Consider the following 51,097-nt stretch of genomic DNA (forward strand, 5'->3'; position numbering starts at 1 on the left):
AGTGAGTGAGTGAGTGAGTGAGTCTGGACCAGCCGGCCAAAAGAAAGGCCGCCTTGCGGCGGCCTCTGATGCTATTGGCTAAATTAGCCCAGCTGCTTACGTGCGTTGCGGAAGATACGCATCCATGGGCTGTCCTCGCCCCACTCCGCAGGGTGCCAGGAGTTACTCACGGTACGGAACACGCGCTCTGGGTGCGGCATCATAATGGTGACACGACCGCTTTCGTTGGTGACTGCAGTGATACCGTTCGGCGAGCCGTTCGGGTTGGCTGGGTAATTTTCGGTCACTTTACCGAAGTTGTCCACGAAGCGCAGCGCCACCAGACCTTTGCTTTCCAGCTGAGCCAGATGTGCACCGTCACGCACTTCCACGAAGCCTTCACCGTGCGACACGGCGATTGGCATATGAGAACCGGCCATGCCGTCCAGCAGCAACGATGGGCTCGCAGCCACTTCAACCAGGCTGAAACGTGCTTCAAACCGCTCTGACTGGTTACGTACAAAGCGTGGCCACAGTTCGCTGCCCGGAATCAGCTCACGCAGATTCGACATCATCTGGCAGCCGTTACATACGCCCAGCGCCAGCGTCTGTGGACGGTGGAAGAAGTTTTCGAACTCATCACGCACACGGCCGTTGAACAGAATCGACTTCGCCCAACCTTCACCGGCACCCAATACGTCACCGTAAGAGAAGCCACCGCACGCGACCAGCGCCTGGAACTCTTCCAGACCACGGCGGCCCGCCAGCAGATCGCTCATGTGCACATCGACTGCGGTGAAACCAGCACGGTGGAAGGCAGCTGCCATCTCAACGTGGGAGTTCACGCCCTGCTCACGCAGTACGGCAACACGAGGACGCGCGCCTGTGGCGATCATCGGCGCAGCAACATCTTCTTCTGGCTTGAAGGTCAGATGAACGTTCAGGCCAGGATCGTTGTCGTCTTTCTTCGCTTCGTGCTCCTGATCGGCACAGGCAGGGTTGTCACGCAGGCGCTGCATCTGCCAGGTGGTTTCTGCCCACCAGGTACGCAGCGTGGTGCGGCTTTCGCTGTACACCGCGCTGTCGCCAGAACGGATGACAAAGCGATCGCCCGGCAGTGCCTGACCAATCACATGCACATTGCTGCTCAGGCCATGGTCGGCAAACACTTTCTCAACGGCGGCACGGTCAGCGGCGTTAATCTGGATCACTGCACCCAACTCTTCGGTGAACAGTGCTGCCAGCGCATCGTTACCCAGCGCGGCGATATCGGCTTCGATACCGCAGTGACCGGTGAAAGCCATTTCTGCCAGTGTTACCAGCAGGCCGCCATCAGAACGGTCATGGTAAGCCAGCAGCTTCTGCTCGGCCACCAGCGCCTGAATGGCGTTGAAGAAGCCCGCCAGTTGCGATGCATCACGTACGTCGGCTGGTTTGTCGCCTAACTGACGATAAACCTGTGACAGCGCGGTAGCACCCAGGGTGTTTGCGCCGTTGCCCAAATCAATCAGCAACAGCAGGTTATCCTGGTCAGCTTGCAGTTGAGGCGTTACGGTGCGGCGCACATCTTCCACACGCGCAAAGGCGGTAATGACCAGCGACAGCGGTGAGGTCATCTCACGCTCTTCAGTACCCTGCTGCCAGCGAGTTTTCATCGACATCGAGTCTTTGCCGACCGGAATCGTGATGCCTAGCGCCGGACACAGCTCTTCGCCAACCGCTTTAACCGCAGCGTACAAACCGGCATCTTCACCCGGGTGACCCGCTGCTGCCATCCAGTTTGCAGAGAGCTTCACGCGCTGCAGTGAACCAATCGCGGTGGCCGCCAGGTTGGTCAACGCTTCACCGACCGCTAAACGACCAGATGCAGCGAAGTCCAGCAAGGCGACTGGCGCACGTTCGCCCAGTGAGAAGGCTTCGCCGTGATAGCTATCCAGGCTGGCGGTGGTCACTGCACAGTTCGCTACCGGGATCTGCCATGGGCCGACCATCTGGTCACGCGCCACCATACCGGTTACCGAACGGTCACCGATGGTAATCAGGAAGGTTTTCTCTGCCACAGTTGGCAGATGCAGTACGCGATTAACGGCGTCAGCCACGGTAATGCCGTCACGCACCAGCGCATCGCCTTTGGCCTGCTGAGTGGCAACATCACGCGTCATCTTCGGCGTTTTGCCCAACAGCACGTCCAGCGGCATGTCGATAGGGTTGTTATCGAAGTGGCTATCCGCCAGGTTCAGGTGCAGCTCTTCGGTGGCTTCACCGATCACCGCATAAGGGGCACGCTCACGCTTACACAGCTCGTCAAACAGCGCCAGCTGAGCCGGTGCCACCGCCAGCACATAACGTTCCTGGGATTCGTTACACCACACTTCCAGCGGGCTCATGCCTGGCTCATCGTTGAGGATGTCGCGCAGGTTGAAGTTACCGCCACGGCCACCATCACTCACCAGCTCTGGCATCGCGTTCGACAGACCGCCAGCACCGACGTCGTGGATGAACAGAATCGGGTTGGCTTCGCCCAGCTGCCAGCAACGGTCGATCACTTCCTGGCAGCGACGCTCCATTTCCGGGTTGTCACGCTGGACAGATGCAAAATCCAGATCCGCATCAGACTGCCCAGAGGCCATTGAAGAGGCTGCTCCGCCACCGAGGCCAATGTTCATCGCGGGTCCGCCGAGCACGATCAGTTTCGCGCCGACGACGATCTCACCCTTCTGCACGTGGTCAGCACGGATGTTACCAATACCGCCCGCCAGCATGATCGGCTTATGGTAGCCACGCAGTTCTGAGCCATTATGGCTGTTCACGCGCTCTTCATAAGTACGGAAGTATCCGTTCAGTGCAGGACGGCCAAATTCGTTGTTGAACGCTGCGCCGCCCAGTGGGCCTTCAGTCATGATATCCAGCGCGGTAACAATACGCTCCGGCTTACCAAAATCTTCTTCCCACGGCTGTTCAAAACCCGGAATACGCAGGTTGGAAACGGAGAAACCGACCAGGCCCGCTTTCGGCTTCGCGCCACGTCCCGTTGCGCCTTCATCACGGATTTCACCACCGGAACCGGTCGCAGCACCTGGCCACGGCGAAATCGCGGTGGGGTGGTTATGGGTTTCCACCTTCATCAGGATATGCGCCTCTTCCTGATGGAAGGTGTATTCGCCCTTCTGCGCATCGGCGTAGAAGCGGCCCACTTTTGAACCTTCCATTACCGCGGCGTTGTCTTTATAAGCAGACAGAACGTGCTCAGGATTGTGTTCAAAGGTGTTTTTGATCATTTTAAACAGCGACTTCGGCTGTTTTTCACCGTCGATAATCCAGTCGGCGTTGAAGATTTTATGACGGCAGTGCTCTGAGTTTGCCTGAGCAAACATATAGAGCTCGATGTCGTTCGGATTGCGGCCCAGTTTGGTGAAGGCATTCAGCAAATAGTCGATTTCGTCATCGGCCAGTGCCAGGCCCAGCGTGGTGTTGGCCTGTTCCAGTGCAATGCGACCGGCACCCAGCACATCAACGCTTTTCAGCGGCTGTGGTTCATGGTGTGCGAACAACTGCTGCGCATCATTCAGGTCACCGAACACGGTCTCCATCATGCGGTCATGCAGCAGGCTAGCCAACTGTTGCCATTGCGCTTCCGTCAGCTGCGGCGCCTGCACATAGAAGGCCATACCGCGTTCGAGACGGATAACCTGGGGCAAATCGCAGTTGTGCGCGATATCGGTGGCTTTTGATGACCACGGAGAAATGGTGCCGGGACGCGGCGTCACCAGTAACAGACGCCCTTGTGGCGCGTGCTCGGCGAGAGAAGGACCGTATTTCAGCAGACGTTGCAGGCGGGCATGTTCATCCGCACTGAGCGGTGCACTGACATCGGCAAAATGGACGTACTCGGCGTAAATATCACTCACTGGCAGGTGAGCGTCCTGAAAGCGGGTCAGCAGTTTGTTTACACGAAATGCCGACAGAGCGGGCGAACCACGCAGAATTTCCATCATCAAAGATCTCTCGTCTTCGAAGCGCCGGGCGACGCTTCATTGGGCGCAACAGGGGAAAACGGGCGGTATTATAGAGAAACAGCACGGGTTACGAAACCGTTTGCGCATAAAATCTGGCACTCAGCATTTGGCTGAATTTTGCACAATTCTTGCTATATAAGTTGCCCTGCTGCACTTTGTTGCGCAAAATGCCCCTCGCTCTGGGAGTAAAAACAACACAAATACTGCCTTTAAAAGACAGAGGCCTGTGAGCCATTACGAGACAACTATTTGAAACGCCTGAAAATAAACTATCTGTTTATCGGTCTGATCACCGTGCTACTTGCGCTGGCACTGTGGCCTTCCATCCCCTGGTACGGGGGCGGAAAAGACGCGTTATCACAGATTAAATCACGTGGAGTGCTGCGCATCAGTACCGTCAACTCCCCGCTGACTTACTACACCATCAATAATGCACCAGCCGGTATGGATTACGAGCTGGCGAAACGCTTCGCCGATTATCTTGGCGTCAAACTTGAGGTTACGGTGCGTCCGAACCTCGGCGATCTGTTTGACGATCTGGATGATGGTAAGGCGGATTTGCTTGCAGCTGGGCTGATCTACAACGGTGAACGCCTTGCCCACTATCAAAGTGGACCAAGCTACTACTCTGTTTCGCAGCAGTTGGTGTACCGCATTGATAAGCCACGGCCGAAGAATCTCGGCGATTTGAAAGGCCGCCTGATTGTGCAGTCCGGTTCGGCATATCTGTCAACTTTACGTTCCGCAAAAGCTGACAGCTATCCCGATCTCGATTGGGCGATTTCTACCGATCAGGGACAGAAAGCGCTGCTGGAAGCCGTCGCCGACGGCAAGCTGGATTACACCGTGGGCGATTCGGTCACCATCGGCTTATTGCAGCGCATCCATCCGCAGCTGGCCGTAGCATTCGACATCACCGATGAAGAACCGGTCACCTGGTATCTGCCACGCAATGATGATGACAGTCTGAATGCGGCAATGCTCGACTTCTACAGCCAGATGGGCGAAGAAGGCACAATGGCGCGCCTCGAAGAGAAGTATCTCGGTCACGTTGGCACTTTTGATTACGTGGATACCCGCACCTTCCTGCGCGCGATTGATAACACGTTGCCGGATATCAAACCGCTGTTTGAGAAATACGCGGCGAGCATGGACTGGCGTCTGCTGGCAGCCATCTCTTATCAGGAGTCTCACTGGAATCCGCAGGCGACCTCACCGACCGGTGTGCGCGGCATGATGATGTTGACGCGTAACACCGCTGACAGCCTCGACGTCAACGATCGCCTTGATCCTGAGCAGAGCATCCGTGGCGGCAGCGAATACCTGCAACGTATGATGGAGAAGGTGCCGGACACCATTCCTGATGATGAGCGCATCTGGTTTGCATTGGCGGCCTATAACATGGGCTATGCGCACATGCTGGATGCCCGCAAGCTGACGGCCAAACAAGGCGGTAATCCTGATAGCTGGGCCGATGTCAAACAGCGTCTGCCGATGCTGAGCCAGAAGCGTTATTACGCGCAAACCTCCTACGGTTACGCGCGCGGCCATGAAGCTTACAACTATGTCGAGAACATCCGTAAGTATCAGATCAGTCTGGTGGGATATCTGCAGGAGCAGGAGAAGCGCATCGCTCAGCAGTCGGCGCTGGAAGCCGAATTGGGCGCCGGTTACCCGGCGGTCGAACCTAAGATTGCGATGAACTAACCTTCGCGCTGCGCCTGGCGCAGCGCTTTCTTTTGCTCACGGCGCATGCGGAAGAAGTCACTCAACATTCCGGCACACTCTTCTGCAAGCACACCGCAATCAATCTGAATCTGATGATTCATACCTGGGTGACCAATCACGTCCATGAGCGAGCCCGCTGCGCCCGTTTTCTCATCCTTTGCACCATATACAAGCCGCGTAATGCGACTGTGTACCATCGCACCGGCGCACATCACGCAGGGTTCCAGCGTCACATACAACGTGGTATCAAGCAGGCGATAGTTTTCGAGGATTTTGCCGCCCTGCCGCAGCGCCATGATTTCGGCATGCGCGGTCGGGTCGCACTGACCAATCGGTCGATTCCAGCCTTCGCCAATCACTTTATCACCCTGCACTAATACCGCGCCGACCGGCACTTCGCCCTGTTCCCACGCGCGACGCGCCAGCTCCAGCGCATGGCGCATCCAATATTCATCAGTTTGTGGGTTCACCGGGCAGCTCCTGCGGATTTAAAGGCGGCGCATTATAGACGGAATCGCCGCATGATTCACTCCAGCTGTTGCAGCTCACCGCGTGATGTTACCCGCCAGCGATGCTGGCAGAAGAACAGCAGCGGGTTATCCTGTTTACTGTCGCTGTAACCGCTGTAGAGTTGCAATGGTGTACCAATCTTCTCTTCGAGTTGAGCGACCTTCTCATGCCCGAGGCATCGCATGGCCAGCACGCGCCCCCCTAAACCGGGTTGCATCTGACTGGCAATCAGCTGTACGCGCGGCAGAAAGGCCGAATCGAAATAGACCTGCTCCACCAGTGATTGTGGTGAACCGGTGATCAGCCACACATCCGCATCATCGCTACTGAGATAATCGGTCAGACGTTGTTGCACCACCGGAAAGGCGGTAACACGCTGACGGAACCATGTCGCGAACTCCGCTTCAAGCTGACGCAGGCGTTGCTCACTGTGGCCGAAGGTAATGGCCCACAGCAGCAAGCTCATCGGCCAGCGTGCGGCGCGTCCTTTAAACAGCATTCCCAGGCCAATTACCGGCAACAGCGGCACCACCAGCAACAAGTTGATCGGCTGGCGTCGCAGCAGATAACGCATAAAGGTGCCAAACATGTCCTGCTGATGCAGCGTGCCATCCAGATCGAAAAACACCACGCGGCGTTGCGTACCCTTTGTCAAACTCCACTCCTTATCTTTCCTTTCTACGGCTTGCCCTACAGTGTAGCCAGCTTCAACGGCGGGGGCGAAAGCAGTCATTTTTAATTCCAATGGCCACAATGCCAGCTGAATAGTTTATTCTTTGTATCGGCGTGCTGTCATTAAAACCTGACGGTGCGAAAAGAGACTAAGCTCAAGCGGGATTAGATGGATTAAGGATCGAACATGAGTTCATTGCTGCGAATTCGCCAGCTCTACCCTCGACTGGCGCTAAATGAGCGTCGGCTGGCGGATTTTTTGCTGTCGCAGCCGGATCGGGCACGGCATCTGAGTTCACAAAAACTGGCTGAGGAATCGGGCGTCAGCCAGTCGAGCGTGGTGAAGTTTGCCCAGAAATTGGGCTATAAGGGATTTCCTGCACTGAAACTGGCACTGAGTGAGTCGCTGGCGGATCGCGATGCCATCACCGTGCACAATCATATTCTCAGCGACGATCCCCTCAAGGTGGTCGGCGAAAAATTACTGACTGAGAAGATTTCCGCTATCCGCGCCACGCTGGATATCAACAGCGAAGAGAAACTGCTGCAAACCCTGCAGCTGCTGAAGAACGCCAACCGCATTCTGCTTGTGGGCATCGGCGCTTCAGGGTTGGTGGCGAAAGATTTCTCGTGGAAGCTGATGAAAATTGGCATCAACGCGGTAGCCGAACAGGATATGCATGCTTTACTGGCGAGCGTGCAGGCGATGGCACCGGGGGATGTGCTGCTGGCGATTTCCTATACCGGCGAGCGGCGTGAGATTAACCTTGCGGCACAGGAAGCCGCACAGCTGGGGGTCGACGTGCTGGCGTTTACCGGCTTTACCCCCAACTCGCTGCAACAGTGCGCTTCCATATGCTTGTACACCGTTGCCGAGGAGCAAAGCACGCGCAGTGCCGCAATCTCATCCACCAGTGCACAACTGGCGTTGACCGACCTGCTGTTTATGGCGTTGGTACAAAACGATCCAGAACGCGCTTCAAGCCACATAAGGCACAGCGAAGAACTGGTCAAAAAACTGGTGTAATGCGAAAAAGGCCGTTATCCGGCCTTTTACTGGCTGATTCTTAGCCCACAGAAGGGTAACGCGGAGTTTTCCTGATTCCTGGCTGACTTATAGCGAATTCTGCTGCAGTGAACTTAATTCCCGCTTTGTTTGATCCAGCACAACAAACCCTGCGCCTGCAGAAGCCGATTTTATGATAAGGTGCGCGCCTTCTTTATCAGGCTAACGGCGATCATGGCTTTACTCATTACGGCGAAATGCATCAATTGCGATATGTGCGAACCTGAATGCCCGAACCAGGCTATCAGCTTCGGTGAGATGATCTATGAGATTGATGTCGACCGCTGCACCGAGTGCGTAGGCCATTATGATGTGCCGACCTGCCAAAGCGTCTGCCCGATTGATAACACCATCATTTCTGACCCACAGCACCCGGAAACCCGTGAGGCGCTGTGGGAGAAATTTGTCGTGTTGCACCCTTAGTCTTCGATGATCACCGTTGCGCAGGCGTAGTGGCGCTCATCGGCCAGGGTAACATGCACATGTTTCACGCCCAACTGGCTGGCAATCACTTTTGCCTGTTCGAAAAAGCGTAAGCCCGGTTTGCCCAGCGCATCGTTGTACACTTCGAATTGATTAAAGGCCAGACCACCGCGAATCCCGGTACCAAAGGCTTTAGCCGCCGCTTCTTTCACCGCAAAACGTTTGGCAAGAAAGCGCACCGGTTGCTGGTGCGCCTGATATTGCTGCCACTCGGCTTCGCTCAAGACGCGACGCGCCAGACGATCGCCGGATCGCTCAATCACGCCAGCAATACGTTCGATTTCAACGATGTCGCTGCCGAGTCCGAGAATCGCCATTAACGACGCGCTTCCCGCATCAGCTGCTTCATCTCTGACACCGCATCCGCCAGGCCACTGAACAGCGCGCGGCCAATGATGGCGTGACCAATGTTTAGCTCATGCATCTCCGGCAGTTCAGCGATGGGTTGCACGTTGTGATACGTCAGACCGTGACCGGCATTGACCTTCAAACCCAGGCTGGCTGCAAACGTGGCCGCTTTGCGAATGCGAGACAGCTCGGCTTCACGCTCCAGCCCTTCCGGTGCTTCCGCGTAGGCGCCGGTGTGGATCTCAATGTAGGGTGCGCCGCTGGCAACGGCCGCTTCAATCTGGCGATGATCGGCATCGATAAACAGCGACACCAGGATACCCGCTTCGCTCAGCAGGCGAACCGCTGCGTTGATTTTGTCCTGCTGACCCGCCACATCTAATCCGCCTTCGGTGGTCACTTCCTGGCGCTTTTCTGGCACCAGACACACGAAGTGCGGCTTGATGTCGCAGGCAATGTCGATCATTTCATCGGTCACCGCCATCTCCAGATTCATACGCGTCTGGATGGTATCGCGCAGAATTCGCACATCGCGATCGGTGATATGACGACGATCTTCACGCAGGTGCACAGTGATGCCATCTGCGCCCGCCTGTTCAGAAACAAACGCCGCCTGGACTGGATCGGGATAATTCGTGCCACGTGCGTTACGTACGGTGGCGATGTGGTCAATGTTGACCCCTAACAGCAACTCAGCCATGACAATCCTTAAATAGGTTCAGTGTGTTTGCAGTGTACCGTGCTGAGCATATCAGGCGGTACGACCAGCGCTAGTCGTTTGCCACATCGGGCTTCTTTTTCGGCACAAACTGGCGAAACAGTTCCTGGCTCTTCAACGGTTTACCGCCCAGATAAGGCTTGAGCGCCATACGCGTGAAGCGCTTGGCAGCACGCAGGCTGTCGGCATCGGGAAACTCGCGTGCCCACAGCGCACGCAACTGGCGACCGGTAAAACTGCGTTGGTTCACCACCAGGCTGGCGATAAACCCCTTCTCTTCACGATAACTGTACGTCATGCCGTCATCGATCTCTTCACCACTGCCCGCACAGTGCAGGAAATCCACGCCGTAACCCAGGTGGCCCAGCAGCGCCAGTTCAAAGCGACGCAGCGCCGGTTCAGGCGTGCCACTGCCTGCGGCCAGCATCTGGATGCAATGGAGATAGTCAAAGAAGAGGTCGGAGAAAGGAATTTCCTGCTCAAGCACGCGAGACAGCAGTTCGTTAACGTACAACCCGCAGTAGAGCGTGATGCCACTGAGCGGCAAGGCCAGCGACACCGCTTCGGCGCTGCGCAGCGTTTTAACTTCGCCACGCCCACCCCAACGCACCAGCAGCGGCGTGAAGGGTTGGAGTGCACCTTTGAGTTGGGAACGGCGCGAGCGTGCGCCTTTGGCCAGGACGCGGACGCGCCCTTCGCTTTCGCTGAACAGATCGAGCAGGAGGCTGGTTTCGCTGTAAGGGCGACTATGCAGCACAAAGGCGCGTTGCCAGCCTTCCATCAATTATTCGTCTGTATAGCCCAGGCTGCGCAGTGCACGTTCGTCATCCGCCCAACCCGATTTCACTTTAACCCACAGTTCGAGATGCACTTTGGCTTCAAACATCTCTTCCATGTCTTTACGCGCTTCAATACCGATGGTTTTAATCTTGGCGCCTTTGTTGCCAATCACCATCTTCTTCTGCCCTTCGCGCTCGACGAGGATCAGACCGTTGATGTCATAGCCACCACGATCGTTAGAGACGAACTGTTCGATTTCCACGGTCACTGAGTAAGGCAGTTCCGCACCGAGGAAGCGCATCAGTTTTTCACGGATGATCTCAGACGCCATGAAGCGCTGTGAACGATCCGTTATGTAATCTTCCGGGAAGTGATGGTCAGATTTCGGCAGGCATTTACGCGCGATAGCGGCAATGGCATCAACGTTCTTACCGCTTTCTGCCGAGATCGGTACAATCTCAAGGAAATTCATCTGCTGGCTCAGGAACTGCAGGTGTGGCAGCAGAATGGTTTTATCCTGAATGTTATCGACCTTGTTAACCGCCAGCACCACCGGCACTTTGCCGTCGCGCAGCTTGTTCAAGACCATTTCGTCGTCCGGCGTCCAGCGGGTGCCTTCAACAACAAAAATCACCAGCTCCACATCACCAATTGAGCTGCTGGCAGCACGGTTCATCAGGCGGTTAATCGCCCGCTTCTCTTCCATGTGCAGCCCGGGAGTATCCACGTAGATCGCCTGATAAGCGCCTTCAGTGTGAATACCCATGATGCGGTGACGCGTGGTTTGCGGTTTACGCGAGGTGATCGACACTTTCTGCCCCAGTAATTGGTTCAGTAAGGTGGATTTGCCAACGTTAGGTCGGCCAACAATCGCGATAAAGCCGCTGTGTGTTTCGATTTCGCTCATTCGAGTCCTGACTTGAGCAGCGTCGCTGTCGACGCTGCGATATGACTATGTATTTTATTCGAGACCAAGCTTAATTAATGCCTGTTCAGCGGCAGCTTGCTCTGCTTTACGGCGGCTGGAACCTACACCCACCACCGGTTCTGCCATGCCACTCACCTGACAGTGAATGGTGAATTCCTGATCGTGGGCTTCGCCACGCACCTGCACCACCAGATAAGAAGGCAGCGGCAGGTGACGCCCTTGCAGAAACTCCTGCAGACGCGTTTTTGGATCTTTTTGCTTATCACCCGGGCTGATCTCATCAAGGCGATTTTGGTACCAATCGAGAATCAGTTTCTCAACGGTTTGAATGTTGCTGTCGAGGAAGATACCGCCAATCAGCGCTTCAACCGTATCAGCAAGAATCGATTCGCGACGGAAACCGCCACTCTTCAACTCGCCCGGTCCAAGACGTAAACATTCGCCAAGTTCAAACTCACGCGCCATCTCTGCCAGGGTATTGCCCCGCACCAGCGTAGCGCGCATGCGGCTCATGTCACCTTCATCCACACGTGGGAAGCGGTGATAAAGCGCATTGGCAATCACATAGCTGAGAATGGAATCGCCAAGAAACTCAAGACGTTCATTGTGCTTACTGCTGGCACTGCGGTGAGTCAATGCTTGCTGCAGTAGTTCCGGATGAGTAAAAGTGTAGCCCAGTTTGCGCTGCAGCTTGTTAATAAGGATGGGGTTCATGCGATTCCAGTTATTCTGTGCGTCTGTAACTCTGCATACGAAACAGGGCTGAGGTTCCAACACGTTCTGTTTCGTTTGCAGTGGCCCCCCGAAAGAGGCCAACCGTGTTGCCCACCGCAGTGGGCATAATGCTTAGTGGATTCCGCCGATGCGACTTAAGCGCACGCCCGTTGGCCACTGTCCTTCTTGTTTCTCAAAGCTCATCCAGATAGCCACCGCTTTACCGACCAGATTCTTCTCAGGCACAAAGCCCCAGTAGCGGCTGTCGGCGCTGTTATCGCGGTTATCGCCCATCATGAAATATTGCCCTTCCGGCACGATCCATGTGGATTGCGGCTGACCCGGCTGCTGATAATACATGCTTGCCTGGCTCTGCGCTTCGTTTACTAACAGGATATCGTGCGTCACCGTGCCCAACGTCTCTTTACGTGTTCCCAGACGCAGGCCGCCCTTCATGGTTTCGCCCTGTGGTGCTTCAAAGAAGCCGTTGCCGGTTTCATTGCCATCAAAGCCGCTGAAGGTTTGAATGAAGCGGCTTGGCTCCACGTTGGTATAGGTGATCGGCAACGCGGTATCGCATTTGCCCGTGCCACAACCCGGGTTTACCGTCAGCGTTTTACTGTAAGGATCAAACACCACTTTGTCGCCCGGCAGACCGATCACACGTTTAATGTAATCGACGCTCGGATCTTTCGGGTATTTAAACACCGCCACATCACCACGCTGCGGATGACCCGTTGGGATCAGCGTGGTTTGAGTAATCGGATCTTTGATTCCGTAAGCAAACTTCTCCACCAGAATAAAATCACCAATCAGCAACGTCGGCATCATGGAACCTGATGGGATCTGGAATGGCTCAAAAATAAATGAGCGAACGATCAGTACCACCGCCAGCACCGGGAACACCGATGCCGCCGTTTCTACCCAGCCTGGCTGAGCCGCCACTTTGGCCAGCGTTTTGCCGTCCAATGTGTTGCCCGCCTGCGCTTGTGCAGCTGCCTGCTTAGCACGACGCGCCGGAGCCCACTTAAAGCGATCGATACACCAGATAACACCCGTTATCAGCGTGGCGATCACCAGAATCAGGGCGAACATATTAGCCATTAAAGTTCCTTATTTGCTGTCTTTACCGACATGCAGAATGGCAAGGAATGCTTCCTGCGGCAGCTCAACGTTGCCGACCTGCTTCATTCGCTTCTTACCGTCTTTCTGCTTCTGCAACAGTTTCTTCTTACGGCTCACGTCACCGCCATAGCATTTCGCCAGGACGTTTTTACGCAGCTGCTTGACCGTTGAGCGAGCGATAATGTGGTTGCCGATTGCCGCCTGAATCGCAATATCGAACTGCTGACGTGGGATCAGATCTTTCATCTTCTCCACGAGGTCGCGGCCACGATACTGAGAGTTATCACGGTGGGTAATCAGCGCCAGCGCATCAACACGTTCTGAGTTAATCATCACGTCGACACGCACCATGTCAGAGGCCTGGAAACGTTTAAAGTTATAGTCCAGCGATGCATAGCCGCGAGACGTTGATTTCAGACGGTCGAAGAAGTCGAGTACCACTTCTGCCATCGGGATTTCATAGGTCAGCGCAACCTGTTTACCGTGGTAAACCATGTTGGTCTGCACACCGCGTTTCTCAATACACAGGGTGATGACGTTGCCGAGGAATTCCTGCGGCAGCAGCATATGACACTCGGCGATCGGTTCGCGCAGTTCTTCAATATTGTTCAGCGGTGGCAGCTTCGAAGGGCTGTCAACATAGACTGTCTGGCCGTCGGTGGTGATGACTTCATAAACTACCGTTGGCGCTGTAGTAATCAGGTCGAGATCGTATTCACGCTCCAGACGTTCCTGAATGATCTCCATGTGCAGCAGACCGAGGAAGCCGATGCGGAAGCCGAAGCCCAGCGCCGTTGAGCTTTCTGGCTCATAGAACAGTGAGGCATCGTTGAGGCTCAGTTTGCCCAGCGCATCACGGAACGCTTCATAGTCATCAGAGCTGATCGGGAACAGGCCAGCATATACCTGTGGCTTCACTTTCTTAAAGCCTGGCAGGACATGTTCAGCAGGATTGCGTTGCAGCGTCAGGGTGTCACCGACTGGCGCGCCCATGATGTCTTTGATAGCGCAAACCAACCAGCCTACTTCACCGCAGTTCAGTTCATTACGGTCAACCTGTTTCGGTGTAAAGATGCCTAAGCGATCAGCGTTATAGGTCTGACCGGTGCTCATCACCTTCACTTTGTCGCCTTTGCGCAGCGTACCGTTCTTGATACGAATCAGTGACACAACGCCCAGGTAGTTATCGAACCATGAGTCGATGATCAGCGCCTGCAGTGGGCCTTCCGGATCACCTTCCGGTGGTGGGATATCACGCACCAGACGCTCAAGCACATCCGGAACGCCAACGCCGGTTTTCGCCGAGCAGCGCACGGCATCAGCCGCATCAATACCCACGATATCTTCAATCTCTTCCGCCACGCGCTCAGGATCGGCCGCAGGCAAGTCGATTTTGTTCAGAACCGGTACCACTTCCAGATCCATTTCCATTGCGGTGTAGCAGTTCGCCAGCGTCTGTGCTTCAACGCCCTGACCTGCATCGACCACCAGCAAAGCCCCTTCACAAGCCGCTAAAGAGCGGGAAACTTCATAGGAGAAGTCAACGTGGCCGGGAGTATCGATAAAATTGAGCTGGTAAGTTTCACCGTTCAGCGCTTTGTAATCGAGCGTGACGCTTTGCGCTTTAATGGTAATGCCGCGCTCGCGCTCCAGATCCATAGAATCCAGAACCTGCGCCGCCATCTCACGATCGCTGAGGCCACCACAAATCTGAATCAAGCGGTCAGAGAGCGTTGATTTGCCGTGGTCGATGTGTGCGATGATGGAGAAATTTCGTATGTGCTTCATTTATATGAATATCTTCACGTAAAAAATCAGTGGAAAACTTGAGCACAGACACATTCAGGAAAGTGAGCTTTACCCGGAATCCTGTCAGCCTCATTAATGACGACGCATATTACACTGTTAACGCCGCGCGTTAAAGAATGGAACTGTGGGGAATCGCAACAGATTTCAGCGGGTAAGCCTAAATGAAAAAGCCGCGCATTGCGCGGCCCTGGCAGGGATCAACCTTCATTTTCTATGCGCATGGCATCGGGCGGTAACGCAACGCTGAGGATGATCGGCTGAAAGGCTTCCCGATGACCGAACACGCTGGAAACCCCTTTAGCCACAATAAAGCCACCGATGCCGCCTAACAGCGCACCGCAGGCCGCCGCCAGATCGCTGTGGAACAGCATCTGAAACAGACCTGCGACTAAAAACAGGCCAAACAGCGGCGTCATGTAAACCAGCAGCGCTGAACCCAGCAGACTGCTTTCACGGATACCCAATTCAATGCGCTGTCCGGGCTGTAAAGGCTCCGGGCTGGCAATGGTCATGACATGAGCATTTTTCGGCCCAAGTTGATTGAGCGCGTGGCTGCCGCAGCCTTTGCGGGCTGAACAGCTGTTACAGGAGGTTTTCGCTTCCGAGTGCAGCGTGGCAATGCCTTTTTCCCACGCCACCACGGTGGCCCATTCTCTCATCATTTTTGTGCACCTGAATCTATGCTGTCCGCGATACGTTTGGCCGTTGCAGGCGGTAATTCGCCCACCACGGTGATTTCACGATTATCGCGCACTTCTGTCTGCACCGTACGACGCCCAGTGCGCAATGACTGCGGCACACTGCTTTTATCGGCAGGCGTAATGTTGATAGCAAAGCTAAATAAGCCATCGCTGTACAGACGAGATTCTACGGTTTTATTCATGGCTGGCATATCGCGGCGACTCTGCGAAATCAGTGTCATACCCGCTGGCAACCAGCCTGGCTGCCAGCTGAGCTGCACTTTATCGCCCGCTGGTAATGACAGCGTTGGCGGCAGATTGGCTTTTTCCAGCCCCTGCATCAGATTACGCACGCCTTCATCCACCGCAAAGCTGATGACACGGAACTGCTCCAGCGTTTCACCATCACGATCCAGCAAATCAATGCGTAGCGGCAATTTAGTATCAACATCCAGCCACACGACATAGCTGTAGCGCGTGCCATCACGCGACACGATGCGCACCACTTCGCACATTTGATCGGCCATACGTGAACGTCCTACCGGAATAAAATCGTAGGCATCACCAAGGCGGGAGAAATCAGCAAACATCAATGCAGGCAGCGCATCAATAATGTGATTGCCCGGTAGTGAGAAAGGATCAAGTCCAGGCTCAAAGTAGCTGATGTCATTGCCACGTTGAATCACTTCACGACGCGGCCCATCCATCTGCAACAGTTGGGCAAAGATACGATTATCGATAACTGCATGACGATAGCGCAGAGATTCAATGCCAAGACGAGAGACATTGATGTAGGCGAATTCGTAGTTGAGGTTCTGGCTTGCCTGCTCCATCTGCTGTAACAACGCCCCGGAAGCAGATGTCTGCGCCGGGGCGGTGGAGGACCAAAGCAGGCTGCCTGCCAGCAGGCTAACGGCACACCAAAGTTGCTTCATTACTGCTGTTGAGTTCCTAACGACTGATTTCCGGGAACATTAGCTTGCGCCTGCTGTGGATCATTCTTTTCATCGAACTGGACCTGATCAGCATGCAGACGGCGTTGCAGTTCATAGTCCTGCAGCATGGCATTCACACGACGACGCTGTTCCTGTACCTGCTGGTTAGAGCTATTGGTGTCAAACGCGTCAGAAGGGACGCCAAGACTGACAGGAGAAGCTTTACCCATCATCGGCAGCGTATTAAACGCTGGAGAATCTGAGGTTTCCGTTGCACTGCTGCCAGGCTGAGTATTGTAGTGCTGAACACCGACAATCACCGCCAGCGAGACACAGGCAGCCACACCAATCTGCGCCAGTTGTGCAGTCCAGGTGCCGCCACGACGCCAGAACGGCATTTTCTCCCAGCGTGATGGCTCAGGCTGCGCTTCAGGAATCAGCGGAGTCACTTTACGCAATGGCTCATTTTCAATGGCCGCTGCAACGCGTGCGGAGATATCAAAATGCAGCACTTCACCGACATCACCTCGTAAGGTGTCGCGGATTAGATGGTAGCTCTCCCAGCTTTTTTGAAGATCTGCATCCTTCGACAACGACGCCAGCAGCTCGTTATCGAGAGTTTCACCATCCATTAAAGCGGAAAGTTTTTCTTTCTGCATGCTTTGGTACCCTTCCAGTAGCCGTTATCACTGACGTTGGATAAGCGGTTGAACTTTATTATCAATGGCCTCTCGGGCACGGAAGATACGCGAACGAACCGTACCCACCGGGCAATCCATGATGGCGGCAATCTCTTCGTAACTTAAACCATCCAACTCCCTGAGGGTGATGGCCATACGCAGATCTTCGGGAAGCGCCTCAATGGTCCGAAAAACAATTTGTTTCAGTTCCTCTGACAACATTAAGTTCTCAGGGTTCGAAATTTCTTTTAATGCTCCCGCACTTTCGAAATTTTCTGCATCGATAGCATCCACATCGCTAGATGGCGGACGACGCCCCTGAGCCACTAAATAGTTTTTTGCTGTATTCACCGCAATGCGGTACAGCCATGTATAAAAGGCGCTATCGCCACGGAAAGATTCCAGTGCGCGATACGCTTTAATAAAGGATTCCTGAACCACATCAGGCACATCGCCTGAAGGGACATAACGTGAAACCAGGCTCGCCACTTTATGCTGGTATCGAATCACCAGTAAATTAAATGACTTTTGATCTCCCTTCTGAACCCGCTCAACGAGAACCTGATCCGTTAACTGCTCGCTCATCCGAGGTAATGTCTCCCCAAATCTCTTTTTATGCGTAAGTGAACTGCCAGCACATCTCATTGTTCTGAGCAAGCATGCGCTTAGAGTCATATGTTGGCCTGAAGTTCACCACGACCAGATATTTTCCGTATCGGAACCACGACATCATTGTTGTTGATTGTCTTTCAGTGTAGCGACTGGCTACGCCGTTGGCGTCATTTACGGCACCGATAATCGCTGGGAGAGTACCCTATGACGCCCTAATTTTCACCTTTATTACCTGAATTTTCAGAGTGTTTGGTATAAAAAACACGATGTGCTTATTTTCGGACATAACTTACTGAAATCGCGTGATTATGTCGCCGCTCTGGATAATTTTACCGCGTAATTTGTTCAAAATACTTCACAGGACCGGCTTCCAGGCTTATGCTCGGGAAACCTTTTGTTTAGTAAATTAAACACCATGACATCGAATCCTGATTACCAATGTGATGTGTTAATTGTGGGTAGCGGTGCTGCAGGCCTCTCTCTGGCGCTGCGACTGGCACCCTATTACCAGGTGACCGTGTTAAGCAAAGCACAGGTGAACGAAGGTTCGACGCTGTATGCCCAGGGCGGTATCGCTGCGGTGTTTGATGAAACAGACAGCATTGAATCTCACGTCGAAGACACATTAATTGCCGGTGCAGGCTTATGTGAGCGCGAAACCGTTAGCTTTATCGCCAGCAATGCGCGCCATTGCGTGCAGTGGTTGATTGATAATGGCGTGGCGTTTGATAAAGAGCCGCAGAATGATGGTGAAGCACGTTACCATCTGACGCGCGAAGGCGGACACAGCCATCGTCGGATTCTGCACAGCGCCGATGCCACTGGCCGCGCGGTGGAAACCACACTGGTGAGCCAGGCGCTGAGCCATCCCAACATCCGCATTATTGAACGCACTAACGCTGTTGATTTAATTCTTTCCGACAAACTGGGTCTGCCGGGTAAGCGTCGGGTGGTGGGTGCGTGGATCTGGAACCGCAATCGCGAACAGGTGGAAACCTGTCGTGCTCGCGCGGTGGTACTGGCCACTGGCGGTGCAGCAAAAGTGTATCAGTACACCACCAACCCGGATGTGGCCTCTGGTGATGGTATTGCGATGGCATGGCGTGCTGGCTGCCGTGTCGCCAATCTGGAATTCAATCAGTTCCACCCCACCTGTCTGTTCCATCCTCAGGCACAGAACTTTTTGCTCACGGAAGCGTTGCGCGGCGAAGGCGCATGGCTGTTGCGCCCGGATGGTACCCGTTTTATGCCTGATTTTGACGAGCGCGCTGAACTGGCCCCGCGCGATATCGTGGCGCGCGCTATCGATCATGAAATGAAGCGTTTAGGTGTCGATTGCATGTATCTGGATATCAGCCATCAGCCAGAGAGTTTTGTCCGCGCGCACTTCCCAATGATCTACGAGAAATTGCTGACCTTCGGACTGGACCTGACCAAACAGCCAATTCCCATCGTGCCTGCCGCGCACTACACCTGCGGCGGCGTGATGGTGGATCAGCAGGGCCGCACCGATGTCGATGGGCTGTATGCCATTGGTGAAGTGAGCTACACCGGCCTGCACGGTGCCAATCGTATGGCATCGAATTCTTTGCTGGAGTGTCTGGTATATGGCTGGTCTGCGGCGGAGGACATGATTCGCCGCTTGCCGGATGTTGCCGCCGTCGAGCAACTGCCGGCCTGGGATGAAAGCCGGGTCGATGACGCGGACGAACGCGTAGTGATTCAGCACAACTGGCATGAACTGCGCCTGTTCATGTGGGATTACATGGGAATTGTGCGCACCACCAAAAGGCTTGAGCGCGCACTGCGCAGAATTAATTTACTGCAGCAGGAGATCGATGAGTATTACGCGCATTTCCGCCTCTCCAATAACCTGCTGGAATTACGCAATCTGGTGCAGGTGGCGGAGTTGATGGTGCGCTGTGCGCTGGAACGCAAAGAGAGCCGCGGCCTGCACTATACGCCTGATTATCCCGATCAACTCCCGGAAGCTTTACCGACTCAACTCCAGCCAGAGCATTATCGGAACAGATAGAAATCACTCACCAGACTCAGCCAGTCAGCCGAATAGCTCTTATCTTCATCACGAATGGCGAGACGTTCCAGCAACGTTTCGCCTGCCGTGGGCGAGAAACCTAACACCAGACGATTCGGCGGACGATGCGCGTAAGCCGCCACGTCGTAGCGATACCGCAGATGCCAGCCTTCAGCCAGCGCCAGTGGAATAAGATTTTCTCCCGCATCTTCGGGCAGCACCACGCAAAAAATCCCCTCTTCTTCAATTAGCTGAGCGGCACAACGCAATAGCGTGGGATGATCAAGTGTGGTGGTACTGCGCGCGCTATCACGCTCTGCGCTGGCTGACGCCGTTCCCGGCGCAAAAAAAGGCGGATTGCTGACGATCAGGGAGTAGCGTTTTTCCGATTGCTCGCTCCAGCTGACGATGTCCTGTTGATGTACAGTGATGCGATCGGCCCAGGGAGAAGCCTGCACGTTTTCCTCAGCCTGGCTAGCCGCACTGGTTTCCAGCTCGACGGCATCCAGCATCACCTGTTGTGGCGTACGCTGTGCCAGCATCAGCGCAATCAATCCGCTGCCGCAGCCAATATCCAGAATTCGTCGCGCGCCTGCCACTGGCGCCCAGGCACCCAGTAACACGCCATCGGTGCCGACTTTCATCGCGCAGCGGTCATGCGCCACGAAAAATTGCTTAAAGGTAAAACCATCTTTTCTTAACATTGCCCGCGTCTGCGGCTGGTCCTGAGACATACTTCACTACCGTTGAATTATCTACTGCGGGGAGTGTAACGTGGTCGTGAGGGGAATTCACCTTCACCTGCTGCACACAAACAGATGAAGATTATGTCTGTTCTGTCTATAATCAGCGCCCCAAACTGAGGTAGACCATGACCGTAACCACATTCTCCGAATTCGAACTCGACGAAAGCCTGCTGCAAGCGCTGCAGGAAAAAGGCTTCACGCGCCCCACTGCCATTCAGGCTGAGACCATTCCTGCCGCGCTGGAAGGCCGTGACGTTCTGGGTTCGGCGCCAACCGGAACGGGGAAAACCGCTGCTTTTCTGCTGCCCGCTTTACAGCATCTGCTCGACTTCCCACGCAAAAAATCGGGCCCGCCACGTATTTTGATCCTCACGCCAACCCGCGAACTGGCGATGCAGGTTGCCGATCACGCACGTGAGTTGGCTAAACACACGCACCTGGATATCGCTACCATCACCGGTGGTGTGGCTTATATGAACCACGCCGAAGTTTTCAGCGAAAACCAGGACATCGTGGTGGCCACCACCGGCCGCCTGCTGCAGTACATCAAAGAAGAAAACTTTGACTGCCGCGCGGTTGAAACACTGATTCTGGATGAGGCCGACCGCATGGTCGACATGGGCTTCGCGCAGGATATTGAAACCATCGCAGCGGAAACCCGCTGGCGCAAACAGACGCTGCTGTTCTCCGCCACGCTGGAAGGCGAGAACATCAAAGATTTTGCCGAGCGTCTGCTGAACGATCCGGTATCAATTGAAGCGGATCCCAGCAAAAGCGAACGCAAGAAGATTCAACAGTGGTTTTATCGTGCTGACAACCTTGAGCACAAAACCAAGCTGCTGGTGCACCTGTTAAAACAGCCTGAAGCCAAGCGCGTGGTGGTGTTTGTGCGTAAGCGTGAGCGCCTGCATGAACTGGTGACCTGGCTGCACGAAGCCGGCATTCGTACCAGCTATCTTGAAGGTGAGATGGTGCAGGTAAACCGCAATGAAGCGATTAAGCGTATAAACGAAAATCGCGTCAACGTGATGATTGCGACCGATGTTGCGGCACGCGGTATCGACATTGATGACGTCACTCACGTCATCAACTATGACCTGCCTCTTACTGCCGATATCTACTTGCACCGCATTGGTCGTACGGCGCGAGCTGGACGTAAAGGCACGGCGATTTCGTTGGTAGAGGCACATGACCATGTGCTGCTGGGTAAAATTACCCGCTATATCAACGAGCCGATCAAAGCGCGCATCATTGAAGAACTGCGCCCGGAATCACGTGCGCCAAGTGCTAAAGTGACAGGAAAACCGTCGAAAAAAGCCCTTGCGAAGCGTAAAGAGCGCAAAGAGAAAGAAGCTGAAAAACCGCGTGTTAAACAACGTCATCGCGACACCAAAAATGTCGGTAAACGTCGTAAGGCCAGCGGCAGCAGCACACCAGAGAGCGGTGCAGAATAAATCAGCACGCACTCAATAAAGCGCCTCTGATGAGGCGTTTTTTTTATCTTTAGCCTGCCAAAATAACGCTTCGGTTATATTTTTGCTGTGAATCCCCTTTCCGGCATTCCCTTTCAGGATCGATAAAGACAAAAAAGCCGCGCCGAAGGGTATCGGCGCGGCCTGGATTGCTGTGTGACTTTTCGTCAGCCGATCAATTACAGACTTTCAGTGAAAGTACGGGTAATCACATCGCGCTGCTGTTCAGGGGTAAGCGCATTAAAGCGCACCGCATAACCAGACACACGAATGGTCAGTTGCGGATATTTTTCCGGATGCTTAACCGCATCTTCTAAGGTTTCGCGACGCAGCACGTTGACGTTCAGGTGCTGGCCCCCTTCAATACGCACCTCGGGTTTCTGCTCCAGCGGGATTTCGCGGTAAGCAATGTCTCCCAAATCGCTGATCGCAACGATCTGATCTTCCGTGAAATCGCCTTTTGCACACAGGCAGCGAGCTTCCGCTTTCTCATCATCCAGCAACCAGAATGAGTTCAGCAGTTGTGGGTTATTGGCCTGAGTAATTTGAATACCGGTAATCATAGTGACCTCCAGGGCTTAAATGCGCGATGTTTCCTATCACGCGGTGTATCCATTGATCTGACACATTGATATACCACCGGGGATTTGCCGCCGTTTTGACCTGTATCAATTATGCTGGCAAGCGAAGTGCGCTTTATCGCTAACAAATTGATTTACAACCATTACGTATGAAAACTTTTTCTGTATTTTTTCAAATTATTTTTACCCTTCTGCTGCCGTGTCCGACACGTTAAGCTAGGCGCAAAATTTTGCAGGGAGTTAACGATGGCTGAGAAGCTGACCTGGCACGACGTGCTAGCTGAAGAGAAAGAAAAACCTTACTTCGTCGAAACGTTAAAAGCAGTAGCCAATGAACGTGCCGCAGGTGTGACCGTGTATCCGCCGCAAAAAGACGTGTTCAATGCCTTCCGTCTGACGGAACTGGGTGACATCAAGGTGGTGATTCTGGGTCAGGATCCCTACCACGGCCCGAATCAGGCGCACGGTCTGGCGTTCTCCGTGCTTCCCGGCGTGCCCACGCCTCCTTCACTGCTGAATATGTACAAAGAATTGGAGCAGGATATTGCGGGCTTTACGCGCCCACAGCACGGCTTCCTCGAAAGCTGGGCCACACAAGGTGTGATGCTGCTGAACACGGTGCTAACGGTAGAAGCCAGCAAAGCGCATTCCCACGCGCGATTCGGCTGGGAAACCTTTACGGACAATGTGATAAGCGCGATCAATCAACATCGTGAAGGCGTGATTTTCCTGCTGTGGGGTTCGCATGCGCAGAAGAAAGGCAGCATTATCGATACGCAACGTCACCATGTTTTGAAAGCGCCGCATCCCTCACCGCTTTCCGCCCATCGCGGCTTTTTTGGCAGTAAGCACTTCTCGCAGGCGAACGCGCTGTTAATCCAGTCGGGCCAGACGCCCATCGACTGGATGCCTGTCCTGCCTTAGAAATAAAAACGGCCGCAATCAGCGGCCGTTTTTTTAATCAGCAGGGTAATCAGCCTTTGGCTTTGGTTACTGCCACCATCGCTGGGCGCAACAGGCGGCCATTAAGGGTATAACCACGCTGCATCACCATCAGTACATGGTTCGGTGCCATGTCTTCTGATTCAATCATCGACATCGCCTGATGCACATCCGGGTTGAATGGCACGTTGGTTTCCCCGACCACTTCAACACCATACTTACGCACGGCACCCAGCAGGGATTTCAGCGTCAGTTCGATGCCTTCAATCATCGAAGCCAGTTCGGTGTTCTCTTTATCAGCTACTTCCAGCGCGCGCTCGAGGCTATCAATCACTGGCAGCAGTTCGTTGGCAAATTTTTCCAGCGCAAACTTGTGCGCTTTTTCCACATCCATTTCGGCACGGCGACGGATGTTCTCAATCTCCGCCTGAGCGCGCAGCTGTGCTTCACGCACGCCACCTTGCGACTGGGCTAATTCCGCTTCCAGTTGCGCGATACGCTCATCACGCGGATCCACCTCAGTTGCCGTCTCTGCGTCCACGTGCTGCTGATCCTGTTGAATTTCGTCTGAGACTTGCTCGTTAGGGGTGTTCTGTTCTTTACTACTCATGAATTTCTCCGCGTTTTGCACATTCATCTCGCTGGTTGGCTTATTATGGGGATCAGTTCGACGGATTCAAGTGAACCCATCACATTGCCTGGCCGTTTTGGCTTATGAGGAACACGCGCTAAATGAACAAACACTTTAACTGCATTGGGATTGTCGGCCATCCGCGCCATCCTACTGCGTTAACCACCCATGAAATGCTCTGGCGCTGGCTGACAGCAAAAGGCTATGAGGTGATCGTCGAGCAGCAGATTGCGCGCGAACTAAATTTGAAAGATGTGGAAACCGGCAGCCTGGCCGAAATTGGCCAACGCGCCGATTTAGCCGTAGTGGTGGGCGGTGACGGCAATATGCTGGGCGCCGCGCGCGTGCTGGCACGTTATGACATCAAAGTGATTGGTATTAACCGCGGTAATCTCGGTTTTCTCACCGATCTCGACCCGGATAATGCCCAGCAACAGCTCGATGACGTACTGCAGGGCGAATACTTTGTCGAAAGCCGTTTCCTGCTGGAGGCGCAGGTGTGCAAAGAAGCGTGCTCGCCGCGGATCGGAAGTGCCATTAATGAAGTGGTGCTGCATCCGGGGAAAGTGGCGCACATGATTGAATTCGAGGTGTATATCGATGAGGTCTTTGCGTTTTCCCAGCGTTCGGATGGCTTAATCATCTCGACGCCCACTGGTTCCACCGCCTATTCCCTCTCAGCGGGCGGCCCGATTCTCACGCCATCACTGGATGCCATCGCCATTGTGCCCATGTTCCCGCACACACTTTCTGCCCGCCCGCTGGTGATCAACAGCAGCAGCACCATTCGACTGCGTTTCTCATCTCTGCGTAGCGACCTGGAGATCAGCTGCGATAGCCAGATTGCACTGCCTATTCAGGAAGGAGAAGATGTGTTGATTCGCCGTAGCGCGCATCATCTCAACCTGATCCATCCTAAAAATTACAATTATTTTAATACGTTAAGCTCAAAACTGGGCTGGTCAAAAAAATTGTTCTGAAAATCACCGCCAGCCACTTTACTGTATAAAAAACCAGTTTATACTGTATGAAAAACCATATCTGTTTTTACATACAGGTGATTTCATGCTGGCACAACTGACCATCAGTAACTTTGCTATCGTTCGTGAACTGGAGATCGACTTTCATCGTGGGATGACAGCGATCACGGGGGAAACCGGCGCAGGTAAATCCATCGCAATCGATGCGCTGGGCCTGTGCCTGGGCGGCCGCTCTGAAGCAGATATGGTGCGTCAGGGTGCCAGTCGTGCCGATATCTGCGCGCGTTTCCAACTCAAAGCCTCACCTTCTGCACAGCGCTGGCTGATGGAGAATCAGCTCGATGAAGGCAACGAATGCCTGCTGCGCCGCGTGATCAGTGCCGATGGCCGCTCTCGTGGCTTCATCAATGGCACTTCGGTGCCGCTGTCACAACTGCGTGAACTCGGACAGCTGCTGATTCAAATCCACGGCCAGCATGCGCACCAGCTGCTGCTCAAGCCAGACCACCAAAAACATCTGCTGGATGCTTATGCGGCTCATGATGACCTGCTTGATGAGATGCGTCAGCACTACCAGCGCTGGCATCAAAGCTGTCGTGCGCTGGCTCAGCATCAGCAGCTGTCACAGGAGCGTGAAGCACGCCGTGAACTGCTGCAATATCAGCTGAAAGAACTGAATGAATTTGCCCCGCAGCCGGGCGAATTTGAGCAGATTGATGAAGAGTACAAACGCCTCGCCAACAGCGGCCAACTGCTCTCTACGAGTCAGCAGGCACTGCAAATTCTCGCCGATAGCGATGACACTAACCTGCAAAGCTTGCTGTATAGCGCGCGCAATATGCTCGGCGAATTAGTATCGCTGGATGACAAAGTGAGCGGCGTGTTCAATTTGCTGGAAGAGGCAGCGATTCAACTGAGTGAGGCCAGCGACGAGCTGCGCCACTATTGTGAACGTCTGGATCTCGATCCCAATCGTCTGCATGAACTGGAACAACGTCTGTCACGCCAGATTGCCCTCTCACGTAAACATCATGTGTCACCTGAAACCTTGCCGGTGCTGTATCAGCAGCTGCTGGACGAAGCAGAACAACTGTCGCAGCAAGAGAGCGATCAGGAAACATTACAAAACGAAGTGGGTTCACACCATCTGGCGGCGGTGGCCTGCGCGGAAAAACTGCATCAGCTGCGTGAACAGGCGGCGCATGAACTTAGCCAGCTGATCACCCAGAGCATGCGTACTCTGTCGATGCCGCACGGTCAGTTTGCCATTGAGCTGGAGTTCAAAGCCGATCAACTCACGGCAGATGGTGCTACACGCATTGATTTCCGCGTGACCACTAACCCAGGTCAACCGTTGCAACCACTCGGCAAAGTGGCATCAGGGGGTGAGCTGTCGCGTATTGCGCTGGCGATTCAGGTGATCACCGCACAGAAAATGGAAACGCCGGCCATGATCTTCGATGAAGTGGATGTCGGTATCAGTGGCCCAACGGCTGCGGTGGTCGGTCAGATGCTGCGTCAACTCGGCGAATCCACCCAGGTAATGTGTGTGACGCACTTGCCGCAGGTTGCCGGTTGTGGACATCAGCACTTCTACGTCAGCAAAGAGACCGATGGCGAGATGACCGAAACCCATATGCAGCCGCTGGATAAACGAGCCCGCCTGCAGGAACTGGCACGTTTGTTAGGCGGTAGCGAAGTCACGCGCAACACGCTGGCCAACGCAAAAGAACTTTTAGCAGCCTGATTCCGCACTTTTTTCTGGCCTGGTGGTCATATGCTTGCTCTGTAGAGGTTTCCAATAGGACAAAGGTTTATTATCATCGGCAGTTATATCGCCATAATAAAGCCTGCCGTAAGCAGAGTTCAGAATTTGATGGCAACAAAACAGCCTGACAAAAGGCGTTTGGCCCCAGAAAAGGAATGTATAGATGCGCTGTAAAACGCTGACTGCCGCGGCAGTGGTAATGTTGATGATGACCGCCGGATGTTCCACCCTTGAGCGCGTTGTATATCGTCCGGATATCAATCAGGGCAATTACCTGGTCGCCAACGATGTTTCGAAGATTCACACCGGCATGACGCAGCAGCAGGTTGCCTACACTCTCGGCACACCGATGATGCACGATCCGTTTGGCAGCAATGTCTGGTATTACGTGTTCCGTCAGGAACCGGGCCATGAAGGCGTGAAGCAGCAAACCCTGACGCTGACCTTTGACAGCAACGGTACGCTGACCAATATCGATAACAAACCGAAACTCACTGGCAAAGAAGGCTAAGTGATCGGCAACAAAAAAGGCGCTTAAGCGCCTTTTTTGTATCTGCGATTCCGCTATTTGTTGCTCGCCGAGCGTTCTGCTCGCTGGCGACGCATCTCTTTAGGATCCGCAATCAGTGGACGATAAATCTCCACGCGGTCACCATCCTGAACCACATCACCCAACTTTACTGGCCGGCTGAAAATACCCACCTTGTTGCTGGAAAGGTCGATGTCTTTACGCAGTGATAACAAGCCCGAAGCTTTAATCGCCTCCTCTACGGTCGCACCCTCTTCCAGGGTTACCGAACGCAAATACTGCTTTTCAGGCAGCGCATAGACGATCTCAACGGTGATATCAGGCACGATAAACCTCTTTCGCACGCTGACTGAACGCTTGCACCATGCTATTGGCCAATTCTTTAAAGATACGCCCAAAGGCCATTTCAACTAGCATGTTGGTGAATTCGAAGTCGAGGCTCAGCTCCACTTTGCAGGCATCATCACCCAGTGACGTGAAGTGCCATCCGCCGGTCAGCTTGCGGAACGGACCATCAACCAGCTGCATTAAAATGCTCTGATTGCTGATCAGGGTATTACGGGTGGTAAAGGTTTTACTGATGCCCGCTTTCGAGACATCTACCGCTGCCGTCATCTGATTTCCGCTGTTATCCAGCACGCGACTGCCGGTGCAGCCCGGAAGAAACTGAGGATAAGCGTCCACATCATTCACGAGCTGATACATCTGCTCAGCGCTATAGGGGACCAACGCCGAACGGCTAATCTGGGCCATAATGGTTCCTGTTCATCACAAAACCGTTGAATAATACCATTTTCGGACACCAAACAAAATTCACGGGTTTGCCAGCTGTGCTAAAATAGCGTGTTTTTTACCGCCCCCAGGACAGGGGGATGCGCCCACAGACTGAGTGATGTAGACTACGCCGCACTATGACAAAGAAAAAAGCTCACAAACCCGGTTCAGCCACTATTGCCCTCAACAAACGCGCTCGCCACGAATACTTCATTGAAGAAGAGTTCGAAGCGGGGATGTCGCTACAGGGATGGGAAGTTAAATCACTCCGCGCCGGTAAAGCCAATATCAGCGACAGCTACATTTTGCTGCGCGATGGCGAAGCCTATCTGTTCGGTTCCACTTTCCAGCCGCTGGCGGTTGCCTCTACGCACGTGGTGTGTGACCCCACGCGTAGCCGCAAGCTGTTGCTGAAGCAGCGCGAACTCGATTCGCTTTACGGCCGTGTCAACCGCGAAGGCTTCACGGTGGTTGCATTGTCGATGTACTGGAAAAACGCCTGGGCCAAGCTGAAGATCGGCGTGGCGCGCGGTAAGAAAGAACACGATAAGCGTAACGATGTGAAAGATCGCGAATGGCAGATGGATAAAGCACGTATTATGAAGAATTCAAAGCGTTAAGCACTGGATTCAACCGTCACTTTTCTGTAGTATAAGAAGTTCTTGGGGCTGATTCTGGACTCGACGGGATTGTGAAGCCTTAGGTGCATGTCGAGGGGCGGTTTGCCTCGTTAAAAGCCGCAAAAAAATAGTCGCAAACGACGAAAACTACGCTTTAGCAGCTTAATAACCTGCCAAGAGCCCTCTCTCCCTAGCTTCCGCTCTTAAGACGGGGATCAAGAGAGGTCAAACCCAAAAGAGATCGTGTGGATGCCTTGCCTGGGGTTGAAGCACTAAATCTAATCAGGCTAGTTTGTCAGTGGCGTGTCTGTCCGCAGCTGGCCGGCGAATGTAAAGACTGACTAAGCATGTAGTACCGACGGTGTAGTAATTTCGGACGCGGGTTCAACTCCCGCCAGCTCCACCAAAATTCTTTCGCGGCGATACCAGAATCGTCCGCTTAAGTCCTGAAAGCCCGCACGGCGCAAGCCCTGCGGGCTTTTTTGTGTCTATCGTTTTCAAGTGAGAATTGTTGGGAATGGTTCTGTCATTGAGCTTGGTTAAGCCAGGCACCACTGAGCTCAGATAACCTTATTGTGGCAGCCCTGAATAACTGAATTTATTCCTACCGTTGATTTGTGCGCGATTTCAGATATATGAATTTTCCTAAAGATTTTCTGGCAACTAAGGTTATTCTTTGTTCAAATCGGTCACGGAGATTGCCTGATGGACATCACTAGCCTGAATTTACAATCAAGACTTGAAATAGTCCTGACCAAAGCTGCGGCTCGGTTGCCTTACGAAATGGGACAGCAGCTTCTTGCAATGATTAGTCCTCAGGTATTGGCAACAATGGCAGCGATAGTGATTGTCTGGGCCGGTGCGCATTTTTTTGGAATTGGTGAAATTGCAGATGTCATTCTGTTGATTGTGGGGTGGGCTGCTGTAGGTGGTGTGGCGCTTGAAGCCGGGAAGAAGCTGTATGATTTTGCTATCAAAACTAACAATGCTCGCAATGAGGCAGATCTCGATGTGGCGGCAGAAAATTTGGCTGATGCTATAACTCTGATCGGCGTTGATGCTGTTCTGGCTGTTTTATTAAAGAAAAAACCGGGGGATACCTTTAAAATTCCTTTTAAGGGAAAATCCATGCCCAGATACAGTAATGATATTGGTAAACGCATGAGCCTGCCGAGAAATGGCGGATGGCGCTATACTCCAAAAATAAAAATAACTAAACATAAAGATGTTATCCAGGGTGCAACAAAGCCCTGGGGTGATGCTGTAGTTGGTCGTAATTATTATCCGGGGGCAATGTCGAAAGATGAGGCGCACTTGAAAATGCTTACGACACTTTACCATGAGCAGGTGCACATGTTTATTGCTCCAAAATTTTACTTACTAAGAGAACTCAGGGTCTTTATGCGTCAAAGCGCCTATAATAAGTCATTTATTTTACGTTATCTTGAAGAAGCGTTTGCAGAGACTATTGGCTTATTAAGGGCGCGAGGCATGCATCGTGAATATATTGTCGAGGGTTTTAAATTCCCATTAGGCAACACTTATGAGATAACTTTTTCATTTTTAAGAAATGAAGCGAAAGGAATCCTTTTAGGCCCAGTGGTTGTTGGTGGATTGATGTACACAGTGTGGTACGGAGCGCAACGATGATTTCTAAAGAAAAAGCGATACAGATAGCGAAAGAATATGCTCAAAAAAGTGAAAAAGGGTGGGATGAGAAATACCATGAAGCAGAGAAGACCATTTTAAGTGGTGAGCCAGCCTGGATCATTTCCACTTCAGACATAAAATACAATGACGAACTTCCGTGGATGATGGAACATTTCCCGAATCCTGTCTATTACTATATTAGCATGGTTGACGGTATCTGCATTGCTATAGGAAACAGAAGAAATGAATTTCAAAGAACTGACGGGAAATAAAATATCAACGCTTAATCCAATAACTTCACAAAAAAATAATTTGCACATTAGACGTGCTTATAGCACCTGGATAATGAGTTTAATTTAAAAAATAAATTACCACCAACTCGTAAAATATAACTCACAACCTCACCAAACCATTAGCAATATAATTGTAAGCACTAATAGTTAATTTACTTGTTGCAACCAAATTTCATATAACTGACTATCGTCACTAAATCCCTCCCCTTCTGTCTGATGTAAAATACGAACAAGCCTCCATATTCATTTTTGTGCGTTTTTAGTTATGGAGGCTGAATATCTGATGCACAAATCTTTTCAGTTAAGGATATAAGAAAAAACATGCCGTTACCGTCTTAGCAGGCTCGATGCTTTTAATTAAGGTGCTATTCAATTTGATGACGTAACTAGCCATGCTCAGGATCTTTGGATTTTGGCTCCATCGATGGTACCAGAGCCATGCGATGGAGTCCCAGGAGCCGTAAGGTGAAACCCTTACGGGCTTTTTTGTGCCAGTGGTTTTGTGGGATGATGTACCAGGCCTCTGCAACTATCGATGCTCGTTTGGTTTTTCCCATGTAACTCACCATGTTCTTGATGCGGAAAGCCTCTTAAATAAGGTATAAAGCCGCATGAAAATTCCAAACCGAATCCAACCGCTGGTCGATGACGGCCTGATTGATAACGTGCTTCAGCGCTTGAAGAGCGGCAAAGAAGCTGACGTTTACACTGTCATGTGCGGCGGCAAAGTCCAGTGCGCTAAAGTCTACAAAGAAGCTTCTCAGCGCAGCTTTAAGCAGGCCGTGCAATATCAGGAGGGGCGCAAAGTTCGCAACTCCCGTAGCGCGCGTGCCATGCAAAAAGGCTCCAAATTCGGACGCAAGCAGCAAGAGGAAGTCTGGCATACCGCAGAAGTCGACGCGCTGTTCCGCCTGGCCAAAGCCGGCGTTCGCGTGCCTGAACCTTACATGTGCCTCGACGGTGTACTGTTGATGGAGCTGGTCACTGATGCAGATGGCGCAGTAGCTCCACGACTAAGCGATGTGATTTTGTCACAAGAGGAAGCTCTGACTGATTTCGCCACCATGATTCGCAATATCGTACGCATGTTGTGTGCCGGCATTGTGCATGGCGATCTGTCAGAGTTTAACGTGTTGCAAGATGAGCATGGCCCAGTGATCATCGACCTGCCTCAAGCGGTGGATGCTTCAGCAAACAACCACGCCGAATCAATGTTCGAGCGCGATGTGAATAATATCACCGAATATTACGGTCAGTTTGCCCCACAGATTTTAGAAACGCGTTATGCGAAAGAAATCTGGCAGCTATTTGAAGACGGTAAGCTAACGCCTGAAACCGTTTTAACCGGTCTGTTTGTAGAAGAAGTTCATACTGTAGATATGGACTCCCTGCTGGATGAAATCATCTCTGCTGAAGATGAGTATTACGATCGCCAGCGAGCAGCTAAAGAGCGGGATGAAGATTAGGGCAGCAAAGTTCCTCTTCGCCGCCCTGGTAAATTAAGGCCGTTCACCCCGCGCCATTCGGGCATTGATATCTGTGATCACCGTTGGTAAATCCGCCAGCGTATCGATAACATAGTGCGCTCCCGCTGCGCTCAGTTTCTGCTGCGCCACTTCACGGCGACGCGCAATATCAGCACCATCCATCTGCTGATATTCTTCCCAGGTCGCACCAAATTCATTCCCGGACACCGACAGACCAACACTCCACATCCCGGCGCGTAACCCTTCTTCTATGCCTGGCACGGCGTCGTCGACCTTTATGCAGTGACCGACCGCATCAATGCCCAGTGCAATCACATTCTGAAGAGCCATCCACGGACCAGGACGCGCTCCAGCCGCAAGATCGTCAGCAGCTACCCAGTAATCCGGCGCGTAACCTGCCTCGGCAGCGGCGGGCACCAGTCGCTCCATTACCGGACGCGGATAACCAGAACAGGAGCCGATTTTGATGCCATCGGCGCGCAACTGGGCTATCACCTCGGTTACCCCTGCGATGGGTTGGGCGAAATCGACCACTTTGGCAATTTGCAGCGGCATAAAAGCCTGGTAGATAGCGTCGATATCCTCCTTGCTCATCGCCCGGCCAAAGCGCTGTTGCCAGCGCGCATCCACGGTTGGCAACTTGCCAAGCGCCTCAATGTGCTGCCATTTTCCCAGCCCCATCGGCACGCGTGCTTCTTCCAGCATGATTTCCATATCAAATGCCAGACGAAAGGCTTCGACAAAAATTTGCGTGGGTGCGAAGGAGCCGAAATCCACGGTGGTGCCCGCCCAATCCAGAATCACGGCGCTAATACGTTGCATGGTATGTCCTCATTTTTTCCAATACATGGCATGTTCGATGGCGTTGAGCAGGCCGGTGATATCCGCTGCATACACCTCACCGATGTTGCCGATGCGGAAGCAGTCGCTTTTTGAAACCTTGCCGGGATAGATCACAAAGCCTTGTGCTTTTAATTGCTGATAAAAATCGGCAAATCGATAGGTCTCGGCCTTGGGGGAATAAAACGCGGTGATGATGGGCGAGTGCATCGCATCTTCCAGTAAGGTTTCAAAGCCCAACTGACGCATGCCCGCCACCAGCTTCAGCTGGTTATGGAGATAGCGTGAATGGCGAGCCGCCACACCGCCCTCTTCCGCCAGCTCTTTAAGTGCCTGAGCAAACGCCAGTACCGTGTGCGTGGGTGAAGTGAAGCGCCACTTGCCGTGGTTATCTTCCATGCAGCGCCACTGCGCATAGAGATCCAGTGAGAGGGAGCGGGAGCGCCCTTTGCACTTTTCCAGCTCACTCTGGCGCGCGATAACAAAGCCAAAGCCGGGTACGCCCTGGATGCATTTATTGGCAGAGCTGATCAGAAAATCGATATTGAGTGCGGCGACATCCAGCGGGATACCGCCAAAGCTGCTCATCGCATCGACGATATAGATCTTGCCGTACTGCCGGGCCAGGGCTGCTACCTCGGCAATCGGATTCAGCATGCCGGTGGTGGTTTCACAATGCACCATGGCGATATGCGTAATGCTGTGGTCCTCGCGCAGCACGCGTTCGATCTCAGCCACGTCCGGGCGTGCCACTTCACCACAATCATAGGCACGATGCGCGATGCCCATCAGTGATGCCATCTCAATCATGCGCGCACCATACGCGCCATTACTGACAATCAGCACTTTGCTGGCATCGCCAATCGCACTGCCTAACACCGCTTCCACGGCATAGCTGCCGCTGCCTTGCAACAGCACAGAAGTGTAACCCGCAGCAGGCGTCGCTAATGAGACCAGCTGCCGCCTGATGGTCTGAACCACACCAAGATTATAATCATCATCCCAGGTGCAACTGTCAGAGAGCATGGCTTCTTTTACGGTTTTAGAGGTGGTCAGTGGGCCGGGTGTGAGCAACAGGTAATTACGGGAAGTCATTTTTTCACCATTGGTATATACCAGATGGCATTTATTATTAGAGAATCGCTTTCGTCACCACAAGGAGAAATCGCTACTGCAACAAAAAATTCATCTGGGCATGTATAATGACGTCTTAAAAAACTACAGCGAATCCGCATGAAATCGTTAACCAGTGATATCCCGCAATACCTGCTGATCAAGGCCGAGCTTCAGGCGCGCATTCAAAGTGGTGCGTTGAAAACCGGTGATAAATTGCCGTCAGAGCGCGAGTTGTGTGCGATCTTCTCCACCACCCGCACCACCATCCGCGAAAGTCTGGCGCAGCTGGAGGCGAGCGGCGTCATTTATCGCTCCGATCGCCGTGGCTGGTTTGTCACCCCGGAACGCCTTTGGCTTGATCCCACACAGAACACCAACTTCCACAAACTCTGTTTTGAACAGGGTCGTGAGCCGAGAACAGTATTGCTCAGTGGCCGCCTGACCACCGTGCCGCTTGATGTCATGAAGCCACTGGAATTGCAGCCATTCGACCAGATTTATCTGCTCTCACGCCTGCGTTACGCCGATGGTCGCGCTATCTGTTATTGCGAAAACCATTGCCTGCCCGCGCGAGTCCCTGAGCTGCTACGTCATGACCTCAATGGCAGTCTGACCGAGGTCTATCAAAGCCATTACGACCTGGTTTACACCAGCATGCATCTGACCTTTTACCCAACCTCCATTCCGGCGCATGCCGCGGCCGCGCTGGGGATTATGGAGGGCTTGCCGGCGCTGCAACTGAGTCGACTCAATTACGACCAGCATGGTCGCGTACTCGATTACGATATTGAGTTCTGGCGCCATGACAGCCTGCGGATCGAGGTGGACACTCATTAATCCCTGCGAATAAAAAAGCCCTGCTCAGTGATGAGCGGGGCTTTTTTTTGCCTGCTTCATTTTTCTGTCACATATGCCGATTAGCGTTAAACGCAACTCTGGTACATACCAGATTGACTCTCACACGCTACGAGGCCCAACAGATGAAACTCTCTCACCTTGCTCTGCTGTCCGCTCTTGCTGTTGCTTCAAGCCCGGTTTGGGCTGATTCGGTTGTCACCGTCTACTCGGCCGATGGCCTGCACGATGGGGAAAACAGCTGGTACCAGGCAGAATTTGCGGCGTTCACGCAAGCCACGGGAATCAAAGTGCAGTACGTAGAGAGCGGATCGGGGGCGATTGTCGAACGCCTGGCGAAAGAGCGCAGTAATCCTCAGGCAGATGTTTTAGTCACCGTGCCACCCTTCATCCAACGTGCCGCCAGCAACGACTTGTTAGCCGATTTTACGCCTGATGCCGCCGCGCAAATTCCCGGAGCCACCGCGCGTTATGTGCCTCTGGTGAACAACTATTTGAGCTTCATCTACAACCGCAAGTTACTGAAATCCGCTCCTGCCAGCTGGCAGGATCTGCTCGATAGCCGCTTCAAGAACAAGCTGCAATACTCTACGCCTGGTCAGGCGGGCGATGGCACCGCAGTCATGTTGCAAGCGTTCCACAGCTTTGGCGGCAAACCCGCTGCCTTCGATTATCTGGGTAAGCTGCAAGCTAACAACGTGGGTCCATCCGCCTCCACTGGCAAACTGACTGCCCTGGTGAATAAAGGCGAGCTGTATGTGGCGAACGGTGACCTGCAGATGAACCTGTCGCAAATGAAGCAAAACCCGAATATCCAGATTTTCTGGCCAGCGGATGCTCAGGGTGAACGCAGCGCATTGGCCCTGCCCTATGTGATTGGTCTGGTGCAAAACGCGCCACAAAGCGAGAACGGTAAAAAACTGATCAACTTCCTGTTGGATAACGCCGCGCAAATGCAGGTCAGCTCTCTGGCATGGGGCATGCCCGTTCGCCGTGACATCACGCCGGATGACAGCAATTATCAGCAAGCAACAGCCGCATTACAGGGCGTGAAAGTGTGGCAGCCAGACTGGAATGAGGTGGCCAATTCACTCTCAACCGATATCGCGCAATGGCACAACGTGACTGACAGCGAGTAACCCGTGATGCTGATGAAAACCTCTGTCGCCGCACCGGATATCGCAGCCAACACCTCGGGCATCGTGCTGGACAATTTGCGTGTGGCTTATCACGACCAGGTCGTGCTCAAACCGCTCACCCTTACCATTAAACCCGGTGAAGTGCTGGCATTGATTGGGCCTTCCGGCTCGGGAAAAACCACGGTATTGCGTGCGATTGCAGGTTTTGTGCCTCCCGCAGGGGGGCGCATTTTACTGGGCGATCGCGATATCAGTGCATTGCCACCTTATCAGCGCGGACTCGGCATGGTGGTACAAAACTACGCGCTGTTCCCGCATATGAAAGTGGAGGACAACGTGGCGTTCGGTCTGCGTGCACAAAAGCAGCCCAGGACGCTGATCGCTGAGCGCGTGCAGGATGCCCTGAAAATGGTGGGAATGCGTGATTTCGCCACTCGTTATCCGCACCAGCTTTCTGGCGGCCAGCAACAGCGCGTGGCAATTGCCCGCGCTATCGCCACGCGTCCGCAAGTGTTGTTACTGGATGAGCCGCTATCGGCACTGGATGCACAGATTCGCCACAACATGGTGGAGGAAATCGCGCGGTTACACCGGGAATTACCTGAACTGACTATCCTTTACGTCACGCACGATCAGACCGAAGCCCTGACGCTGGCGGATAAAATCGGCATCATGAAAGAGGGTTCGATGGTGGCGTACGGTGAAACGCATACGCTGTATCAGCGCCCGCCCAATCGCTTTGCCGCGGAATTCCTTGGACGCGCCAACATCCTTGCAGCCACCGCGCTGGAGGTGCAGCAGCAGTCAGGTGAAGTGTGTGTCAGTAGTGGCGGTACGCTGGTCAACGCCTGTACGTCGGGCAACATGCGCGGCCGCAACAAGTTACTCTGCGTTCGCCCACAGCACATTACGTTACAGCCACGTTCGCCACGCAGCAATCGCCTGAACGCCACTCTGCAATCACTGCACTGGCAAGGCGATCTCACCCATCTTTTATGTGATGTGGCGGGGGAAACAGTGCGCGTGGTGTTGACGCAACTCAATCCGCTGCCACAGGCTGGGGATGCGTTGACGTTGTGGTTTGAACCGGAAGATGCGGTGTTGCTGGAGGTTGAGCATGTCTGAAACCCTCCCTGTATTGCGCCCATTACGGCGTAGCCTGGCGCTTCAACGTCATGGCAGCTTGCTGTTACCGCTGCTGGTGCTCACCACGTTGTTCTTCTATCCACTGTTGCTGATTGTGCAACAGGCGCTACAGGACAACAGCGGCCACAGCAGTTTCGCTGCATTTTTGCAGGTGCTGGAATCACGCCGTTTTGTCAGTGCATTCCTGAACACCGTTCAAATCGCGCTGTTCACTACCTTCGGCTGCTTACTGTTAGGCAGCGTGATGTCTCTGATTCTGGTCTTTATCCCCTTCAGCGGCAGCCGGTTTATCAGCCTGGTGATCGATACCTTTATCGCGCTGCCGACCTTTCTTATCACCCTGGCGTTCACCTTTATTTATGGGTCCGCCGGTTTACTGAATGGCGGGCTGATGGCGCTGTTTCATTTCGAATTGCCGCCGATTGATTTCCTCTACTCCATGCCGGGGGTGATTCTGGCGGAAATCACAGTATTCACGCCCCTGGTGATGCGCCCGCTGATGGCTGCGTTGCGCCAACTGGACCGAAGCCAATTAGAAGCCGCGAGCGTGCTGGGTGCGCATCCTCTACGCGTTATCGCTCAGGTGATTTTCCCTGCGGCCCTGCCCGCACTGCTGGCGGGGGGCAGTCTGTGCTTGCTGCTGGCAACCAATGAGTTTGGCATCGTGCTGTTTATCGGCGCTAAAGGTGTGAATACCCTGCCAATGATGGTGTACAGCAAGGCGATTCTTGAATCCGATTACGCCAGCGCCTGCGCCATTGCCGTTATCAATATTCTGCTGTCGCTCGGCTTGTTTCTGTTGTATCGCCTCGCGGCCGGTCGCGCTGGCGCAAGGAGCTCATCATGCTAGTTTGGTCACGCCGCGCTCGCAGGTTGACCAGCGCTGCTGCTGTCACGCTGTTTACCCTGTTCTTCCTTCTGCCACTAATGGTGATCCTGCTTTCCAGCTTCAGCCAGCAGTGGAATGGTTTTTTGCCATCAGGCTTTACTGTTGATCACTTCATCAACGCTTTTAGAGGAGCCGCCTGGGATGCGTTGTTCTCCAGCCTGGTGGTGGGATTTGCTGCTAGTCTGTTTGCCCTGTTTTGTGGCTGCTGGGCGGCACTGGCACTGCGTCAATACAGTGTGCAATGGCAAAAGCGTCTCGGCATCATCTTCTTCCTGCCCAGCGCTGTGCCCTCTGTGTCAGTGGGATTGGGCATTCTGGTGGCCTTCAGTCAGGGGCCGTTGCAGATGAACGGCACCGTGTGGATCGTCCTGGTCGCGCATTTTGTCCTGATATCCGCCTTTAGCTTCAGTAACCTCTCTACCGGGCTGGCGCGTATTTCCGCTGATATCGAGAACGTGGCGTCTAGCCTGGGCGCGTCCCCTGCATATCGTCTGCGCCATATTACGTTGCCACTGCTGATGCCGTGGATGTTGTCCGCGCTGGCACTGAGTTTGTCACTGTCAATGGGCGAACTTGGCGCCACAGTAATGATTTATCCGCCGGGCTGGACTACATTGCCGGTGGCGATTTTCAGCCTGACCGATCGTGGCAGCATTGCCGATGGTTCCGCCCTGACCATTGTGCTGGTAGCGGTGATTCTGTGGCTGACGGTAAAACTCGAGAGGCTGGCACAGCGGCTATCGAATCCCTAGCGGGCCACCGCGCACATTTTTTCACCGGGCAAACCCGATGATTCAATTAAGGTTATTCCTGGAGCCAATTCTGGCTGAGCGTGCCATTGTTAACTACGCTCATAATTCATAGAGCGATTGATGAGGGAATATTCATGAAAAAGACAATTATTGCTGTATCTGCCCTGCTGCTGGCTTCTTCGGCTTTTGCCGCTACCACACATGCAACTGACGACACCGTCGCGAACGCACAAGCGGGCGCAAACACCGCCAAAGAGAAGCTGCATCAGGCGCAGCATCAGGGCGAAGAGCAGAAGCTGAAAGCCAAGCATGCTGTTGAAGGTAAGAGCGACAGCACCAGCAGCAAAGTGAGCGAAGGCGCACAGAAAGGCTGGAACAAAACCAAAGAAGGCACTGAAAAAGGGTGGGATGCTACCAAAGAAGGTGCGACTAAAGGCTGGAACAAAACCAAAGAAGGTGCCAGCGATCTAAAGAAGAAAGTGACTGAATAAGTTCTTCTGACAGAATCCCGAAAGGCCGCGATTGCGGCCTTTTTCGTTTTTGCCGCTTTGCGTCCGGCTCGATATCGACTTACACTTCGCTCAACACTCATTAACCATTTTTTCTTATGTCTGACACCTTCAAACGCCAGCCCTTGCCTTTACCCAACGGTCACAACAAAGTGCTGTTGCACTCCTGCTGCGCACCCTGCTCGGGTGAGGTGATGGAAGCGATGCTGGCTTCCGGAATCGATTACACCATCTTCTTTTACAACCCAAACATTCATCCGCTGAAAGAGTACGAGCTGCGCAAAGAAGAAAATATCCGCTTTGCTGAGCAGTTCGGTGTGCCTTTCGTGGATGCCGATTACGATAAAGATAACTGGTTTGATCGGGCGCGCGGCATGGAGTGGGAACCGGAGCGTGGCGTACGCTGCACCATGTGTTTCGACATGCGCTTTGAACGCACTGCGCTGTATGCGCATGAAAATGGCTTCCCGGTGATCACCAGTTCGCTGGGCATTTCGCGCTGGAAGGACATGAAGCAGATTAATGACTGCGGTGTGCGTGCAGCAGCGCACTATCCTGACATGCTGTATTGGGAGTTTAACTGGCGTAAAGGCGGCGGATCATCACGCATGATCGAGATCAGCAAGCGCGAGCGTTTCTATCAGCAGGAGTACTGCGGCTGCATCTACTCGCTGCGCGACAGCAATCGCCATCGCGTGGCCAGCGGGCGTGAACGTATTGAGATTGGCGTGCAGTACTACCAGCCCGACGAATGAACAATTAGCCTGCTGGCATCGGTTAGCAGGCGCTTACTCTCACCAGGCTAATTGCCTGCCGCTGTAATCGACGTAATGATGTCCGCCCTGCCCGGCAAAACGGTTCTGTTGCGTCACTATTCCCTGAGCACTTTCGACCGCCGTAATATCCGCATCATCCCCGCCCATATCGGTCTTCACCCAGCCCGGATGCAGCGATAGCAAGGTTGTGCCACGCGGATCCATCTGCTGCAGTAGTGCACGGCTCAGCATATTCAGTGCCACCTTGCTGGCTGAGTAGTAAGGGCGAAGCGCTTCCGCATTTTCCGTCAGGCTGCCGAGACGAGATGTGGTGATACCAAGCACGCCCTGTTTTTCCGACAGCAAGGGTAGCAGGCCTTCAGCCATACGCACCGGTGCAACACTGTTGGTCATAAACAGTTGCATCAGTTCATCATCGGAAGTGGCGATCAATTCCATTGAATCCGGGCCGAGAATCCCGGCATTGATCAGCGCGCGGTCAAATTGCTCACCTTTGAGCTGCTGAAGTAACTGCTCACGCTGTGTGGCAATAGTGATATCCAGCGGCAGCCAGCGCAGTTTTTCATGCTGATAGGAAACGGCAGTGCTGCGATAAGTCGCCGTGACGTCCCAGCCATTAGTCAGCAGTTGCTGCACCACGGCTAGCCCAATCCCCTTTGAAGCACCGATAATTAACGCGCGTTTTGTTTGGCTCATTTGTCCCTTCCCGCAGTTAAAAGGCAAAAGGGCAGGATAACCTGCCCTTGTTTTGACTAACGAAACACCAGCGTTAGTACGACGATGACCACCATCATGATTAGCAGATGGCACACCACCTTATTAAGATTCCGATTCCGCATAGCGCCTCCATGGGGTTAGAACCACTGGCCGAAGCGTTTGATGTAGAGCATTTTCATGCCCTGTGCGACCACGCAGTAACCTAACAAGGTCGCGACCAGCCATGGGAAGTAAACCCAAGGCAACGGGGTCAATCCCACCATGTGTCCCAACGGGGAGAATGGCAGCAGAATGCCTGCAATCATCACACACGCCGTAGTCAGCAGCACCGGCAGTGCAGCACGGCTCTGGATGAACGGAATTTTCTGGGTGCGCAGCATATGCACTACCAACGTCTGCGACAGCAATCCTTCTACAAACCAACCGGACTGGAACAGTGACTGCATTTCCGGCGTGTTGGCGGCAAACACGTACCACATCACAGCAAAAGTCGTGATATCAAAGATTGATGATGTAGGCCCAATCCACAGCATAAAGCGTTTGATATTACGCGCGTCCCATTTGCGCGGTTTGCGCAGAAACTCACGGTCCATTTTGTCCCATGGCAGCGCCAGCTGAGACAGGTCATACATCAGGTTCTGAATCAGCAAGTGAATCGCCAGCATTGGCAGGAACGGAATAAAAGCGCTCGCCACCAGCACAGAGAACACGTTGCCAAAGTTGGAACTGGCGGTCATGTTGAGATACTTGATGATGTTGCCGAAGGTTTCGCGTCCTTTCATCACCCCCTCTTCCAGCACCATCAGATCTTTTTCCAGCAGGATGATGTCAGAAGACTCTTTGGCGATGTCTGCTGCACTATCCACTGAAATCCCGACATCGGCATCACGCAGGGCTGGCGCATCATTAATCCCATCGCCGAGGAAACCGACGGTGTGTCCTTGCTGCTGCAATGCACGCAAGATGCGAGATTTCTGCAGCGGTGTCAGTTTGGCAAACACCGCGCTGTGCGCTGCCGCCTCTGCCAGTTGCTCATCGCTCATCATCGCGATCTGATCGCCAGTCACGATATCACCACTGTCGATACCAACTTGCTGGCAAATACGTGCCGTGACCACCGGGTTGTCGCCGGTCAGCACTTTGACGCTGACGCCGTTTTCACGCAGCGCGTTAATGGCTTTGGCGGCACTCTCTTTAGGTGGATCGAGGAAAGTGAGCAACCCTTCCACGGTTAACCCTTGCTCATCCGCCACACTCAATGCCTGCTGCAAGCCCGGCTCTTCCAGTACACGACTCGCCACCAGCAATACACGGAAACCTTGCTCGTTGTACTGGTGTGCCAGAGCTAACAATTCTGCACGGCGTTTTTCATCCAGCGGCTGAACCAGTTTTCCTTCACGCTCAGCCGTAGCGATGCTCAGCATCTCTTCTACCGCGCCTTTACAGATCAGCATCTGTTGATTCAGACGACGATCGCGCACCACAACAGAAACACGGCGACGCACAAAATCAAACGGCAACTCATCCACTTTGGCGTAATAGTCGCCCATGTCCGCCGTTACACGATCCTTGCCGTAGCGCAGAATCGCACGATCCATCAGATTCGGCGTGCTGCTCTGATAGTGGCTGTTGAGCCAGCTCAGCATCAGTACGCGAGAGTTTTCCACCCCGGCGCAATCCAGATGATGCTCAAGAATGATATTGTCCTGGGTCAGCGTGCCGGTTTTATCGGTACACAGGATGTCCATCGCACCGAGGTTTTGAATCGCGTTCAGCCGTTTAACAATCACTTTGCGGCGTGACATGGCAATCGCGCCTTTCGCCAGATTCGAGCTGACAATCATCGGCAGCATTTCCGGCGTCAGACCCACCGCCACGGCCAGCGCAAACAGCGAGGCATCCAGCCAGTCGCCTTTGGTTAGCCCGTTAATCAGCAGCACCACCGGTACCATCACCAGCATGAAGCGGATCAGCAGCCAGCTGACGCTGTTCACACCGCGATCAAAAGCAGTTTGCGAGCGATTACCGACAATCGATTTCGCCAGGCTGCCAAAGTAGGTTTCGCCGCCGGTTGCCACTACCACCGCTTTGGCGCTGCCGCTGGAGACGTTGGTGCCCATCAGACACACGCTACCGAGTTCCAGCAGTGAAGCCCCGTGATCGCTCGCTCCCGCGCCTTTGCTGGTGACGTGGCCCGTGACGTCATATTTCTCCACCGGCAGTGATTCACCGGTCAGGATCGCCTGGCTGATAAACAGATCACGTGAATCCAACAGACGCACGTCGGCAGGCACCAGATCGCCCGCAGAGAGATAAATAATGTCACCGGGTACCAGCGTGGCGATATCCACTTCCTGTTTAGCCGGGGGCTGTTGGGCAGATTCCCGGCGCAGCACAGTGGCAGTCGTGCGCACCATGGATTTCAACGCCTGCGCGGCTTTATTGGTGCGGAACTCCTGCCAGAAGCGCAGCAAACCGCTGAGCGTTACCATCGTCACAATGATGATGACACCGGTCAGGTCGGTCTCCTCGCCTTTACGTAATGGCAGCAGGTAGTCAGTGAAAAAACTCACCGCTGCCAGCGCCATTAATACGTAGATGAAGGGGTTATTGAATGCCTGGATCAGCTGAATCAGCGCGTGCGGCGCTTTATCATGTGCCACCTGATTGCGGCCATAGACTTCCAGACGCGCTTCGGCTTCGCGTTCGCTCAGGCCCAGTGGGTCACTGCGCAGGCGGACTAAGGTTTCGTCGGCAGTGAAACCCGCTTCATCTTCAATCAGATAGCGCGGTGTTTTCTGACGCGGTTGGCGCACGGTATGGTTCCAGGCTTTTTTTTCCTGGTTGAGTTTCATGTCAGTCATGATGACATTCCTCTATTTTTTTACGGCAATAAAAGTCCCTGTGCATGGAGCACATAGTTCGGGATAAATTAAATTAACGACGCTGCGTTAGATGATTAAAAATAACCTATCGGGAATTTCCATATGACCTCCCGTAAATAAAAGACGAAGAAATTCGCTCGTTATAATAACGAGAAATAGCGATGACGATGTCGATAATGCCGTAACGTGCGATCTTCAGTCAGTCCAGATTTGCCAGGTAGCCTGAGCACGGACGTGCCAAAACGCGCTAAAACAGCGGTTAATTATGCACGCTGAAAATCAGCGCGCGCATCGAGGTGGAGGAAAAAGTGCGTTTAAAATCATGTGCATGATGAAATCCCCACGGGCATCAACCCGCTTTTGTCGTTTAAAGGGGAACAATCATCAGAGAGAAGAGAGGATTGCTGCCCGCCGTGTTGGCAAGCAGCGACAAAAGAATTCGCGCGTCAGCTTGCCTTGTGTTGCCATCTAAAAGGGTGACTGTCCAACTGAATTCTCCTGTTTGAAGTTGGCGCCATTATATTCCTGAGCGAAGCGAAGTAAAGTTAATTATTTCCGTTCAGCAACGAGTTTAAATTCCGTTGTAATTTGGTTGATGAAAGGACAAAAATTAGCGAGTCTCTAGCACTGCGCTGCGCGATAACAATAACAGCATATTTAACAGGCTTATAACCAATCCGTCGTGCTTAGAACCGTAAAGCATATGCATAGCCATAAATTGACTATTCTTCATTACGACGCTCTCGTAAACTCGCGTTACTTTTTTAAGGCAAGGAAACAACATGAAAAAAATCATTCCCTCACTGCTGGCGTTATCGCTGGTAGCCGCCTTCTCTGCTCAGGCCGCAACACCAAAAGATACGCTGGTGATTGCGCAGTCGACTGATGATGCTGATAGCTTCGATCCGGCACAGGGCTTTGAACTCACCACAGTGCAAGCATTCACTAACATCTATCAACGTCTGGTTCAGTCGGATCCAACTAACCCTACCGATTTGAAGCCAACGCTGGCCACCTCCTGGACGCCAGGCAGTGACAATCGCAGCCTGACCTTTGAACTGCGCAAAGGCGCGCAATTCGCCAGTGGTAATCCGCTGCGTCCGGAAGATGTGATCTTCTCGCTGGGTCGCGTGGTGAAACTTAACCTCGACCCTTCCTTTATTCTGACGCAGCTCGGCTGGAATAAAGACAACGTCGATACCTTCCTGAAAAAAGTCGATGACAACCATGTGCAGATTAGCTGGAGCGCCAACGTCAGCCCGGCCTATGTGCTGAGCCTGCTGTCTGCGCCGGTCTCTTCAATTGTGGATGAGAAAACTGCGCAGGCGAATGCCAAAAACGGCGACTTCGGCCATGCATGGTTAGGCACCCACTCCGCGGGTAGCGGCCCTTATCAGATTCGTAAAGTGGTGCTGCATGAAGTGGTATTGCTGACCGCCAACCCGACCTCACCGGCGGGCGCACCGAAGCTGAAGAACATCCTGATCAAGAACGTGCCGGAACCTGCTGCGCGTCGTCTGCTGCTGGAACAGGGCGATGTGGATATTGCTCGTAACCTCGGCGCAGACCAAATTGCGGCGCTGAAAGGCAAAACGGGCGTGAAGACCGAAGCGATTCCGATGGCCTCGCTCTACTACATTCAGTTCAACGTCGGTGAGAATCCAGTGTTGAAGAACCCGGCACTGTGGGAAGCGGCGCGTTACCTGTTCGACTACAAAGGTATTGCTAACGACCTGCTGAAAGGCCAGTTCGAAGTACATCAAACCTTCCTGCCTAAAGGTTTCCTCGGTGCGTTGAATGACACGCCGTACACCTACGATCCGGAGAAAGCCAAAGCGATTCTCAAGAAAGCAGGTTTAACCAATGTCAGCTTTAAGCTCTCGACCAGCAATCAACCGCCGTACCTCGACATTGCGCAGGCATTACAGGGCAGCTTTGCCAAAGGTGGCGTGAAAGTCGAAGTGCAGCCGGGCCTAAGTTCTGAAGTCTCTACCCGCGTCAAAGCGCACCAGTACGAAGCCACGCTGAACGCCTGGGGCGCGGACTACTTCGATCCGAATACCAATGCCGCCTCCTTTGCTTATAACCCTGAAAATGGCAGCAAAACCATTGCTTACCGCTCTGACTGGCACATTCCAGAGCTGAGCAAGCAAACGCTGGCCGCCACCGCCGAAGCTGACAGCAATAAACGCGTTGAGCTGTATCAGGCGATGCAACGTGAAGTGCTGAAGAACTCGCCCTACGTGATCGGCTTGCAGGCGCGCAACCTGATTGCATTGCGCGATAACCTGAAAGGCTATGTGCAGGGGATTAACCCAGACATGGTGTATTACTCGCAGGTTTCTAAGTAATGGCAGTGTCTGCTTCACAGGCCGGGTTCGCCCGGCCACTCTGGCAACGTTTTCACCGTCTGGTCACCAGTCTGTTATCGCTGCTGGTGACGCTGATCGGTTTGTTAGCGTTCACTTTCATGTTGTCGCACCTGTCTCCGGTTGATCCGGTGCAGCAAATCGCCGGCGATCACGCCAGCGAAGCCACCTATGCACAGGTGCGCCACGATCTCGGCCTCGACCAGCCGGTGCTGGTACAGTTCTGGCGTTATATCAGCCATCTGGCGCAGGGTAATTTAGGGCTTTCGCATCTGACCAATCAGCCTGTCAGCGCGGATCTGATGCGCACCTTCCCCGCCACTATTGAACTCGCCACCTGTGCGATGATCTTTGCTGCGGTGTTTGGCATCACTTTAGCCTTGCTGGCCGCGTGGAAGCCGGGCAGCGTGATCGATAACGTGGCACGCTTTATCTCGCTGCTCGGCTATTCCGTGCCGGTATTCTGGCTGGGTCTGCTGGGTCTGCTGCTGTTTTACGCGGTGTTGCATTGGTCTGCCGGGCCGGGACAGTTGGATGATATCTGGATCTACACGCTGGAGCCGAAAACCGGCTTTGTGCTGATTGATAGCTGGCTATCTGGCGACCCTGAGATGTTCCGCAATGCGATTGCCCACTTGTGGCTACCGGTGGTGATCCTCGGTTTACTGGCGATGGCCGGTATTACGCGTTTGCTGCGTGCCGCGCTATTAGAAGAGAGCAGCAAAGAGTATGTGATTCTGGCGCGCGCCAAAGGTGCAGGACGGACTCGCATCCTGCTGCGCCACATCTTCCCCAACGTGCTGGGGACGCTGATCACCGTGATTGCCCTCTCCTACGCCACCCTGCTAGAAGGTTCGGTGTTAACCGAAACCGTCTTCGCCTGGCCCGGTGTCGGACGTTATATGACCAACGCGCTGTTTTCCTCTGATACACCAGCGATTCTCGGCTCGACCCTGCTGATTGGCAGTTGCTTTATTCTGCTTAATGCCGTGGCCGATGCCCTCACCTGGTTAACCGATCCGAGAACCCGATGACTCAACAACTCTCTGAACTGGAGACAGTTCGTCCGCGCCGCCGCCGTGCTCGCGTGACTTCACTGACCATCGGCCTAACGCTGGTGGTGATCGTGGTGGCAATGGCACTGTTCGCCCCACTGCTGGCACCGTTCGATCCTAACGCCCAGGTGATCGCCCAGCGTTTGCAGGCCCCTTCCGCGCTGCACTGGTTTGGCACCGATGGCTTTGGCCGTGATTTGCTGTCACGCGTGATTTATGGTGCACGTCCTACGCTGTTGCTGGTGTCACTGATTCTGGTACTGACCATTCCGGTGGGACTGCTGGTCGGGATTACTGCCGGCTATGTGGGCGGCTGGACCGAGCGAGTGCTGATGCGCATAACGGATATCTTCCTGTCGCTGCCGAATCTGGTGATCGCGCTGGCGCTGGTGGCGATGCTCGGTCCGGGATTGATGAACGGCGCACTGGCGCTGGCACTCACCAGTTGGCCACCGTTTGCCCGTCAGGCGCGTGCGGAAACCCTGGCACTGCGCCGCAGTGATTATCTGGCGGCTGCGCGCATGCAGGGTATTACCGGTTTGCGCTTAATGTTCGGCCATATCTTACCGCTGTGTTTGCCAACCGCCGTGGTACGTGCGGCACTGAGTCTCGGCGGCATCATTCTCTCCGCTGCGGGCCTCGGCTTCCTGGGCATGGGCGTGCAACCGCCAACCGCCGAATGGGGTTCAATGGTAGCGGAAGGCAGTAAAGTGATTTTCGACCAATGGTGGGTGGCTGCCGCCCCCGGCGGTGCGATTCTGTTCGCCAGTCTGGCGTTTAATCTGACAGGCGATGGCCTGCGCGACCGACTGGATACCCGTCATGCCAAATGATCTGTTAATTGATGTGCAGGGGCTGACCATCCGCAGCGAAGATACGCTGTTAGTGGATAATATCGCCTTTCAAATTGGCCGTGAGCGCGTGGCGCTGGTCGGTGAATCCGGTTCGGGCAAATCACTGACGGCCCGCTCGCTGATGGGGCTGCTCTCTCCTTCATTGCACCTGCAGGCCGATCGCTTACAGGTGGTGGGTGCCGATGCGCTCAACCTGCGCGAACGCGACTGGATCGCCCTGCGCGGCGGCAAAGTCGCGATGGTGATGCAGGATCCGAAATACGCCCTCAACCCGACTCGCACTATTGGCTGGCAGGTCGAAGAACCGCTGGTGCTTCACCGCAAACTGAGCCGTGCCGAACGTAAAGAGAAAGTGTGCGAGATGCTGGATGCGGTGGGTCTGCCGGATCCCCGTCAGTTGATGAAGCGTTATCCACATCAGCTTTCCGGCGGCATGGGGCAGCGTGTGATGCTGGCGATCGCTTTGATCACCGATCCCGATCTGCTGATTGCCGATGAACCGACCTCGGCGCTTGATCATGCGATGCGCGATCAGGTGCTGGCACTGATTCGTCGTTTGGTGGAGCAGCGTAATATGGGCTTGCTGCTGATCAGCCACGATCTGCAACAGGTTTCCGAACACTGCGATCGCGTGATGGTGATGTACAAAGGTCGCCTGCTGGACACGCTGCCTGCGACAGAGCTATCCAATGCGACTCATCCTTACACCCGCACGCTGTGGTCCTGTCGTCCGAGCAAAGCCACGCACGGTGAACGCTTGCCGGTGCTGGATCGTGCTGCGCTGGAGGCCAGCAATGATTGAGTTAAACAATCTGAGCGTGTCGCATAAGCAGGGCTACGAACTGCGTACCGTGGTGCACGACGTATCCTTGCAGGTGGCCGCGGGCGAGTGTTTTGGCCTGGTCGGGCCATCGGGCTGCGGCAAGTCATCGCTGCTGTGGGTGATGGCAGGTTTGAACCCGTTCTGGAGCGGCAGCATGCAACTGGCCGGTACCGATGTGCAGCCAGGTAAAGCCTTTACCGGTCCGCTGCGTCGTGATGTGCAGATGGTGTTTCAGGATCCGTATGCCTCACTGCATCCACGCCATCGTCTGCGCCGCACCCTGGCCGAACCGTTGAAGATGCTGAAGCGCGATAATATCGACGACCGCATCAATCAGGGTTTTCGCCATGTCGGGTTGGATCCAGCGCTGGCGGATCGTTATCCGCATCAGCTATCCGGCGGCCAGCGTCAGCGCGTGGCGATCGTGCGCGCCCTGCTGCTGGAGCCAAAGATACTGTTGCTTGATGAGCCAACCTCAGCACTGGATATGTCGGTGCAGGCGGAGATCCTGAATCTGCTGAATGATTTGAAGCAGAATGACGGGTTGACCATGGTGCTGGTGAGTCACGATCCTGATGTGATCGATCATATGTGCGACCGCGCGGCGCATATGGCATTGGGCCGGATTGTCGGTTAACGCATTTTTACTCAACCGTTGCGGCGCGATTTTTCATCCGCATCTAAAGCGATCATATCGCAAACAGATGCATGCTCCATCGTGCCGCCACGGACAGGCGTAAATTGATGCACCATTCAATTTACGCCAAATTTGATCTCTGCTTAATGCGCCATCGCCTGCAGCGTCTCGCTGCGAATCGACTCGGTCACTTCGGCCTTTAACGCCATAAACTCGGGTGAGGTTTTAATGGTGTAATCGCGCCCATTGTTGAAATTCACTGCCACCTCCTGCTTGATGCGGCCCGGCCGGGCGCTGAAAATCGCTACCTTGTTGGCCATAAAAATCGCTTCATCGATATCGTGCGTCACGAACAACACGGTTTTGCGCGACTGCTCCCACACCGACAGCAACAGCTCCTGCATCATCACGCGCGTCTGATTATCCAGTGCGCCAAACGGCTCATCCATCAACAGCACTTTGGGATCGTTTGCCAGCGCACGGGCAATCGCGGTGCGTTGCTGCATGCCGCCCGAGAGTTGGCGCGGATAGTGCTGGGCAAAGCCGCGTAATCCCACCTGCTGGATGTAGTAGTCACTGCGCTCTTTCTGCTGCGCTGCACTGATGCCGCGCTCCTGCAAGCCGAAACGGATATTCTCCTCTACCGTCAGCCATGGGAACAGCGTGTAGCTCTGGAACACCATGCCGCGATCGGCGCCCGGCCCTTCCACGCTTTTACCGTCCAGCCAGATTTCCCCGCGCGTGGGCGTATCCAGTCCGGCGATGATGCGCAGCAGCGTGGATTTACCGCAGCCTGAGGGACCGAGGATAGTGATGAAATCATTCTCCTCCACCTGATAGTGGATCGGCTGCAGCGCCTGGGTCTGTTCCCCTTTCGGTCCGGTAAAAATGCGTTCCACGCCGCGCACGTTGAGTTTGCTGTGTTTCATTACAGGGTGCTCCATGCAAACAAGCGCCGATTGAGCACTTTGAACAAGTAGTCAGAGATCAAGCCAATGCAGCCGATCACAATAATGCCGAAAATGATCTGCCCGGTATTCAGCAATGCCTGACTGTCGACGATCATATGGCCGATGCCACTTTCCGATCCGATCAATTCGGCGACGATGACGTAAGTCCACGCCCAGCCGAGCACCAGGCGCAGCAGTTCAGCAATGCCCGGTGCCGCGCCGGGGATCAGCACGCGACGCACTATCGAACGGTTGCTGCACCCTAGCGTGTAGGCCGCTTCCACCAGATCGCGACGTGCGCCGCTCACGGTGACCGCCACCATCAAGACGATTTGGAAGAAGGAGCCAATAAAGATCACCAGGATCTTCTGGGTTTCACCGATACCGGCCCACAGAATCAGCAACGGCACAAACGCCGAGGCCGGTAAATACCGGCAAAAGGAGACGAAGGGTTCGAGAAAGGCTTCCCAGGTTTTATAGGCGCCCATCATGAT

Annotated in this window: 50 protein-coding genes and 1 other RNA gene; 26 read left to right on the top strand and 25 right to left on the bottom strand. The window is 53.8% G+C overall.

All coding sequences use genetic code 11. The annotated features are described in order from the left end of the window. Nucleotides 1-83: 83 nt before the first annotated feature. Nucleotides 84-3,974: a phosphoribosylformylglycinamidine synthase gene (gene purL, locus H7A81_RS04290; RefSeq protein ID WP_166936236.1), complete on the bottom strand. Its 3,891-nt coding sequence runs from the start codon at nt 3,972-3,974 to the stop codon at nt 84-86. A 270-nt stretch (nt 3,975-4,244) separates the two neighbouring features. On the opposite strand from purL, the gene mltF reads away from it, so the two are divergent. Then, a complete protein-coding gene (gene mltF, locus H7A81_RS04295; protein ID WP_166936234.1) occupies nt 4,245-5,702 on the top strand; it encodes a membrane-bound lytic murein transglycosylase MltF in 1,458 nt (485 codons plus the stop codon). On the opposite strand, the gene tadA is transcribed toward mltF, so the two are convergent. Beyond that, nucleotides 5,699-6,193 (bottom strand): tRNA adenosine(34) deaminase TadA, encoded by a 495-nt coding sequence (gene tadA / locus H7A81_RS04300; protein ID WP_097118618.1) that lies wholly within the window; start codon nt 6,191-6,193, stop codon nt 5,699-5,701. The genes mltF and tadA overlap by 4 nt on opposite strands. 56 nt (nt 6,194-6,249) lie before the next feature. Then, on the bottom strand, nt 6,250-6,888 hold the full coding sequence (yfhb, locus tag H7A81_RS04305; RefSeq protein WP_182056869.1) for a phosphatidylglycerophosphatase C: 639 nt from the start codon (nt 6,886-6,888) through the stop codon (nt 6,250-6,252). Nucleotides 6,889-7,092: 204 nt separating this feature from the next. Here yfhb and H7A81_RS04310 point away from each other — a divergent pair, with 204 nt between their 5' ends. Next, nucleotides 7,093-7,932 (top strand): MurR/RpiR family transcriptional regulator, encoded by an 840-nt coding sequence (locus H7A81_RS04310; RefSeq protein WP_034825629.1) that lies wholly within the window; start codon nt 7,093-7,095, stop codon nt 7,930-7,932. 213 nt (nt 7,933-8,145) lie between these two features. Then, the gene (locus H7A81_RS04315; RefSeq protein WP_166936232.1) at nt 8,146-8,394 is read left to right on the top strand and encodes a YfhL family 4Fe-4S dicluster ferredoxin; all 249 of its coding nucleotides are present in this window, start codon (nt 8,146-8,148) and stop codon (nt 8,392-8,394) included. Here the strand turns inward: H7A81_RS04315 and acpS are convergent. The 11 genes from acpS to rpoE form a co-directional block, all read right to left on the bottom strand. Further along, a complete protein-coding gene (acpS, locus tag H7A81_RS04320) occupies nt 8,391-8,771 on the bottom strand; it encodes a holo-ACP synthase (protein WP_034825626.1) in 381 nt (126 codons plus the stop codon). The genes H7A81_RS04315 and acpS overlap by 4 nt on opposite strands. After that, complete coding sequence (pdxJ, locus tag H7A81_RS04325) at nt 8,771-9,502, bottom strand: pyridoxine 5'-phosphate synthase (protein ID WP_034825624.1); 732 nt, start codon at nt 9,500-9,502, stop codon at nt 8,771-8,773. The genes acpS and pdxJ overlap by 1 nt, the downstream gene beginning before the upstream one ends. Nucleotides 9,503-9,572: 70 nt before the next feature. Beyond that, entirely contained in the window at nt 9,573-10,301 is a 729-nt protein-coding gene (gene recO, locus H7A81_RS04330; RefSeq protein ID WP_038645361.1) for a DNA repair protein RecO, read from the bottom strand. Nucleotides 10,302-10,304: 3 nt separating this feature from the next. Continuing rightward, the gene (gene era / locus H7A81_RS04335; RefSeq protein ID WP_034825620.1) at nt 10,305-11,207 is read right to left on the bottom strand and encodes a GTPase Era; all 903 of its coding nucleotides are present in this window, start codon (nt 11,205-11,207) and stop codon (nt 10,305-10,307) included. Between the two features lie 54 nt (nt 11,208-11,261). Next, entirely contained in the window at nt 11,262-11,942 is a 681-nt protein-coding gene (rnc, locus tag H7A81_RS04340) for a ribonuclease III (protein WP_034825618.1), read from the bottom strand. A 132-nt stretch (nt 11,943-12,074) separates the two neighbouring features. Then, complete coding sequence (lepB, locus tag H7A81_RS04345; RefSeq protein ID WP_034825616.1) at nt 12,075-13,046, bottom strand: signal peptidase I; 972 nt, start codon at nt 13,044-13,046, stop codon at nt 12,075-12,077. Nucleotides 13,047-13,055: 9 nt separating this feature from the next. After that, nucleotides 13,056-14,855, bottom strand: a complete 1,800-nt coding sequence (gene lepA / locus H7A81_RS04350; RefSeq protein WP_034825613.1) for a translation elongation factor 4 — start codon at nt 14,853-14,855, stop codon at nt 13,056-13,058. A gap of 218 nt (nt 14,856-15,073) precedes the next feature. Then, the gene (gene rseC / locus H7A81_RS04355) at nt 15,074-15,538 is read right to left on the bottom strand and encodes a SoxR-reducing system protein RseC (RefSeq protein WP_182056835.1); all 465 of its coding nucleotides are present in this window, start codon (nt 15,536-15,538) and stop codon (nt 15,074-15,076) included. Beyond that, on the bottom strand, nt 15,535-16,491 hold the full coding sequence (rseB, locus tag H7A81_RS04360; protein WP_034825608.1) for a sigma-E factor regulatory protein RseB: 957 nt from the start codon (nt 16,489-16,491) through the stop codon (nt 15,535-15,537). The genes rseC and rseB overlap by 4 nt, the downstream gene beginning before the upstream one ends. Next, the gene (gene rseA / locus H7A81_RS04365; RefSeq protein WP_034825605.1) at nt 16,491-17,150 is read right to left on the bottom strand and encodes an anti-sigma-E factor RseA; all 660 of its coding nucleotides are present in this window, start codon (nt 17,148-17,150) and stop codon (nt 16,491-16,493) included. The genes rseB and rseA overlap by 1 nt, the downstream gene beginning before the upstream one ends. A 27-nt stretch (nt 17,151-17,177) precedes the next feature. Then, a complete protein-coding gene (gene rpoE / locus H7A81_RS04370) occupies nt 17,178-17,756 on the bottom strand; it encodes an RNA polymerase sigma factor RpoE (protein WP_038645348.1) in 579 nt (192 codons plus the stop codon). Between the two features lie 442 nt (nt 17,757-18,198). On the opposite strand from rpoE, the gene nadB reads away from it, so the two are divergent. Further along, on the top strand, nt 18,199-19,818 hold the full coding sequence (nadB, locus tag H7A81_RS04375; RefSeq protein ID WP_182056871.1) for an L-aspartate oxidase: 1,620 nt from the start codon (nt 18,199-18,201) through the stop codon (nt 19,816-19,818). On the opposite strand, the gene H7A81_RS04380 is transcribed toward nadB, so the two are convergent. Beyond that, the gene (locus H7A81_RS04380) at nt 19,803-20,552 is read right to left on the bottom strand and encodes a tRNA1(Val) (adenine(37)-N6)-methyltransferase (RefSeq protein ID WP_166936228.1); all 750 of its coding nucleotides are present in this window, start codon (nt 20,550-20,552) and stop codon (nt 19,803-19,805) included. The two genes, nadB and H7A81_RS04380, sit on opposite strands and share 16 nt — an antisense overlap. 137 nt (nt 20,553-20,689) lie before the next feature. Between H7A81_RS04380 and srmB the strand changes: the two genes are divergently transcribed. Next, nucleotides 20,690-22,018 carry an ATP-dependent RNA helicase SrmB gene (gene srmB / locus H7A81_RS04385; RefSeq protein WP_182056837.1) on the top strand — a complete coding sequence of 443 codons (1,329 nt, stop codon included), beginning with the start codon at nt 20,690-20,692 and terminating at the stop codon, nt 22,016-22,018. Between the two features lie 197 nt (nt 22,019-22,215). Here srmB and grcA read toward each other — a convergent pair whose 3' ends face one another. Next, nucleotides 22,216-22,599 (bottom strand): autonomous glycyl radical cofactor GrcA, encoded by a 384-nt coding sequence (gene grcA, locus H7A81_RS04390; RefSeq protein WP_038645342.1) that lies wholly within the window; start codon nt 22,597-22,599, stop codon nt 22,216-22,218. Between the two features lie 264 nt (nt 22,600-22,863). Here grcA and ung point away from each other — a divergent pair, with 264 nt between their 5' ends. Continuing rightward, complete coding sequence (gene ung, locus H7A81_RS04395) at nt 22,864-23,541, top strand: uracil-DNA glycosylase (RefSeq protein WP_160869443.1); 678 nt, start codon at nt 22,864-22,866, stop codon at nt 23,539-23,541. 49 nt (nt 23,542-23,590) lie between these two features. Here ung and grpE read toward each other — a convergent pair whose 3' ends face one another. Further along, entirely contained in the window at nt 23,591-24,169 is a 579-nt protein-coding gene (grpE, locus tag H7A81_RS04400; protein ID WP_034825591.1) for a nucleotide exchange factor GrpE, read from the bottom strand. Nucleotides 24,170-24,291: 122 nt separating this feature from the next. Between grpE and nadK the strand changes: the two genes are divergently transcribed. The 3 genes from nadK (at nt 24,292) to bamE (ending at nt 27,449) form a co-directional block, all read left to right on the top strand. After that, nucleotides 24,292-25,170: an NAD(+) kinase gene (gene nadK / locus H7A81_RS04405; RefSeq protein WP_034825588.1), complete on the top strand. Its 879-nt coding sequence runs from the start codon at nt 24,292-24,294 to the stop codon at nt 25,168-25,170. An 85-nt stretch (nt 25,171-25,255) separates the two neighbouring features. Next, nucleotides 25,256-26,917, top strand: a complete 1,662-nt coding sequence (recN, locus tag H7A81_RS04410; protein WP_097118629.1) for a DNA repair protein RecN — start codon at nt 25,256-25,258, stop codon at nt 26,915-26,917. A gap of 184 nt (nt 26,918-27,101) precedes the next feature. Further along, nucleotides 27,102-27,449, top strand: a complete 348-nt coding sequence (bamE, locus tag H7A81_RS04415) for an outer membrane protein assembly factor BamE (protein WP_034825584.1) — start codon at nt 27,102-27,104, stop codon at nt 27,447-27,449. Between the two features lie 53 nt (nt 27,450-27,502). Here the strand turns inward: bamE and H7A81_RS04420 are convergent, their stop codons facing one another. Continuing rightward, nucleotides 27,503-27,793 (bottom strand): RnfH family protein, encoded by a 291-nt coding sequence (locus H7A81_RS04420; protein WP_182056839.1) that lies wholly within the window; start codon nt 27,791-27,793, stop codon nt 27,503-27,505. Next, nucleotides 27,786-28,220, bottom strand: a complete 435-nt coding sequence (locus H7A81_RS04425) for a type II toxin-antitoxin system RatA family toxin (RefSeq protein WP_034825580.1) — start codon at nt 28,218-28,220, stop codon at nt 27,786-27,788. Before H7A81_RS04425 ends, H7A81_RS04420 begins: the two co-directional genes overlap by 8 nt. Nucleotides 28,221-28,378: 158 nt before the next feature. Between H7A81_RS04425 and smpB the strand changes: the two genes are divergently transcribed. The 5 genes from smpB to H7A81_RS04450 all read left to right on the top strand — a co-directional run bounded on the left by smpB (nt 28,379) and on the right by H7A81_RS04450 (nt 32,270). Then, nucleotides 28,379-28,861 carry an SsrA-binding protein SmpB gene (gene smpB, locus H7A81_RS04430; RefSeq protein ID WP_034825578.1) on the top strand — a complete coding sequence of 161 codons (483 nt, stop codon included), beginning with the start codon at nt 28,379-28,381 and terminating at the stop codon, nt 28,859-28,861. Nucleotides 28,862-28,905: 44 nt separating this feature from the next. Then, nucleotides 28,906-29,267: a transfer-messenger RNA gene (gene ssrA, locus H7A81_RS04435) on the top strand. Between the two features lie 299 nt (nt 29,268-29,566). Continuing rightward, complete coding sequence (locus tag H7A81_RS04440) at nt 29,567-30,511, top strand: hypothetical protein (protein WP_166936223.1); 945 nt, start codon at nt 29,567-29,569, stop codon at nt 30,509-30,511. Further along, a complete protein-coding gene (locus tag H7A81_RS04445; protein WP_182056841.1) occupies nt 30,508-30,783 on the top strand; it encodes a hypothetical protein in 276 nt (91 codons plus the stop codon). The genes H7A81_RS04440 and H7A81_RS04445 overlap by 4 nt, the downstream gene beginning before the upstream one ends. A 632-nt stretch (nt 30,784-31,415) precedes the next feature. Continuing rightward, nucleotides 31,416-32,270, top strand: coding sequence for a PA4780 family RIO1-like protein kinase (locus H7A81_RS04450; RefSeq protein WP_182056843.1), 855 nt, complete (start codon nt 31,416-31,418; stop codon nt 32,268-32,270). Nucleotides 32,271-32,303: 33 nt separating this feature from the next. On the opposite strand, the gene phnX is transcribed toward H7A81_RS04450, so the two are convergent. Continuing rightward, on the bottom strand, nt 32,304-33,113 hold the full coding sequence (gene phnX, locus H7A81_RS04455; RefSeq protein ID WP_182056845.1) for a phosphonoacetaldehyde hydrolase: 810 nt from the start codon (nt 33,111-33,113) through the stop codon (nt 32,304-32,306). 9 nt (nt 33,114-33,122) lie between these two features. Next, on the bottom strand, nt 33,123-34,226 hold the full coding sequence (gene phnW / locus H7A81_RS04460; RefSeq protein ID WP_182056847.1) for a 2-aminoethylphosphonate--pyruvate transaminase: 1,104 nt from the start codon (nt 34,224-34,226) through the stop codon (nt 33,123-33,125). 138 nt (nt 34,227-34,364) lie between these two features. Between phnW and phnR the strand changes: the two genes are divergently transcribed. The 7 genes from phnR (at nt 34,365) to H7A81_RS04495 (ending at nt 40,292) form a co-directional block, all read left to right on the top strand. Beyond that, entirely contained in the window at nt 34,365-35,084 is a 720-nt protein-coding gene (gene phnR / locus H7A81_RS04465) for a phosphonate utilization transcriptional regulator PhnR (RefSeq protein WP_182056849.1), read from the top strand. Nucleotides 35,085-35,227: 143 nt separating this feature from the next. Continuing rightward, complete coding sequence (locus tag H7A81_RS04470) at nt 35,228-36,241, top strand: 2-aminoethylphosphonate ABC transporter substrate-binding protein (protein ID WP_182056851.1); 1,014 nt, start codon at nt 35,228-35,230, stop codon at nt 36,239-36,241. Between the two features lie 6 nt (nt 36,242-36,247). Next, nucleotides 36,248-37,366, top strand: coding sequence for a 2-aminoethylphosphonate ABC transport system ATP-binding subunit PhnT (phnT, locus tag H7A81_RS04475; RefSeq protein ID WP_182056852.1), 1,119 nt, complete (start codon nt 36,248-36,250; stop codon nt 37,364-37,366). Further along, on the top strand, nt 37,359-38,237 hold the full coding sequence (gene phnU, locus H7A81_RS04480) for a 2-aminoethylphosphonate ABC transporter permease subunit (protein ID WP_182056854.1): 879 nt from the start codon (nt 37,359-37,361) through the stop codon (nt 38,235-38,237). The genes phnT and phnU overlap by 8 nt, the downstream gene beginning before the upstream one ends. Further along, on the top strand, nt 38,231-39,028 hold the full coding sequence (gene phnV / locus H7A81_RS04485; RefSeq protein WP_182056856.1) for a 2-aminoethylphosphonate ABC transport system, membrane component PhnV: 798 nt from the start codon (nt 38,231-38,233) through the stop codon (nt 39,026-39,028). The genes phnU and phnV overlap by 7 nt, the downstream gene beginning before the upstream one ends. Before the next feature lie 134 nt (nt 39,029-39,162). After that, entirely contained in the window at nt 39,163-39,519 is a 357-nt protein-coding gene (locus H7A81_RS04490) for a hypothetical protein (RefSeq protein ID WP_038645311.1), read from the top strand. A gap of 116 nt (nt 39,520-39,635) precedes the next feature. Then, nucleotides 39,636-40,292, top strand: coding sequence for an epoxyqueuosine reductase QueH (locus tag H7A81_RS04495; protein WP_034825520.1), 657 nt, complete (start codon nt 39,636-39,638; stop codon nt 40,290-40,292). Nucleotides 40,293-40,331: 39 nt separating this feature from the next. Here H7A81_RS04495 and H7A81_RS04500 read toward each other — a convergent pair whose 3' ends face one another. Further along, nucleotides 40,332-41,009: an SDR family oxidoreductase gene (locus H7A81_RS04500; protein WP_182056858.1), complete on the bottom strand. Its 678-nt coding sequence runs from the start codon at nt 41,007-41,009 to the stop codon at nt 40,332-40,334. Between the two features lie 158 nt (nt 41,010-41,167). Further along, on the bottom strand, nt 41,168-43,894 hold the full coding sequence (mgtA, locus tag H7A81_RS04505; RefSeq protein ID WP_182056860.1) for a magnesium-translocating P-type ATPase: 2,727 nt from the start codon (nt 43,892-43,894) through the stop codon (nt 41,168-41,170). Between the two features lie 803 nt (nt 43,895-44,697). On the opposite strand from mgtA, the gene H7A81_RS04510 reads away from it, so the two are divergent. From H7A81_RS04510 to H7A81_RS04530, 5 genes are read left to right on the top strand one after another with little or no spacing between them, the layout of a single operon-like run. After that, the gene (locus H7A81_RS04510) at nt 44,698-46,266 is read left to right on the top strand and encodes an ABC transporter substrate-binding protein (RefSeq protein WP_182056862.1); all 1,569 of its coding nucleotides are present in this window, start codon (nt 44,698-44,700) and stop codon (nt 46,264-46,266) included. Continuing rightward, the gene (locus H7A81_RS04515) at nt 46,266-47,318 is read left to right on the top strand and encodes an ABC transporter permease (RefSeq protein ID WP_182056864.1); all 1,053 of its coding nucleotides are present in this window, start codon (nt 46,266-46,268) and stop codon (nt 47,316-47,318) included. Before H7A81_RS04510 ends, H7A81_RS04515 begins: the two co-directional genes overlap by 1 nt. Next, a complete protein-coding gene (locus tag H7A81_RS04520) occupies nt 47,315-48,172 on the top strand; it encodes an ABC transporter permease (protein ID WP_034825506.1) in 858 nt (285 codons plus the stop codon). The genes H7A81_RS04515 and H7A81_RS04520 overlap by 4 nt, the downstream gene beginning before the upstream one ends. Beyond that, a complete protein-coding gene (locus H7A81_RS04525; RefSeq protein WP_182056866.1) occupies nt 48,162-48,995 on the top strand; it encodes an ABC transporter ATP-binding protein in 834 nt (277 codons plus the stop codon). Before H7A81_RS04520 ends, H7A81_RS04525 begins: the two co-directional genes overlap by 11 nt. After that, nucleotides 48,988-49,653 carry an ABC transporter ATP-binding protein gene (locus H7A81_RS04530; RefSeq protein WP_034825502.1) on the top strand — a complete coding sequence of 222 codons (666 nt, stop codon included), beginning with the start codon at nt 48,988-48,990 and terminating at the stop codon, nt 49,651-49,653. The genes H7A81_RS04525 and H7A81_RS04530 overlap by 8 nt, the downstream gene beginning before the upstream one ends. Before the next feature lie 143 nt (nt 49,654-49,796). Here the strand turns inward: H7A81_RS04530 and H7A81_RS04535 are convergent, their stop codons facing one another. Both H7A81_RS04535 and H7A81_RS04540 read right to left on the bottom strand, forming a co-directional pair. Next, entirely contained in the window at nt 49,797-50,582 is a 786-nt protein-coding gene (locus tag H7A81_RS04535; RefSeq protein WP_058959180.1) for an ABC transporter ATP-binding protein, read from the bottom strand. After that, on the bottom strand, nt 50,582-51,097 hold a 516-nt coding region (locus H7A81_RS04540; RefSeq protein WP_182056868.1), incomplete at its 5' end, for an ABC transporter permease. The genes H7A81_RS04535 and H7A81_RS04540, both read right to left, overlap by 1 nt.

The organism is Pantoea sp. ME81 (assembly GCF_903970985.1).
In the GTDB taxonomy this organism is placed as follows: Bacteria; Pseudomonadota; Gammaproteobacteria; order Enterobacterales; family Enterobacteriaceae; genus Pantoea; species Pantoea communis.

Bases quoted from the DNA above. Each gene is read 5' to 3' on its own strand.
- pdxJ (WP_034825624.1), bottom strand. From the start codon at position 9,502: ATGGCTGAGTTGCTGTTAGGGGTCAACATTGACCACATCGCCACCGTA.
- mgtA (WP_182056860.1), bottom strand. From the start codon at position 43,894: ATGACTGACATGAAACTCAACCAGGAAAAAAAAGCCTGGAACCATACC.
- purL (WP_166936236.1), bottom strand. From the start codon at position 3,974: ATGATGGAAATTCTGCGTGGTTCGCCCGCTCTGTCGGCATTTCGTGTA.
- srmB (WP_182056837.1), top strand. From the start codon at position 20,690: ATGACCGTAACCACATTCTCCGAATTCGAACTCGACGAAAGCCTGCTG.
- phnX (WP_182056845.1), bottom strand. From the start codon at position 33,113: ATGCAACGTATTAGCGCCGTGATTCTGGATTGGGCGGGCACCACCGTG.
- H7A81_RS04530 (WP_034825502.1), top strand. From the start codon at position 48,988: ATGATTGAGTTAAACAATCTGAGCGTGTCGCATAAGCAGGGCTACGAA.
- rseC (WP_182056835.1), bottom strand. From the start codon at position 15,538: ATGATGAGAGAATGGGCCACCGTGGTGGCGTGGGAAAAAGGCATTGCC.
- rseB (WP_034825608.1), bottom strand. From the start codon at position 16,491: ATGAAGCAACTTTGGTGTGCCGTTAGCCTGCTGGCAGGCAGCCTGCTT.
- H7A81_RS04515 (WP_182056864.1), top strand. From the start codon at position 46,266: ATGGCAGTGTCTGCTTCACAGGCCGGGTTCGCCCGGCCACTCTGGCAA.
- recN (WP_097118629.1), top strand. From the start codon at position 25,256: ATGCTGGCACAACTGACCATCAGTAACTTTGCTATCGTTCGTGAACTG.
- H7A81_RS04490 (WP_038645311.1), top strand. From the start codon at position 39,163: ATGAAAAAGACAATTATTGCTGTATCTGCCCTGCTGCTGGCTTCTTCG.
- lepA (WP_034825613.1), bottom strand. From the start codon at position 14,855: ATGAAGCACATACGAAATTTCTCCATCATCGCACACATCGACCACGGC.
- H7A81_RS04495 (WP_034825520.1), top strand. From the start codon at position 39,636: ATGTCTGACACCTTCAAACGCCAGCCCTTGCCTTTACCCAACGGTCAC.
- H7A81_RS04500 (WP_182056858.1), bottom strand. From the start codon at position 41,009: ATGAGCCAAACAAAACGCGCGTTAATTATCGGTGCTTCAAAGGGGATT.
- recO (WP_038645361.1), bottom strand. From the start codon at position 10,301: ATGGAAGGCTGGCAACGCGCCTTTGTGCTGCATAGTCGCCCTTACAGC.
- H7A81_RS04470 (WP_182056851.1), top strand. From the start codon at position 35,228: ATGAAACTCTCTCACCTTGCTCTGCTGTCCGCTCTTGCTGTTGCTTCA.
- grcA (WP_038645342.1), bottom strand. From the start codon at position 22,599: ATGATTACCGGTATTCAAATTACTCAGGCCAATAACCCACAACTGCTG.
- H7A81_RS04310 (WP_034825629.1), top strand. From the start codon at position 7,093: ATGAGTTCATTGCTGCGAATTCGCCAGCTCTACCCTCGACTGGCGCTA.
- acpS (WP_034825626.1), bottom strand. From the start codon at position 8,771: ATGGCGATTCTCGGACTCGGCAGCGACATCGTTGAAATCGAACGTATT.
- smpB (WP_034825578.1), top strand. From the start codon at position 28,379: ATGACAAAGAAAAAAGCTCACAAACCCGGTTCAGCCACTATTGCCCTC.
- H7A81_RS04535 (WP_058959180.1), bottom strand. From the start codon at position 50,582: ATGAAACACAGCAAACTCAACGTGCGCGGCGTGGAACGCATTTTTACC.
- ung (WP_160869443.1), top strand. From the start codon at position 22,864: ATGGCTGAGAAGCTGACCTGGCACGACGTGCTAGCTGAAGAGAAAGAA.
- lepB (WP_034825616.1), bottom strand. From the start codon at position 13,046: ATGGCTAATATGTTCGCCCTGATTCTGGTGATCGCCACGCTGATAACG.
- phnT (WP_182056852.1), top strand. From the start codon at position 36,248: ATGCTGATGAAAACCTCTGTCGCCGCACCGGATATCGCAGCCAACACC.
- phnV (WP_182056856.1), top strand. From the start codon at position 38,231: ATGCTAGTTTGGTCACGCCGCGCTCGCAGGTTGACCAGCGCTGCTGCT.
- H7A81_RS04440 (WP_166936223.1), top strand. From the start codon at position 29,567: ATGGACATCACTAGCCTGAATTTACAATCAAGACTTGAAATAGTCCTG.
- H7A81_RS04315 (WP_166936232.1), top strand. From the start codon at position 8,146: ATGGCTTTACTCATTACGGCGAAATGCATCAATTGCGATATGTGCGAA.
- phnR (WP_182056849.1), top strand. From the start codon at position 34,365: ATGAAATCGTTAACCAGTGATATCCCGCAATACCTGCTGATCAAGGCC.
- H7A81_RS04445 (WP_182056841.1), top strand. From the start codon at position 30,508: ATGATTTCTAAAGAAAAAGCGATACAGATAGCGAAAGAATATGCTCAA.
- phnU (WP_182056854.1), top strand. From the start codon at position 37,359: ATGTCTGAAACCCTCCCTGTATTGCGCCCATTACGGCGTAGCCTGGCG.
- rseA (WP_034825605.1), bottom strand. From the start codon at position 17,150: ATGCAGAAAGAAAAACTTTCCGCTTTAATGGATGGTGAAACTCTCGAT.
- rnc (WP_034825618.1), bottom strand. From the start codon at position 11,942: ATGAACCCCATCCTTATTAACAAGCTGCAGCGCAAACTGGGCTACACT.
- nadK (WP_034825588.1), top strand. From the start codon at position 24,292: ATGAACAAACACTTTAACTGCATTGGGATTGTCGGCCATCCGCGCCAT.
- H7A81_RS04520 (WP_034825506.1), top strand. From the start codon at position 47,315: ATGACTCAACAACTCTCTGAACTGGAGACAGTTCGTCCGCGCCGCCGC.
- rpoE (WP_038645348.1), bottom strand. From the start codon at position 17,756: ATGAGCGAGCAGTTAACGGATCAGGTTCTCGTTGAGCGGGTTCAGAAG.
- era (WP_034825620.1), bottom strand. From the start codon at position 11,207: ATGAGCGAAATCGAAACACACAGCGGCTTTATCGCGATTGTTGGCCGA.
- grpE (WP_034825591.1), bottom strand. From the start codon at position 24,169: ATGAGTAGTAAAGAACAGAACACCCCTAACGAGCAAGTCTCAGACGAA.
- H7A81_RS04425 (WP_034825580.1), bottom strand. From the start codon at position 28,220: ATGGCCCAGATTAGCCGTTCGGCGTTGGTCCCCTATAGCGCTGAGCAG.
- H7A81_RS04510 (WP_182056862.1), top strand. From the start codon at position 44,698: ATGAAAAAAATCATTCCCTCACTGCTGGCGTTATCGCTGGTAGCCGCC.
- H7A81_RS04525 (WP_182056866.1), top strand. From the start codon at position 48,162: ATGCCAAATGATCTGTTAATTGATGTGCAGGGGCTGACCATCCGCAGC.
- phnW (WP_182056847.1), bottom strand. From the start codon at position 34,226: ATGACTTCCCGTAATTACCTGTTGCTCACACCCGGCCCACTGACCACC.
- H7A81_RS04450 (WP_182056843.1), top strand. From the start codon at position 31,416: ATGAAAATTCCAAACCGAATCCAACCGCTGGTCGATGACGGCCTGATT.
- bamE (WP_034825584.1), top strand. From the start codon at position 27,102: ATGCGCTGTAAAACGCTGACTGCCGCGGCAGTGGTAATGTTGATGATG.
- H7A81_RS04380 (WP_166936228.1), bottom strand. From the start codon at position 20,552: ATGTCTCAGGACCAGCCGCAGACGCGGGCAATGTTAAGAAAAGATGGT.
- nadB (WP_182056871.1), top strand. From the start codon at position 18,199: ATGACATCGAATCCTGATTACCAATGTGATGTGTTAATTGTGGGTAGC.